The sequence below is a fragment of the Marinitoga aeolica genome, assembly GCF_029910535.1.
GTDB lineage: Bacteria > Thermotogota > Thermotogae > Petrotogales > Petrotogaceae > Marinitoga > Marinitoga aeolica.
Genome location: NZ_CP069362.1, coordinates 1,038,087 through 1,095,757 on the forward strand (window position 1 = coordinate 1,038,087; position 57,671 = coordinate 1,095,757).

62 protein-coding genes, 2 tRNA genes, 1 pseudogene and 1 riboswitch (2 of these 66 cut by a window edge) are annotated in these 57,671 nt (G+C 27.1%); of the genes and pseudogenes, 19 read left to right on the forward strand and 46 right to left on the reverse strand.

Annotated elements, in window-relative coordinates:
• Positions 1–476 carry the 3' portion of an L-serine ammonia-lyase, iron-sulfur-dependent, subunit alpha gene (gene sdaAA / locus JRV97_RS04795; RefSeq protein WP_281000713.1) on the forward strand. 388 nt of this gene lie to the left of the window's left edge, so 476 of the gene's 864 nt are visible here — the last part of the coding sequence; its start codon lies beyond the left edge, outside the window; its stop codon occupies positions 474–476.
• 87 nt (positions 477–563) lie between these two features.
• Positions 564–625, forward strand: a riboswitch (Fluoride riboswitch).
• A gap of 52 nt (positions 626–677) precedes the next feature.
• Complete coding sequence (eno, locus tag JRV97_RS04800; protein ID WP_281000715.1) at positions 678–1,967, forward strand: phosphopyruvate hydratase; 1,290 nt, start codon at positions 678–680, stop codon at positions 1,965–1,967.
• 51 nt (positions 1,968–2,018) lie between these two features.
• Here the strand turns inward: eno and JRV97_RS04805 are convergent, their stop codons facing one another.
• The 11 genes from JRV97_RS04805 to JRV97_RS04855 all read right to left on the reverse strand — a co-directional run bounded on the left by JRV97_RS04805 (position 2,019) and on the right by JRV97_RS04855 (position 13,917).
• Positions 2,019–2,813 (reverse strand): patatin-like phospholipase family protein, encoded by a 795-nt coding sequence (locus JRV97_RS04805; RefSeq protein ID WP_281000717.1) that lies wholly within the window; start codon positions 2,811–2,813, stop codon positions 2,019–2,021.
• 7 nt (positions 2,814–2,820) lie between these two features.
• Complete coding sequence (locus JRV97_RS04810; RefSeq protein ID WP_281000719.1) at positions 2,821–4,482, reverse strand: AAA family ATPase; 1,662 nt, start codon at positions 4,480–4,482, stop codon at positions 2,821–2,823.
• Positions 4,483–4,539: 57 nt separating this feature from the next.
• Entirely contained in the window at positions 4,540–6,666 is a 2,127-nt protein-coding gene (locus JRV97_RS04815; protein ID WP_281000721.1) for an efflux RND transporter permease subunit, read from the reverse strand.
• 12 nt (positions 6,667–6,678) lie between these two features.
• Positions 6,679–7,290 (reverse strand): TetR/AcrR family transcriptional regulator, encoded by a 612-nt coding sequence (locus JRV97_RS04820; protein ID WP_281000723.1) that lies wholly within the window; start codon positions 7,288–7,290, stop codon positions 6,679–6,681.
• Positions 7,291–7,307: 17 nt separating this feature from the next.
• A complete protein-coding gene (locus JRV97_RS04825) occupies positions 7,308–8,399 on the reverse strand; it encodes a PDDEXK nuclease domain-containing protein (RefSeq protein ID WP_281000725.1) in 1,092 nt (363 codons plus the stop codon).
• Between the two features lie 118 nt (positions 8,400–8,517).
• Positions 8,518–9,408 carry a bifunctional enoyl-CoA hydratase/phosphate acetyltransferase gene (locus tag JRV97_RS04830; protein ID WP_281000727.1) on the reverse strand — a complete coding sequence of 297 codons (891 nt, stop codon included), beginning with the start codon at positions 9,406–9,408 and terminating at the stop codon, positions 8,518–8,520.
• Between the two features lie 46 nt (positions 9,409–9,454).
• Complete coding sequence (locus JRV97_RS04835) at positions 9,455–10,279, reverse strand: hypothetical protein (RefSeq protein ID WP_281000729.1); 825 nt, start codon at positions 10,277–10,279, stop codon at positions 9,455–9,457.
• Positions 10,280–10,303: 24 nt separating this feature from the next.
• Positions 10,304–10,942, reverse strand: a complete 639-nt coding sequence (locus JRV97_RS04840; protein WP_281000731.1) for an MBL fold metallo-hydrolase — start codon at positions 10,940–10,942, stop codon at positions 10,304–10,306.
• A 61-nt stretch (positions 10,943–11,003) separates the two neighbouring features.
• Positions 11,004–12,482, reverse strand: a complete 1,479-nt coding sequence (gene lnt / locus JRV97_RS04845) for an apolipoprotein N-acyltransferase (RefSeq protein ID WP_281000733.1) — start codon at positions 12,480–12,482, stop codon at positions 11,004–11,006.
• A 2-nt stretch (positions 12,483–12,484) separates the two neighbouring features.
• Positions 12,485–13,447, reverse strand: coding sequence for an adenine nucleotide alpha-hydrolase family protein (locus tag JRV97_RS04850; protein ID WP_281000735.1), 963 nt, complete (start codon positions 13,445–13,447; stop codon positions 12,485–12,487).
• A gap of 2 nt (positions 13,448–13,449) precedes the next feature.
• Positions 13,450–13,917, reverse strand: a complete 468-nt coding sequence (locus JRV97_RS04855) for a metallophosphoesterase family protein (protein WP_281000737.1) — start codon at positions 13,915–13,917, stop codon at positions 13,450–13,452.
• Positions 13,918–14,033: 116 nt separating this feature from the next.
• Between JRV97_RS04855 and JRV97_RS04860 the strand changes: the two genes are divergently transcribed.
• Together JRV97_RS04860 and JRV97_RS04865 are read left to right on the forward strand one after the other, a co-directional pair.
• Positions 14,034–14,110, forward strand: a tRNA-Arg gene (locus JRV97_RS04860).
• Between the two features lie 50 nt (positions 14,111–14,160).
• Positions 14,161–14,433 (forward strand): stage V sporulation protein S, encoded by a 273-nt coding sequence (locus tag JRV97_RS04865; protein ID WP_014296869.1) that lies wholly within the window; start codon positions 14,161–14,163, stop codon positions 14,431–14,433.
• A gap of 35 nt (positions 14,434–14,468) precedes the next feature.
• Here the strand turns inward: JRV97_RS04865 and JRV97_RS04870 are convergent, their stop codons facing one another.
• Positions 14,469–15,269: a hypothetical protein gene (locus JRV97_RS04870; protein ID WP_281000740.1), complete on the reverse strand. Its 801-nt coding sequence runs from the start codon at positions 15,267–15,269 to the stop codon at positions 14,469–14,471.
• 15 nt (positions 15,270–15,284) lie between these two features.
• Positions 15,285–17,099, reverse strand: a complete 1,815-nt coding sequence (locus JRV97_RS04875; protein ID WP_281000741.1) for a heme NO-binding domain-containing protein — start codon at positions 17,097–17,099, stop codon at positions 15,285–15,287.
• A 107-nt stretch (positions 17,100–17,206) separates the two neighbouring features.
• Between JRV97_RS04875 and JRV97_RS04880 the strand changes: the two genes are divergently transcribed.
• Positions 17,207–17,282, forward strand: a tRNA-Pro gene (locus JRV97_RS04880).
• A 22-nt stretch (positions 17,283–17,304) separates the two neighbouring features.
• Here JRV97_RS04880 and JRV97_RS04885 read toward each other — a convergent pair.
• The 3 genes from JRV97_RS04885 to JRV97_RS04895 all read right to left on the reverse strand — a co-directional run bounded on the left by JRV97_RS04885 (position 17,305) and on the right by JRV97_RS04895 (position 20,813).
• The gene (locus JRV97_RS04885; RefSeq protein WP_281000743.1) at positions 17,305–17,796 is read right to left on the reverse strand and encodes an adenosine-specific kinase; all 492 of its coding nucleotides are present in this window, start codon (positions 17,794–17,796) and stop codon (positions 17,305–17,307) included.
• Entirely contained in the window at positions 17,786–19,942 is a 2,157-nt protein-coding gene (locus tag JRV97_RS04890; protein ID WP_281000745.1) for an HD domain-containing phosphohydrolase, read from the reverse strand. The genes JRV97_RS04885 and JRV97_RS04890 overlap by 11 nt, the downstream gene beginning before the upstream one ends.
• Positions 19,943–20,171: 229 nt before the next feature.
• Complete coding sequence (locus tag JRV97_RS04895) at positions 20,172–20,813, reverse strand: peroxiredoxin (RefSeq protein WP_281000747.1); 642 nt, start codon at positions 20,811–20,813, stop codon at positions 20,172–20,174.
• A 198-nt stretch (positions 20,814–21,011) separates the two neighbouring features.
• Between JRV97_RS04895 and JRV97_RS04900 the strand changes: the two genes are divergently transcribed.
• From JRV97_RS04900 to JRV97_RS04945, 10 genes are all read left to right on the forward strand, one after another.
• Positions 21,012–21,251 (forward strand): helix-turn-helix transcriptional regulator, encoded by a 240-nt coding sequence (locus JRV97_RS04900; RefSeq protein WP_281000749.1) that lies wholly within the window; start codon positions 21,012–21,014, stop codon positions 21,249–21,251.
• Position 21,252: 1 nt separating this feature from the next.
• On the forward strand, positions 21,253–21,873 hold the full coding sequence (locus JRV97_RS04905) for a hypothetical protein (protein WP_281000751.1): 621 nt from the start codon (positions 21,253–21,255) through the stop codon (positions 21,871–21,873).
• 5 nt (positions 21,874–21,878) lie between these two features.
• Positions 21,879–22,364 (forward strand): hypothetical protein, encoded by a 486-nt coding sequence (locus tag JRV97_RS04910; RefSeq protein ID WP_281000753.1) that lies wholly within the window; start codon positions 21,879–21,881, stop codon positions 22,362–22,364.
• A gap of 65 nt (positions 22,365–22,429) precedes the next feature.
• Positions 22,430–24,103: an AAA family ATPase gene (locus JRV97_RS04915; protein WP_281000755.1), complete on the forward strand. Its 1,674-nt coding sequence runs from the start codon at positions 22,430–22,432 to the stop codon at positions 24,101–24,103.
• A gap of 14 nt (positions 24,104–24,117) precedes the next feature.
• The gene (locus tag JRV97_RS04920) at positions 24,118–24,891 is read left to right on the forward strand and encodes a ZIP family metal transporter (RefSeq protein ID WP_281000757.1); all 774 of its coding nucleotides are present in this window, start codon (positions 24,118–24,120) and stop codon (positions 24,889–24,891) included.
• 14 nt (positions 24,892–24,905) lie between these two features.
• On the forward strand, positions 24,906–25,745 hold the full coding sequence (locus JRV97_RS04925; protein WP_281000759.1) for an EamA family transporter: 840 nt from the start codon (positions 24,906–24,908) through the stop codon (positions 25,743–25,745).
• Between the two features lie 19 nt (positions 25,746–25,764).
• Complete coding sequence (locus JRV97_RS04930; RefSeq protein WP_281000762.1) at positions 25,765–26,916, forward strand: class I SAM-dependent methyltransferase; 1,152 nt, start codon at positions 25,765–25,767, stop codon at positions 26,914–26,916.
• Between the two features lie 77 nt (positions 26,917–26,993).
• The gene (locus tag JRV97_RS04935) at positions 26,994–27,962 is read left to right on the forward strand and encodes a potassium channel beta subunit family protein (RefSeq protein WP_281000764.1); all 969 of its coding nucleotides are present in this window, start codon (positions 26,994–26,996) and stop codon (positions 27,960–27,962) included.
• A 124-nt stretch (positions 27,963–28,086) separates the two neighbouring features.
• The gene (locus JRV97_RS04940; protein ID WP_281000766.1) at positions 28,087–29,259 is read left to right on the forward strand and encodes an MFS transporter; all 1,173 of its coding nucleotides are present in this window, start codon (positions 28,087–28,089) and stop codon (positions 29,257–29,259) included.
• Positions 29,260–29,416: 157 nt separating this feature from the next.
• Positions 29,417–30,133 (forward strand): hypothetical protein, encoded by a 717-nt coding sequence (locus JRV97_RS04945; protein WP_281000768.1) that lies wholly within the window; start codon positions 29,417–29,419, stop codon positions 30,131–30,133.
• 396 nt (positions 30,134–30,529) lie between these two features.
• On the opposite strand, the gene JRV97_RS04950 is transcribed toward JRV97_RS04945, so the two are convergent.
• Genes JRV97_RS04950 through JRV97_RS04975 form a run of 6 tightly spaced genes read right to left on the reverse strand, consistent with a single transcriptional unit; the run spans position 30,530 to position 35,120 of the window.
• A complete protein-coding gene (locus JRV97_RS04950; protein ID WP_281000770.1) occupies positions 30,530–31,180 on the reverse strand; it encodes a metallophosphoesterase family protein in 651 nt (216 codons plus the stop codon).
• Between the two features lies 1 nt (position 31,181).
• Positions 31,182–31,799, reverse strand: coding sequence for a hypothetical protein (locus tag JRV97_RS04955; RefSeq protein WP_281000772.1), 618 nt, complete (start codon positions 31,797–31,799; stop codon positions 31,182–31,184).
• Complete coding sequence (pdxT, locus tag JRV97_RS04960; protein WP_281000774.1) at positions 31,799–32,377, reverse strand: pyridoxal 5'-phosphate synthase glutaminase subunit PdxT; 579 nt, start codon at positions 32,375–32,377, stop codon at positions 31,799–31,801. The genes JRV97_RS04955 and pdxT overlap by 1 nt, the downstream gene beginning before the upstream one ends.
• A 2-nt stretch (positions 32,378–32,379) precedes the next feature.
• Positions 32,380–33,255, reverse strand: coding sequence for a pyridoxal 5'-phosphate synthase lyase subunit PdxS (pdxS, locus tag JRV97_RS04965; protein ID WP_281000776.1), 876 nt, complete (start codon positions 33,253–33,255; stop codon positions 32,380–32,382).
• A 22-nt stretch (positions 33,256–33,277) separates the two neighbouring features.
• Positions 33,278–34,573, reverse strand: coding sequence for a nicotinate phosphoribosyltransferase (locus JRV97_RS04970; protein ID WP_281000778.1), 1,296 nt, complete (start codon positions 34,571–34,573; stop codon positions 33,278–33,280).
• A 58-nt stretch (positions 34,574–34,631) separates the two neighbouring features.
• Entirely contained in the window at positions 34,632–35,120 is a 489-nt protein-coding gene (locus JRV97_RS04975; RefSeq protein ID WP_281000780.1) for a methylated-DNA--[protein]-cysteine S-methyltransferase, read from the reverse strand.
• A 244-nt stretch (positions 35,121–35,364) separates the two neighbouring features.
• On the opposite strand from JRV97_RS04975, the gene JRV97_RS04980 reads away from it, so the two are divergent.
• Positions 35,365–36,192 carry an SDH family Clp fold serine proteinase gene (locus JRV97_RS04980; protein ID WP_281000782.1) on the forward strand — a complete coding sequence of 276 codons (828 nt, stop codon included), beginning with the start codon at positions 35,365–35,367 and terminating at the stop codon, positions 36,190–36,192.
• 72 nt (positions 36,193–36,264) lie between these two features.
• Here JRV97_RS04980 and JRV97_RS04985 read toward each other — a convergent pair whose 3' ends face one another.
• The 7 genes from JRV97_RS04985 to nadX all read right to left on the reverse strand — a co-directional run bounded on the left by JRV97_RS04985 (position 36,265) and on the right by nadX (position 42,793).
• A complete protein-coding gene (locus tag JRV97_RS04985; RefSeq protein ID WP_281000784.1) occupies positions 36,265–37,410 on the reverse strand; it encodes an ATP-binding protein in 1,146 nt (381 codons plus the stop codon).
• A gap of 253 nt (positions 37,411–37,663) precedes the next feature.
• A complete protein-coding gene (locus tag JRV97_RS04990) occupies positions 37,664–37,969 on the reverse strand; it encodes a type II toxin-antitoxin system RelE family toxin (protein ID WP_281000786.1) in 306 nt (101 codons plus the stop codon).
• Positions 37,956–38,243: a hypothetical protein gene (locus tag JRV97_RS04995; protein ID WP_281000788.1), complete on the reverse strand. Its 288-nt coding sequence runs from the start codon at positions 38,241–38,243 to the stop codon at positions 37,956–37,958. Before JRV97_RS04995 ends, JRV97_RS04990 begins: the two co-directional genes overlap by 14 nt.
• A 338-nt stretch (positions 38,244–38,581) precedes the next feature.
• Positions 38,582–39,811 (reverse strand): MFS transporter, encoded by a 1,230-nt coding sequence (locus JRV97_RS05000; protein ID WP_281000790.1) that lies wholly within the window; start codon positions 39,809–39,811, stop codon positions 38,582–38,584.
• Between the two features lie 457 nt (positions 39,812–40,268).
• Positions 40,269–41,093, reverse strand: a complete 825-nt coding sequence (gene nadC / locus JRV97_RS05005) for a carboxylating nicotinate-nucleotide diphosphorylase (RefSeq protein WP_281000791.1) — start codon at positions 41,091–41,093, stop codon at positions 40,269–40,271.
• 1 nt (position 41,094) lies between these two features.
• A complete protein-coding gene (gene nadA, locus JRV97_RS05010) occupies positions 41,095–42,033 on the reverse strand; it encodes a quinolinate synthase NadA (protein ID WP_281000794.1) in 939 nt (312 codons plus the stop codon).
• 1 nt (position 42,034) lies between these two features.
• Positions 42,035–42,793, reverse strand: coding sequence for an aspartate dehydrogenase (nadX, locus tag JRV97_RS05015; RefSeq protein WP_281000795.1), 759 nt, complete (start codon positions 42,791–42,793; stop codon positions 42,035–42,037).
• A 210-nt stretch (positions 42,794–43,003) separates the two neighbouring features.
• Here nadX and JRV97_RS05020 point away from each other — a divergent pair, with 210 nt between their 5' ends.
• A complete protein-coding gene (locus tag JRV97_RS05020; RefSeq protein WP_281000797.1) occupies positions 43,004–43,387 on the forward strand; it encodes an ArsR/SmtB family transcription factor in 384 nt (127 codons plus the stop codon).
• 43 nt (positions 43,388–43,430) lie between these two features.
• Here JRV97_RS05020 and JRV97_RS05025 read toward each other — a convergent pair whose 3' ends face one another.
• Positions 43,431–45,524, reverse strand: a complete 2,094-nt coding sequence (locus JRV97_RS05025; protein ID WP_281000799.1) for a heavy metal translocating P-type ATPase — start codon at positions 45,522–45,524, stop codon at positions 43,431–43,433.
• A gap of 534 nt (positions 45,525–46,058) precedes the next feature.
• Between JRV97_RS05025 and JRV97_RS05030 the strand changes: the two genes are divergently transcribed.
• Positions 46,059–46,277 (forward strand): hypothetical protein, encoded by a 219-nt coding sequence (locus tag JRV97_RS05030; protein WP_281000802.1) that lies wholly within the window; start codon positions 46,059–46,061, stop codon positions 46,275–46,277.
• 21 nt (positions 46,278–46,298) lie between these two features.
• Here the strand turns inward: JRV97_RS05030 and JRV97_RS05035 are convergent, their stop codons facing one another.
• The 3 genes and pseudogenes from JRV97_RS05035 to JRV97_RS11635 form a co-directional block, all read right to left on the reverse strand.
• On the reverse strand, positions 46,299–46,487 hold the full coding sequence (locus JRV97_RS05035; RefSeq protein WP_281000804.1) for a DUF1450 domain-containing protein: 189 nt from the start codon (positions 46,485–46,487) through the stop codon (positions 46,299–46,301).
• A gap of 115 nt (positions 46,488–46,602) precedes the next feature.
• Positions 46,603–48,669 carry a heavy metal translocating P-type ATPase gene (locus tag JRV97_RS05040; RefSeq protein ID WP_281000806.1) on the reverse strand — a complete coding sequence of 689 codons (2,067 nt, stop codon included), beginning with the start codon at positions 48,667–48,669 and terminating at the stop codon, positions 46,603–46,605.
• A 68-nt stretch (positions 48,670–48,737) separates the two neighbouring features.
• Positions 48,738–49,940: pseudogene (locus JRV97_RS11635) on the reverse strand (alkaline phosphatase).
• A gap of 241 nt (positions 49,941–50,181) precedes the next feature.
• On the opposite strand from JRV97_RS11635, the gene JRV97_RS05065 reads away from it, so the two are divergent.
• On the forward strand, positions 50,182–50,784 hold the full coding sequence (locus JRV97_RS05065) for a class I SAM-dependent methyltransferase (RefSeq protein ID WP_281000810.1): 603 nt from the start codon (positions 50,182–50,184) through the stop codon (positions 50,782–50,784).
• 29 nt (positions 50,785–50,813) lie between these two features.
• Here the strand turns inward: JRV97_RS05065 and JRV97_RS05070 are convergent, their stop codons facing one another.
• From JRV97_RS05070 to JRV97_RS05130, 13 genes are all read right to left on the reverse strand, one after another.
• On the reverse strand, positions 50,814–53,321 hold the full coding sequence (locus tag JRV97_RS05070; protein WP_281000812.1) for an efflux RND transporter permease subunit: 2,508 nt from the start codon (positions 53,319–53,321) through the stop codon (positions 50,814–50,816).
• Between the two features lie 87 nt (positions 53,322–53,408).
• Complete coding sequence (locus JRV97_RS05075; protein WP_281000814.1) at positions 53,409–54,044, reverse strand: hypothetical protein; 636 nt, start codon at positions 54,042–54,044, stop codon at positions 53,409–53,411.
• 11 nt (positions 54,045–54,055) lie between these two features.
• Positions 54,056–54,307, reverse strand: a complete 252-nt coding sequence (locus JRV97_RS05080) for an SHOCT domain-containing protein (protein WP_281000816.1) — start codon at positions 54,305–54,307, stop codon at positions 54,056–54,058.
• A gap of 15 nt (positions 54,308–54,322) precedes the next feature.
• Complete coding sequence (locus JRV97_RS05085) at positions 54,323–54,898, reverse strand: hypothetical protein (RefSeq protein WP_281000818.1); 576 nt, start codon at positions 54,896–54,898, stop codon at positions 54,323–54,325.
• Between the two features lie 15 nt (positions 54,899–54,913).
• Positions 54,914–55,162 carry an SHOCT domain-containing protein gene (locus JRV97_RS05090; protein WP_281000820.1) on the reverse strand — a complete coding sequence of 83 codons (249 nt, stop codon included), beginning with the start codon at positions 55,160–55,162 and terminating at the stop codon, positions 54,914–54,916.
• 11 nt (positions 55,163–55,173) lie between these two features.
• Positions 55,174–55,608, reverse strand: coding sequence for a SoxR reducing system RseC family protein (locus tag JRV97_RS05095; RefSeq protein ID WP_281000822.1), 435 nt, complete (start codon positions 55,606–55,608; stop codon positions 55,174–55,176).
• Positions 55,609–55,650: 42 nt separating this feature from the next.
• The gene (locus JRV97_RS05100; RefSeq protein ID WP_281000823.1) at positions 55,651–55,851 is read right to left on the reverse strand and encodes an SHOCT domain-containing protein; all 201 of its coding nucleotides are present in this window, start codon (positions 55,849–55,851) and stop codon (positions 55,651–55,653) included.
• Positions 55,852–55,861: 10 nt separating this feature from the next.
• A complete protein-coding gene (locus JRV97_RS05105) occupies positions 55,862–56,152 on the reverse strand; it encodes an SHOCT domain-containing protein (protein ID WP_281000824.1) in 291 nt (96 codons plus the stop codon).
• A gap of 17 nt (positions 56,153–56,169) precedes the next feature.
• Positions 56,170–56,553 carry a DUF302 domain-containing protein gene (locus JRV97_RS05110; RefSeq protein WP_281000825.1) on the reverse strand — a complete coding sequence of 128 codons (384 nt, stop codon included), beginning with the start codon at positions 56,551–56,553 and terminating at the stop codon, positions 56,170–56,172.
• An 86-nt stretch (positions 56,554–56,639) separates the two neighbouring features.
• Positions 56,640–56,870 carry a hypothetical protein gene (locus tag JRV97_RS05115; RefSeq protein WP_281000826.1) on the reverse strand — a complete coding sequence of 77 codons (231 nt, stop codon included), beginning with the start codon at positions 56,868–56,870 and terminating at the stop codon, positions 56,640–56,642.
• A 14-nt stretch (positions 56,871–56,884) separates the two neighbouring features.
• Complete coding sequence (locus tag JRV97_RS05120; protein WP_281000827.1) at positions 56,885–57,160, reverse strand: metal-sensing transcriptional repressor; 276 nt, start codon at positions 57,158–57,160, stop codon at positions 56,885–56,887.
• A gap of 53 nt (positions 57,161–57,213) precedes the next feature.
• Complete coding sequence (locus JRV97_RS05125; RefSeq protein WP_281000829.1) at positions 57,214–57,501, reverse strand: heavy-metal-associated domain-containing protein; 288 nt, start codon at positions 57,499–57,501, stop codon at positions 57,214–57,216.
• Positions 57,502–57,515: 14 nt separating this feature from the next.
• On the reverse strand, positions 57,516–57,671 hold the 3' end of the coding sequence (locus JRV97_RS05130) for a heavy metal translocating P-type ATPase (RefSeq protein ID WP_281000831.1). It continues 2,334 nt past the right edge of the window; 156 of the gene's 2,490 nt are visible here — the last part of the coding sequence; its start codon lies off the right edge, out of view; its stop codon occupies positions 57,516–57,518.

The window sequence follows — 57,671 nt, forward strand, 5'->3', positions numbered from 1 at the left end:
CTTCTTTTAATGATTTAGTTTCATCATTTATAATTGCTGGTGCAATTGGAAATATTGTTGCAAAAAAAGCTACTATATCTGGAGCAGCTGGAGGGTGTCAGGCAGAAATTGGAACAGCTGCTGCTATGGCCTCTGCTGCATTAACATATTATTTTTCAAAAGATGCTGAGAAATGTGGTCATGCTGCATCTTTAGCATTAAAATCATTAATGGGACTTGTTTGTGATCCAGTTGGGGGATTTGTTGAGGTACCATGTGTAAAAAGAAATGCATCTGCTGCAAATGTTGCTATTACCACAGCAGAAATGGCTTTAGCTGGTATTGAAAGTGTAATTCCGTTTGATGAAGTTGTTGATGCTATGTATAGAGTTGGAAAAATGATGCATGAGGATTTAAGAGAAACCGGAAATGGTGGAATCGCAGCTACACCAACTGCTAAAAAATTAGTTGAAGATATTAGAAAGAGCTGGAAATAAAATTTTAATCGATTTATATTTTATTATATATATTTCCTTATTAATTCTATAACATATTATGTTATAATTAATTATAGAGCATTGAAAAAATTAATAGGTGATGGAGCTCACCATAATTTCTCATTAGAGATGATAGCCCCTATAATGGTAGTATTTTTTACTATCAATATAGGGGTTTATTTTTATAAGGAGGTAGAAAAAATGAGAGCTATTATTAAAAATGTTTCTGCTATGGAAATTTTAGATTCAAGAGGTAATCCTACTGTTGAAGTAGAAGTAACTTTAGAAGATGGAACTATTGGAGTTGCTGGGGTTCCTTCAGGCGCATCTACAGGTGTTCATGAAGCGGTAGAGTTACGTGATGGTGATAAAAAAAGATATAATGGAAAAGGTGTTTTAAAAGCTGTTAACAACGTCAATGAAAAAATTGCTCCAAAAATTATTGGATTAAGTTCATTTGATCAAGAAGATATTGACAATTTAATGATTGAGTTGGATGGTACTCCGAATAAAGCTAATTTAGGTGCTAATGCCATTTTAGGAGTTAGTCTTGCTATTGCAAGAGCATCTGCTAATTATTTAAAAATACCACTTTTCGAATATATTGGAGGAATCACTGCTAAAAGGTTACCTACTCCTATGTTTAATATATTAAATGGTGGTGTCCACGCGAATTGGCAAGGCCCTGATCTTCAGGAATTTATGATCTGTCCTGTAGGCGCTCCAAATTTTAGAGAAGCTTTAAGATGGGCTAGTGAAACTTATCATACTCTAAAATCTGTTTTAAAATCAAAAAAATATTCTGTAGGTGTTGGTGATGAAGGTGGATTTGCTCCTTCATTAAAATCTAATTCAGAAGCTCTTGAAGTTATAGTAGAAGCTATAGAAAAAGCGGGTTACAAACCTATGGAAGATATTGCAATTGCCATGGATCCGGCATCAAGTGAATTTTATGATTCAGATTCAAACTTATATATTTTAAAGTCAGAAGGAAAAAAGCTAACTGCTGAAGAAATGGTTGATATGTATGCTAAATGGATAGAAAAATATCCTATTATTTTAATTGAAGACGGACTTTCCGAAGACGATTGGGAAGGGTGGAAAATTCTAAATAAAAAACTTGGTAATAAAATCGAGCTGGTAGGTGATGATCTATTTGTTACTAATGTAAAAAGAATCGAGAAAGGTATTAAAGAAAATGTAGCCAATAGTGCTTTAATAAAATTAAATCAAATTGGAACTTTAACTGAAACTATTGCTGCAATAAAATTAGCATATAGTGCTGGTTGGGGGGCAATGGTATCTCATAGGAGTGGTGAAACTGTTGATAGTTTCATATCAGATTTTGTTGTGGGTATGGATACAGGGCATATTAAAACTGGTGCTCCTTGTAGAGGAGAAAGAATTGAAAAATATAATCAATTATTAAGAATTGAAAAGAAATTGGGAAAAAATGCTGAATATGCTGGAAGAAATGGTTTTGTAAGATGAGACCATAAAAAATTTTGTGTAAATAAAAAAATAGGGAGATTTGTTATCTCCCTATTTTTTAGATAAAATTTTTTTTGCATCTTCATAACCCATTTCTATTAATGTTTTGGAATAATCAGGTGAAAAATCTAATGGAAATGGAACAGAATCTGAAGGTCTAATAATTATTATATTCTTTTTTGTCTTTAAAATAGAATATATTACCCAATCTGTTGGTAAATCTATTACAGGATATACTGCTATAACCTCATCATAACCATATTTTTCTGCTAATAATGCTGGATATGTATTAGAAAATACTCCTCCATCAGTATATTTTTTCCCATCTATCTCAATAGCTCCAAATAAAGGATAACTTGCACTTGCAAATATAAAATCCACCATTTTTCCTTTCATTTCTTCTTTTCTTATAAAAACAGGTTTAAAATCTGTCATATTAAATGTCAATATTCCATAATCGTATTTTGATTTCAAAATTAAATCTTCAGATATAATTTTTTTCAAAAATGTGTATAACGGTGATGGATCAAAAACAAACGGTTTTAACTTGGGGTGATGATCTTTTATGTTTAAATCAAAAATATCATCATCATCAATACTTTTCCATAATTTCTCTACTTCATCTAATTTACCCATAACAAAACCCGCTCCATTTAATGCTCCTGCTGAAACTCCATAAATTCCATCTATTTCAACATTATTTTCAGTTATATATTTCAATACACCTATTTCATATGCTCCAGCCGCTCCACCGCCACCGAGCACTAACAATGTTTTTGAAAAAACTATAACATTTAATAATAGCAATAAAATTACTATAAATTTTTTTATACTCCCACATCCCATCAATTTTTTATTTCACTATTATTTCCACATTTTTCTTATCAAAAGCAATTGCAACTTTTATAATTTTCTCTATTCCATAACTTTTTATTTCTTCTTCATATCCTTTTTCTTCTATTTGTTTTATCCCTAATTCTGCACTGTTTTTTAAATCCCCTTCTTTTATGTAATGTTTTTTGAATTCAAATATTATTCCTGGTTCTGTTTTTTCTTTAGGTATTAATATTAAATTTGCTCTTCCATATCCCGCTTCTCTATTGCTTTTTACTATGTATTTTTTGCTTAGTCCCACTACCATTCCCAGTATTAATCCATGATAAAACCTTTCTGGTTCTTCTCCACTTACATCAAAATAACTTATTGTTCTTTCTACTATCTTTTTAAATGCTATTTTAAATTCTTCATAGTTTTCATGTATTAATTCCATTAATATGCTTTCATAATGTATTTTACTTTCTTTTATTATATCCACCACTGTTTTTTTGAAGAATTGTAATGTTTCTTTGTTTGTTATTTTAAGACTATATCTCGGTTCTCCTTCTTCGCCTGTATGTTTTGTCCAGGTTAAGTATCCTGTGAATAGAAATAATGTCCATATGCTTTCTTCTGTGCTTTTGTCTAAATCTCCATATACTAAATTTTCATCTATACTACTTTCTATTTCTTTTCCTTCTATTAATTCTTCTATTTTTGTTTTTACTTCTGCTGTACTTTCTCTTATTAGTTGTTTTATTAATGCATTTCCACTGCTATTTATCCAATAGTATTTTATTTCACCTTTATTTCTTGCCAGATTTATTATTGAATATGGATTGTATATTTCTAATCCTCCAAAATTATATCCATTATACCATTCTATTACTTTTTCTTTTTCATATTCTAATCCATAGTCCTTTAATGTTTTTTCTACTTCTTCCCATGTTAATCCAAATTTGTCATTGAATAATTCACTCAATACTGTTGATGCTTGAAGATTATTTACTCCTGTGAATATACTTTCTTTTGCCACTCTTGTTATTCCTGTTAATACCCCTTTTTCTAAATACTCATTGTCTTTTAATGCATTTCCTAATATATTTCCCATGAAGTTTATGAATTCATTATAATATCCATTTAAATATGATTGTTGTATTGGTGTATCATATTCGTCTATTAATAATATTACTTTTTGTTTGTAATATCGGTAGAGATATTCACTTAGATTTTTTAGGCTGTTTTCATATTTTACATTATCTGCAATACCTTTTGCTATTTCTATATAATCGTCTTTTTCAAATTCTTCCAATACATCTATTGATTCTTTGTGTTTTCTATATAAATCCGTTATTGTATATTTTACCGATTTTATCATATCTTCATAATTTTTTTGTTTTAAATCTTTAAACGTTATATATATAACAGGATATTTATTTAAATATTTTTCTATTATCTCTTTTTCATTCCAGATTTTTAGTCCTTCAAATAAATGTTTATTATCCTGATCGTTTCTAAAAAAATATTTCATCATGCTCATATTTAATGTTTTTCCAAACCTTCTTGGCCTGGTTATTAATATTACATCTCCACTTTCTATTATTTCTTTTATCAGCATACTTTTATCTATATAATACATATCGTCTTCTATTATACTTTTAAAATCACTCCGACCTATTGGTAGCCGTTTTAATTTCATCATTTCCACCTCCACCTCAATTATATCATAACAAAAAGGAGTTCTTACGAACTCCTTTTATCTTTCACTTTTTAAGAAATTTGGTAATAACATTAATGTGAACATCGATGCACTAATCATACCTACCCACATTATTATCGATAAATATGTATGGAAAGCAAATGGTGAAAAATTCAAAATTGATAATCCTAATGCCAATCCTATAGCATTAGCTAATATTGGTTTTTGTACAACATTAAATGTATCTTCTATTGGATTTTTACTCCTTGTCTTATAATATCTATATGTTCCTATCATATGAATTGCATAATCAACACCAACACCTATTGTAATATTAGCCATCAATGCACTTAGTATACTTAGCGGTATTTTAAATAATGCCATTACTCCAAATTCAACAATTAAAGCGCCTAATAATGGCAGTATTCCATAAAAAGAAATTTTTATACTTCTTATCATTATAAATATAGATATTAACACCAATATCAAACTAATAATAATACTTTTTATTTGACTATTTAAAACTGTAGTATTCATTTCATTAAATACATAAGGCATTCCAGATACTTTTATATCAGTAAACACATCTTCGTTCTTTAAATTGTATACAACTTTTTGTATTTTCTCTAATGTATCTTGATTATTATCTTTTGTGGTTATTATTCCTAAATAGCTCTTTCCTTTTATTAAATCAAATAATGGTATAGATGGATTATTTTTAACTGCATTTTTTATTATTAATACTTGAATAGGATTTGGATACGATTTGAAATTAAAAAATTCTTTTCCCATTACATCTAAAAATTGTTGTGGATAATTAAACATAGATATATTATCGCTCAGCGTATTTTCCAGTTTTTTCATTTCATCTAAATATGTTTTATCTAATGGATCCTTCTTTGTTTGAAAATCAACCATGACAGGTATATTAAAATCAAATACTGATGATAATTTCTCATAATCTTTTCTTACTTTAGTGAATTTTTTAAACATACTTATCTGATCAAATTTAATTGTAATTGATGGAATTAATAATGCAAATATCAAAATTAATATTATGTACGTATATACTCCCTTTCTATTCCAAAATTTTTTAACAAAGCTTGCATCAAACATATGTGCTTTTTTTCTTTTTAGTTCAACATCACCAGCAATAATTACAGGTAATATATATAATGTTGCTATGCCAGCAAAACCTATACCAAATGATGTCCATAAACCCATTTCTTTCATCATATTTGAATTAATAAATACCATGGAAATAAATCCTATTATTGTAGTAACTGTTGTCATTATCATTGCAATACCTGTACTTTTTAATGTTTCTACAGTTGCACTTTTTTTATCTAATCCTCTTTCTATATATTCTACATAATGAGTTAAAAAATGCATACCATCAGCACTACCCATGATAATTGTAAAAATTGGAACTAAAACACTTGCTAAACTCAATTCCCTTCCAGACCATCCCATTAATCCTAATGTCCATAATGCACCTAATCCTGCAGGTATAACAGAAAATAATGCTAGTTTCTTTGACCCTAATTGAAGAGAAAAGATTAATAACATTGTTAAAAATGCAAATGGTGGCAAAAATATAACTATACTCAACAGATAATCAAATAATTTTTTAGTAAAATATAACGTTCCACCGTTATAATGAGTAACGGCTTTTAATACTTCCTCAATTTTATCTATTACTTTAAAATCGTCAGTTTTTAAAGGAATTGTTAGTAAGGTATAATATTTCCCATCTTTTTCTTTAAAGAACTTATCTTTAAACATAGATATTTGAGAAATTTTATTTAAAAAATTCTCATTAATATCCTCAGGAGATTTTATATTATATCCAGGAAATGATTGAGGAAATAAACTGGAAATAAAATTTATTCCTTTTATACTCTCCAATTCTCTTTGCAATGACCATAATTTTCTATATAAATCTAAATCTTCTAATGGATTTTTATCTGTTTCTAACATCACCATAAGTTGATCTGATAAATCATACTTTTTTTCTATAATAGAATAACTATCTAAATATTCAGAACTACTTGGTAAAAAGGCTTTCATATCAACATTCAGTCTAATTTGAAATAATCCTATTAATGCGGTAATGTTAATTATTACTAATAATATCAATAGTTTTTTTCTGTTATTAAATACAAATTCTACATATCTTTCCATAACACCATCTCCTTATTCCTTTAATTTTTTTAAAGCTCCATATAAATATATATCTGCTATATAATCTGGATAAATTTCATAAAATTCATCATCAAATATTTTTCCTGAAATTTGAGTAGCAATATCTTTTAATAAAAAGTGTGAAAATATCATACCACTTAATGCTGGACCTATTATTTCATACTTAACATTACTATTAAATCCTTTAAATTCATCTAAAAATATTTTTCCTAATATGATTTTTTTCATTTTTTCTGTTCTATATTCTATTAAATCAATATCATCATCTGGAATTTGTGTCATTATGATTTTAAACATTTTCTCATTTTTTCTTAATGCTATTACTAAAGATTTAATTGCCATTCTGATTCTTTCTTCAAATTTTTTTTCTTCTACGTGTTCTTTGTTTAAATACTCTTCCATATAAGAAAAGAAAAGTTCCATTATCTCTTTTAATATACCTTTTTTAGAACCAAAATGATAATTTATCATAGACGGACTAACTTTTGCTTTCTTTGATATTTCTCTGACACCTGTTGCCTCAAAACCCTTTTTATAAAATAATTCTATAGAGGTATTTAATATCTTTTCTTTTAATGAATTAATAATTTCACCACCTTTCAAACGAACGTTCGATTTAATTATAACTTATGTTTTTTCTTTTTTTCAATCATACTCAATTCTTCTTCTATTTCTTCAATCTCAGGTAAAGAAGATTTATATTCTTTCGGTAAATCTTTTGTTATCTTATATTCAGTTACACCTATTGGTTTTGAGATATCTCGCAGAGAGTATTCAACTACTGTATTGTTTTTTGATTTACAAATAAGTAATCCTATGGTTGGATTATCCATTTCTGTTTTTAATATATTATCTACAGCAGAAACATAAAAATTCAATTTTCCAGCATATTCGGGTTTGAATTTTCCTGTTTTTAATTCAACAACTACATAGCTATGAAGCTTTACATGATAAAATAATAAATCTATATAGAATTCGTCTTCTCCTATTTCAAGTTTGTATTGTCTTCCTAAAAATGAAAATCCATTTCCGAGTTCGAGTAAGAATTTTGTTAGATGATTTAGCAAATCATCTTCAAGTTCTTTTTCGTTATAATCTTCTTTTATTGTAAGAAAATCAAAACAATATGGATCTTTTAACGTTTCTTTAGCAAGATCGGATTGAATAGCTGGTAATGTTGTTTCAAAATTTGTAATTGCTTTTCCTGTTCTTTCATACAAATTACTTTCTATTTGATGGGTCAAAACATTTCTTGACCATCCATTTTCTATGGTTTTCTTTACATAAAACAAAGCTTCTTCTGGAGCTTTGCATTTTGAAATTATCGTAAGATTATGTCCCCATGGAATTTGTGTAATTAGTTCAATAATTTGTAATTTTTTTTCAATTTCGAATCGGGCAACAACTTGTTGCCCAATTTCATTAACTTTATTCCAAAACAAATACCATTGTCGAATATACTTTAAATTTCTTAATGAAAAACCTTTTACATCAGGAAATTCTGACATCAAATCTTTACTTAACCTTTCAAGAAATTTTGTTCCCCATTTTTCTTCTTTCTGTTTTTCAACAATTTCTTTTCCAAGATCCCAATAAAAGTTAAGTAGTTCTGAATTAACTTTAACAGCTGCTTTAAGCTGTGCTTCTCTGAATTTTTTCTTTAAATCTTTTAACCAATTAGCATAATCATTATCTTTTAATAGATCGCTCATTTTTTTCATCCTCACTTATAATTAATTTCAAACGAACGTTCGATTTAATTATAACTCTTTTTTTTTACTTTGTCAACAAAAAAAGACCCTTTCGGGTCTTTCAGACATCGATAATGTATTAGTTTTCTGCTTTTAATACCGCTAATGCTAATGAAGCTAATTTTGATTCTGCCGTATCTGCTCTTGAAACAATAACAATTGGAGCTTTTGCTCCTAAAACAAGTCCTGCTATTTTTCCATTTGCAAGATATATTGCAGATTTTCCTAAAACATTTCCTGCATGTATATCTGGAACTACTAATATATCAGCATGTCCAGCAACATCACTCTTTATTTTCTTAATTTTAGCAGCCATTTCACTTAAAGCATTATCTAAAGCCAAAGGTCCATCTACAATACATCCTTTAATTTGTCCTCTCTTATTCATTTGAGTTATTATTGCTGCATCCATTGTTTCTGGCATATCTGGATTTACAACTTCAACTGCTGCTAATAATGCTACTTTTGGTGTTTCTATTCCCATTGAATGAGCTAATTCTACTGCATTATTTATTATTGCTACTTTTTGATCTAATGTTGGTTTTATTATCATTCCGCCATCTGTAACTATTTTTAATGAATCTAATGCTTCTGTTTCAACTATTGCTACATGGCTTAACACACTACCTGTTCTTAAACCCCATTCTTTATTTAAAACCGCTTTCAATAATTTTGATGTTTTTATTAAGCCCTTCATAACTATATCCGCGGCTCCTGAAGATACTAACCTTACTCCTTGTTCTGCAGCTTCTTCTTCTGTTTTTGCATCAATAATATCAAATTCTTTACCTAATTCTTTTAAATTTTCCTCTATAATTTCTTTTTTACCAACTAATACAGGCTCTACAAAACCTTCATCATATGCTGCAGATACTGCTTTCAATGCTTCCTTATCTTCTGCACCAACTACTACTACTCTTTTTTTGTTTAAGCTCTTTGCTTTTTCTATTACTTCTTTTAATGTTTTCAACTTTAATTCCCCCTTTGACTATGTTTATAAAATTGTTGATATTCAATTATTGATATCCGATATATAAATCTATTTGTTCTTTAGTTACATCTAAATTTGTTGAACTATCAGTAATTATATATGATTCAAAATTTACAATATTAACATCATTAAAATCCATTTCCGGATAAGCTACTGAAATTTCATAATTTTTAGTCAAATCCAATTTTATCCTGTTAAATTTATACATACCATCGTTATTGGTTAATGTTGTATATAATATAGTCGAATAATTCGTATCCGTAATTAAAACCATATAGTGTGATTTGGGAACTTTTGTTATTTTATCATCATAAACATATCCATATAAAGTTAAATAATCAGCAGAAGTATCTGCAACCATCCATGTTCTAAAATATGGATTGAATTTTGTATCTCCTGATAAAGATATTCCCAGATCAAGATCAATTATTATATTATAATTCCTATTTAGGTTAAATTCTGACGTATCTAAATTAAGTGTAATATTTGTAGAATCAACAGAAATTTTTTTGCTTCCAATATCTATTGTTGAATCAAGGGTTATTTCTATTTTCGCATTTTTTAATGCACTTTCATTAATAACTTCTATATCTTTTATTTTTTCCAAAACTCCATCAAGTTTTAAAAAGTCTTCTTTTTGATTTGAAAGAAGTATAATTTCTGTAGAATCTGATGTATATTTAATTTCTTTAACATTTAATTCTGCCTTTTGAATATCTGTTTTAGGTGAATCTGTTAAATAAAAGGTTATGGTTGAACCTTTTGAATTATCATTATTTGTTGGAAAACACGCTGTTAATAAGGTTAAAATTATGCTTATTATAAATATTCCTGATAATATTTTTTTCACAATTACACCTCTTTAAAATTACTCCTAAATATTGAATAATAATATTTTAGAACCTGATATGTTTATCTCTTCTTTGCTTATTATATACTCTTTTCCAACATTAGTTACTGTTCTCATCATCAATTTAGTAAAATTCTCTACAGAACTAATTGGAAATTTTATATATTTAGTTTTAAAATGCATAGGAATTATTATTTTTGGATTTAACTTATCTATTATTTGTTTTGCCTCATCTGCATCTATTGTATAATATCCACCTACTGGAATCATTAAAATATTTACATCTTTTAATTCTTCTATTGTTTTGTCATCTGGTATATGCCCTAAATCACCACAATGCGCAATTGTCAATCCATCAGAAAATTTAAATTTAAATATTATATTTTCTCCTCTATCATGACCTTTTACTTTGTCATGATATGTTTTTAATCCTGTTATTTTTACTCCTTTCGATAAATGTTTTCCGGGAGTGTTAATAAGTACATAATTTCCTCTTATTAAATGATGTGCATTATGATCAAAATGCTGATGACTTTCTGTTATTATATCTGGCTGATAATCTGGTAATGGATAACCAACAGTTTCATTAAACGGATCTGTTAATATTTTAACATTTAAATATTCTATTCCAAAACATGAGTGTCCAAACCATTTTATTTTCATCATTTCTCCCCCTTTCTATATAATTTTATACCAAAATAACAAAGCAGAATATATGAACGTTTTATATAAGACTAAATGTTAATGCTAATATCAATATAATTACAGTTATTATATCCGCATATTTTGTATAAAATGTTTCTTTACTTTCTATTGGAACATAAAAATTTTGTCCAATATATGTCTTTGTTGGCAATGTTTCAACTATCCTTCCATACTTATCTACTATACCTGTTATTCCAGTATTTGAAACCTGTATAAATGTTCTTCTGTTTTCAACTGCTCTAAATACGCTTTTTGAAAAATGTTGAATCAATGCTGTTTTTTGGCTAAACCATCCATCATTACTTATTGCTACTAAAAATTGAGCACCATTTTTTACAAAATTTCTTGAAATTTCAGGAAAATATGTTTCAAAACAAATTTGAACACTAAACTTATTATCCTTTAAATTTAAAACAGTATATTTGTTACCAGGGGTATAATAATTTACCAGTTTAAAAAATGAAAATACTCTAAAGATATTTTCATATGGTAAAAATTCTGCAAATGGCATTAATCTAATTTTATTATATATTTCTTCTATTTGACCATTTTTATTTAAATATAGTGCACTATTATAAAATTCTCTTTTTTCACTATTTACTGTAGGAAATCCTATTATCCAATTTTTATTGGATATTTTTACTGCTTCCTGTATTATTCTAAATATTTCAGAGCTTCTTATATCTTTTATAAACACCGCTTCTGGTAAAATTAGTAAATCACTTTTATCATTATTTTCCTGTAAATAATTTGAGATTTCAACGTATGAATTCCACGTATTATCTGAATATTTAATTTCTTGAGGAACATTTGTTTGAAAGACACTTACTTTTACCGCATTTTTATTTATGTTGATTAATGGAAGTTTTTCTGTTATTACGAAATTTACTAAATATAAACTTCCAATTATTATTACAGCATATTTTACCCTTTCTCTTTCTGGAATGAATGCTATTATTGAATTAACAAATAAAATTAAAATTGTTAAACCTATAGTTCCTGTAAAGGGTAATACTTGTAAAAAACCTATATGTTGATATAGCGCATCTGATAAATTCCCTCCAGTAAAAGCAAAATCTCCAAATTCTTTCAGTATTTCTGCAGCTGCATATGAAAACACAGAAAAAAATACCTGTGATTTAAAATTTACTACTCTTGACTTTCTAAAATAAAGTTCACCCAAAAACCAGATAATATAATAGGGTAATGTCAAAATTAACACCATTAGCAAAAAAGATAGAAAACCTATATACCCGGGAAATGTATTTATTACTTCTGGAATATTTTTTGATAACACAGGAATTTCCCACCATAATGTGGTAAACATTAATGAATAACTATATAAAAAAACCTTAAGTAATCTTTCTAATGTTCTTTTTGAATGTGAAAACGAGTATAAAAATGGAGCTACAGAAAACCAGATTAAAAATGAAAAAAGATTCCCAGGCATCGCAAGTCCTGTTAAAATACCTGAAATAATTGGCAATAATATATTCAAAACTACCACTCCTCATCAAGAAAACGAAAATCAACAGCATGAAATGTTGCCAGTCTTTCATTTTTTGATTTTTTCCAGACTACTTTTAATGGTGCAGCAAATTCTGGTTGTAGTCTTCCTTTTTCTATCCAATATCTCGATTCTTCATTTCCATATATTCCTGGATTTGCACTAATAGTTAATTCAATAGGTTTGTCAACAATATAAACTTCATCTATACTTTTTTCATTTTCTAATATTTCTATTATTTCATCATATATTTCTTTGGGTGGATGAGGTTTTATATTTATTAATGCAATATTTTTTGAAAGTGGCCCTATTATTTTTACATTAGCTATTTCTCTCTTATAATCATATCTATCCAACACATCATGAATTATCTCATTTGCAAAAGATACTGCCCTTCCATGATAGTCCATATTAATCAATAATTTCAGTAGATGTTTTAACTTACACCCTTCTCTGTGGGCATTTTCACCAACTTTTCTTATCTTTAAATTATATCTTTTTACAATTTCTCTTAATTCCTCTTTTGTTAAACCTATAATAGGAGAATAAAGGTTATTCATTACTTTTATACATGTTTTACCCCATGAATCAGATTGATTAGCTCCTGTTGCTACCAATTTATCTTTAGCAACTTCCTTTACTCCTGACATTTTTAATGTTTTTGTACATTGATTACAATTTGGCCCTTTTTTCATTATTGAATACTGTGCCTGATGTTTGTCTGCAAATTCTATTTCAAGACCTAAATCTTCCGCTGTTTTCAACACAGATTCTACACTTTTTGAATATGCAAAAGGACCAAATAACACATTAACAAGTTTTACTTTTTCTGGTCCTAACGCTTCTCTTGCGAGAAATGCTGCAATAGTACTATCCATACCGCCAGAAAAGGCTACATATAATATATCATCTTTCACTATGTTTTTTATTTCTGCTTTTATTTGTTCAATTTTCAAATTTAAACTTGCATCCATTTTAACGATAATGAATCACTCCCCATTTCTAAAATTGCATATTTTCCATCACAAAATGCCCCTGGATTGATGCATCTTATCCCTTTTATTACTCTATCATCTTTTTTATGTGAATGTCCATATATTAATACATCTATATTATTAAATCTCTGAATTAATTTTGATGGATCACCCCAACCAGCTTGATGACCATGTATTATGCCAATATTATAATTTCCCAATTTTATAATCCTTTTTTCCGGTAAAGAAAATTTTATATTATATTCATCAGCATTTCCAAAAACACCATAAAATATAGGTTTTTGTGACTTAAAGTAAAATATCACATCTTCTTCTATATAATCTCCAGTTGCTATAATATAATCTAATTGTGAATAATTTATTTTTTCTAATTTATCATATCTATTTCTTTTTGGAATGTGTATATCCGAAATTAAAAGTACTTTTATCATATTATCACCCGAATTTATTATACCAAATTTATATTAAAAAATTTATATTAAAGAAGATATTTTTCTACTTAAGACTTGATTAAATTTAATTTTTAAAGTATAATATATTTTGAGACGCACCTGTAGCTCAATTGGATAGAGCGTCGGACTTCGGATCCGCAGGTTGGGGGTTCAAATCCCTCCAGGTGCGCCAATTCCACTAATATATGCTGAAATAGTAGTAAAAAAAGGGAGGTAAAATTTATGGCAGAAGTAGAAGTATTGAAAGTTGCTGCAAATTCAAAACCTATAGCTATAGCTGGCGCATTAGCTGCAATTATTAGGGAAAAGGGGAAAGCAGAAATTCAAGCTATTGGGGCAGGTGCTGTAAACCAAGCTGTTAAAGCTGTTGCTATTGCAAGAGGCTATGTGGCACCAAGCGGTATTGATTTAGTATGTATTCCTGCATTTGTTGATGTAAAAATCGATAGTGAAGAGAGAACAGCTATTAAATTTGTTGTTCAACCAAGAAAATAAAAAGGGCTAATGCCCTTTTTATTTTTTATATATATTTATATTGCATTTTCTTCATAGTAAAATCTGGTAATTTTTTGTACGGTATCAAAAACATCTCTTTCTTCTTTTTCAATTGGCGTATCCCTTGAAATCACAACAATATATTTTAATAATCCTTCTTTGAGATATGGAACTACATATTTAATATTAAACACCTCATAATAAGCTTTTTGCTCGTCTGTAAAATTAAATATATTAAAAGCCTTTCCATTTGTTAATCCTTCATCCATATTATCAAATATTTCTAACTCTTCTGGTAAACTCAATTTACCAAATTTTTTCAATAATTTTTTATCCGCTGAATATAACCCAACTGTTGAGAAAAATATCTCAGAGATACTACTTAACAATGTTTCCATGAAATCCTGTTCTTCCATTTTTTTTGATAATAACCTTACAATGCTCTCAATCCCTGATAGTTGATAAGAAAGCCTGTCTACAACCATTTCAAGTCTATATTTTTCATATATTTCTTCTTCTTTATCAAATAACATACTTAAAATTCTTATAATATTTTTATCTTCAAATTTTCCATCAAATAATAAATATGTATTAAAAGGAAATTTAAGCACATTTACGTCCTCAAGTTTTAATAATAATTCTTCAAAAGTATCATAGGTTAAGCTTTCTGGATTATACCCTTTTGCATCTAAAATAACCCATTGTTCTTTTTGTGATCTAACAATAACTGTTTTTTGACTGTTTGTTTCTTCGTTTATTAATTCTCCAATCAAATTATAAAATGATGGTGTACCTAAATATGCAGCTAATTGATACACTAAATATTTATTTTCCATAATATCCATCCCCTTCTAAATATTTATTCCTTCAAAATTATCATACAATATATTAATATACCCACCTATTTTTTCCACTTCAACAAGAATATCTCTGGTATTAAATAAGAAATTTTGAATTGATGCGCTTATTTCTTCAGCAGTTGCAGCACTTTCTTCTGAAATTGCAAGTAAACTCTCTATATTTTGTGTTGTTCCTTCTAATTTTTCTTCTTCATCTTTTAATCTCATAATAAGATTATTAATTTCTGATGAAATCATAGAAATTGCTTCACTGGATTTTTTATTCTCCTGGGAGCTGACATTCAAATTACTTGATTGTTGTTTCATTTCTTCAAATTCACTTGTTAATTTACCCGTTAATTCATTTATTCCATTTGTTACTACACCTAAAAATTCTGAAATATTATTAGCTGATTCTTTAGATTCCTCTGCTAATTTTCTTATTTCATCAGCAACAACAGCAAATCCTTTTCCACTTTCTCCAGCTCTTGCTGCTTCTATTGCTGCATTTAGCGCCAATAAATTAGTTTGTTCTGCTATACTCATAACGGTTGAAGCAATCTCTTTTATTTGTTCAGCTTCTTTCTGTAATTTATCTCCAAGTTTTACCAACTCCTTAAACCTATTACTCATTTCAAGAATACCTTCAGATGAACTTTCAACATTATTTGCAGATTTTAGTATTGCCTTTACAGCTTCATTTAAAGATTCAACCATTTCCGATTCTCTTTCAACTATTTCAGAAAGTGTTTGAACATTAGAATTTACAGCCTCTGATACATTTTCCGTATCATTACTAATCTGTATTGAAGTATCGGCAACCTGTTGAGCTAAGTCTTGCATTGTATCTATAAGTTCTTTTAAATTATGTGCTGATTCATTAACTGTATTTACAGCTCCTTCAATTTCTTGAACATCTCCTGTTACTCCAAGTAATATTTTTCTAAATTCATCTGTTAAATCATAAAAACCGTCTGTTATTTCTTTAATTTCCGTAGCACCTTCGAATTTGATAGGGTAATCAAAATTCCTCTTTTTATAATTATTCAATATTTCTAAAATTGTTCTATGCCCTTTTCCATATTCGCCAGTACTCAAATAAGATAATACAAAATAAATTATTCCTGTCACTATTGCTGCTATTAAATTATTATCAATATAATTAAAGGATAACCATGAAACTAAAATTATAAAAATAGGCATTAATATAATAAATACACTTTTCATTGATTTAAAAATACCCAATGAAAAAATCTTGAAAAATTTCATTTTTTCTATCTTTACATAGGGTTTTTCAGCTGTTAATTTTACTTTTAAATAATTAAATTCTCCATCTTTACCCTTTTCTATAATTTCAACATCAATCTTTTCATTAAAATAATCTGATACTCCTTCAATCAATCCTAAAAAATAATCTGAAAATTCTCTTTTAGATTTATAGATCAAATAAGATTGTGTAGAAGTTATTGGTTGGTATATAATTCGTGGTGGTAAAATTCCTAATCTTCTTGTCAATAACATATGAATAGTATCCATAGCTGCTAAAAAAGATAATGCACTTGGTTTTTTAAAAAACAATGGATACCATTTTGAAAATGTTTTTATATTTTCTCGTCCAGTTTTTCTCATTACATCTGCTCGTGAAACGCCTGTACTTTCTGCAATTTCCTTGATAATCTTCTCCAATAGATTTTCATCAAAATCATCTAAAAGTGATCCCTTTTTTTCGGGGTTCACATTATTATTTTTTAAAATTTTACTAATTTTCTCATCACCAAATATTTTTTTCCACGTTTCAATCCAGGTAAATACCAGTAATTTTTTCATTTTTTCACCTCTTTAAAGATGTAATTTAACCTTTAAATAATATTTTCTTATTCTAATATAAATTATATCACATTTATTAATTTTTATGATATAATACTTTTTGAACACGGGGAGTAGCGCAGATGGTAGCGTGTCAAATTCGGGATTTGAAGGTCGCCGGTTCGACTCCGGTCTCCCCGACCAAAATAAGCTGGGAAATCCCAGCTTATTTTTTATATCCTGTTATATTTCTTAAAAATTCGTATCTTTTCTTTTTATCTTCTTCTCCCTCAACACCTAATGGAGATTGTCCATCAACAACTCCCATTACTCCTCTACCTAAATCTGTTTCAGCTACTAATACCTGTAAAGGATTTGCTGTAGCAGCATATATATTTACAATTTCTTGAACTTGTTTTAATCTCGGTAATATATTAATTGGATATCCATTTCTTATTATTAAAACAAAAAAATGTCCTGCTCCAACATTCTTTGCATTTTCTATTGCAAGATTTGTTAATTCCTCATCATTTCCATCAAATCTAATTAGTCTTGGACCACTTGCTTCGTTGAAAGCTAATCCAAATTTCATACCTGGTACTGTTGTCACAATTGTTTCATATATATCTTCTACTGTTTTTATAAAATGCGATTGGCCCACTATAACATTACAATCTTCTGGAAATTTAATATCTACTGCTTCAAATTTAATGTTCATTATTTACACCTCCACTTTTATTTATTTCTATCCAGATTTTATCTATTTCTTTATTATATTTTTTAAATATTTCTAATACATCATATCGAAAATGAGAAGGATTAGTCCTATTATCTCCTTCTGTAATTATTTTTACGCATTTTTCATGAGAAAAAGCTTCTTTATATGATCTTTTTGCCCTTAATGCATCATATATATCTGCTATTTTTACAATTGCCGCTTCTAATGGTATTTCATAACATTTTAATCCGTATGGATACCCACTTCCATCACAATTTTCATGATGATATAATGCAATATTTAAAGCAAAATCAAAACATTTATCCCCTGACAACAATCTCTTTGCATAAATAGTATGTTTTTTCATTATTTCAAACTCTTCTTTTGTTAATTTTCCTTCTTTATTTAAAATTTCATATGGAACATATACTTTACCAATATCATGTAAAGGTGCAAACTTTTTTATTTTTTCAACTTCTTTTTCATCCAATCCAAGTTTTTGAGCTAAAAATGCTGAAATTTCTCCTACTCTATATATGTGTTTTCCTGTTACATCATCATGCCCCTCTGCAACAGAGGCCAATTTCTCTGCAAAATTAAAATATATTTTTTGAATTTTCTCTATTTCAAATTTTTTATCTAAAAATATTTTTGCAAGATTAACCTGTGCTTTAAATATTTCTATACTTTCTCTTGAAAAAGTTTTACTTTCTGGCGTTTCCACTGAAATCATAAGGAGCATATTTTCTAATTCTACAACATACGTCATAGCATATTTAAACTTTTTTGTTGCTTCTTTCAACTCTTCATAAATTTTTTCATCTAAATATAGATTGTCATTTTTAAATATTTCATCATATGTAACTATATTAACTTTTTCTTTAATATGAAAATTTTCTGGACCTGAAAAAATTTCAAGTAATTTTAATTTATTTATGTCATGACCAATTGCTGTAATATATTTCCATTTTCTATTCACTAAAACTGATATACTTCCATATTTAGCTTCTCTAATGTGAGAGATCATATATTTTAAAATTGAATTAAAATATTCTTCCATACTTAAATCTTCATTTTCTATAAGACTGATTAGCTTAATAAATTCAAAAAATGCTTCATTTACTGATTTTAAATTATTATACATTTTTCTTATTTCTTCTGTCAAAAGATTAAAATTCATTAAGGAAGAAATAGCGTTGTTAATCATTATTTCATAACTATTTGCTATTTCTTTTATTTCTTTTATATCATAATTATCTCTGATAACTGGAACTTCTTTTTTTCTTAAATTCACAGAAACATTTTTCATGGATTTTGAGATTTCAAATATAGGATTTATTATTTTTTTATTTAGAAAATCATTAATTTTATACAAAAATAATAAAACAATCAAAAAAATGATTGTATATATAATAATAATTTCCTTTATTACTAATTTAACCAGATCAGATTTATTATAAACATAAAGTATGTATATATCATCTATTATTTTATTATAGAAATATATATTTAATCCTGTTTTTATAATATGAAAATTATTATCATCTACTATTTTTATAAAACTACGTACATTTTTTATTTCTTTATTATTATATATAACCTCTCCATTTTTCTTGAATATATATATTCTATCCATTCTTGGTAAATTTGCTATATTAATAATTCTATCTATAGAATCTTTTTTTAAATCCATACCCAAAACACCTATAACATTATTATTTACTTTAATTGCTTTTGAAACAGTTTGAACAATTTTAGTTTTTTCAGGATCAGCAAATGAATTTGTTACAATAACCTTTTCAGGATTTTTTGTAGCTTTTATATACCAATCTTTTTTCCTCGGATCAAAATCTGGAGGTATTTTTATTTTTGGAGTAACTATTATATCTCCATTTTTATCTGCAAAATAGACGTATATTATTTCATCTTTATTATAAAAATATATTTCCCTTAAAATGTCATCTACATTGTCTTTATTTATTTCATAAGTTACTTTAGTTATAAAATCTTCTTTTTTCTTAAAAAAATACTTAAAGTTTGAAGATATTAATTTTATTTCAAATTTGATTTTTTCAATATTATTATTGATTTCTTTTCTATATGAAATATATGTAAAAACGCTTCCAAGAATAAATATAAATAACAAAAAAATTATAACAATTTTTTAAAAAAATCCTTTATACTCATTTATATCACTCTACCATCTAAATTTTTATTCTTTTTTATTATAACACATTTATTTCAATTTTATGTTCTCTTAGTAAAAAAACACTTCTAATACATTTTTAAAATGATCTAAGTTTAATTAAAATTTTTATCAATAAATTAAAATAACTCCAGCTTTAAAAAGCTGGAGTTATTGGGGATGAATATTATTAATCTTCTAATTTTTTATAAACAAACCACCAATCATAACCTTCATAATTCTTTAGTCTATCTTTTGCTGATTCTACATCAGATGCTGGAGGTATTATAACTTTATCTCCGATCAATTCATTGTTTGGCCAATTTGCTGGCATAGCTGCTTTTGATTTATCTGATAATTGAAGTGCTTTTACAGCTCTTAAAATTTCATCAAGGTTTCTACCTAATTCTGGTGGGTAATAAATAATTGCTCTTACTACTCCATTTGGATCTACAATAAACACTGCTCTTACCGTATGTGAAGCTGAAGCATGAATCAAACCCAATCTTTCAGCTACTTGTCCTCTATCGTCTGCGATAACAGGATATTGAATTTCTACACCCATCTTCTCTTTTATCCAATTTATCCAGCTGATATGAGAAAACACTTGATCAATACTTAACCCTATCAATTCGGTATTTAATTTTTTAAAATCTTCATATCTCTTTTGAAAACCAACAAATTCTGTTGTACATACTGGAGTAAAATCTGCTGGATGACTAAATAATACAAACCATTTATCTTTAAAAGCTTCTGGTAATTTCATTTTACCATGTGTTGTTACTACTTCTAATTCTGGGAATTTTTCTCCTATTAATGGAATATTTGCCATTAATATCACCTCCATAATTCTTATTTTATTTTTGTAATAATTTCATTTTTATTATACAATTAATTTTTATTATTGTCAACAAATTTATGTAAATTATATTTTTCATATTTATGAATATTTTATATTTTTTTCGTATTAGTCAAAAATACTTGACATTTTGTCAAGTAAAGTTGTATAATAATAATAGGAGGGATTCCTATGAAAAATAAACTAAAGGTTTATAGAGCTATGTTTGATATGACTCAAGAAGAATTGGCAAAAAGAGTAGGTGTATCACGACAAACTATTAATTATATAGAAAAAGGAAAATATTCACCATCTATATTGTTAGCTTTAAAAATAGCATATATATTTAATTGTAAGGTGGAGGATTTATTTATTTTAGAAAGTGAGGATTTGAATGAAGAAAATTCATTTGCATTTAAAGGAGGTAATTAAAATGAGAAAATATTTGTTTATAATTGAAATTGCTCTTTTATTTTTAATAACAATATTAGTATCATTGAATTACTGGTTTTCGTTGTTATATTTAATAGTTATTCTAATAGAAATATATAAAGATATATTTTCAAAAAATATTGATGAAATGGATAGATATTTAAGGTACAAGACATCAAATATTACATTATATATTGTAATAGGAGTTTCTGCATTCTTTTTAACAATGGATTTTGTTCCAGAAAAAGAACTATTAATCTTTTATACATTATTCCCATTATTATTGAAGAATTTATTATACATTGGTTATATGTTTAATAGAGAAAAAGTGATAAAAAGAACTGGGTATACTATATTTCTAATATTAGCATTATTCACTATATTATCACATGGATTTTCTGTAGTAACTTTGATAGAAATGTCACCATGGTTACTGGTATTATTTGCAACGTGGTTAGCAGTTAGATATAGGATTTTAGGGGCAATAGTTTTTTTTGGTGCAGCAGCTCTTTTAACATTCCTTATATTTAAAAATGAGGTTGATTCTGCACAAATATTAACCTTTTCATTAATAGTAACCCCTTTATTATTTTTAGGTTTTCAAACTATAAGAAAGGAGTGAGAGAGATGAAAAAAATTATTATTATTTTTATTTTAATCTTATCAATATTCTCTTTTTCAGCCACTTTTTCATATTCATTAGGAATAGCCGTATCTGGAGCTTTGTTTCCATATTTTGGTGTCTATTACAACATGGATAATATTCAAATTGGTGGGTCTTTAGGGTTTATTTTTGGACCAGATGAAAAAAATCCAGAACAATGGAATTATATGTTTTCTCCATCTTTAAACATTGACTACTTTGTTACTAACAATCTGTCTATAGGAGTTAACACAAGAGTGCTTATTGTTGTACCATATCAGTATGAACAATTATATATGTCAGGTGTTGGGATAAAATACGGAATTCCTGTAATTAACAATAAAATCAATTTATCTGTATCGGGTAATTTTATACTTCCATTCAGTGCCGGAAAAAGAGCATGGGAAAAGGGAAGAGATATGAATCCTTTAATACCTATACCGTTTATTCAAGGAGAATATGAGTTTTAAAAAAGCGAGGCCATTTGCCTCGCTTTTATGTTATAATATTAATATAAGTTGCTGGAGGTGTAATGATGAAAAAATTGAAACGATTACCAATAGGACGAAGTGATTTTAAAAGCATAATAGAAGATAATATGTATTATATAGATAAAAGCATGCTGATAAAAGATATAATAGAAAGTGGTAATGTAGTATTAATAACCAGACCAAGAAGGTTTGGAAAAACATTAAATATGACCATGATGAAATACTTTTTTAGAAACGATCAGGATAATAAACATTTGTTTGAGGGATTAAAGATATGGGAAGAAAAAGAGATAAGAGAAAAGTATTTAAATAAGTATCCTACAATATTTATTTCATTTAAAGATTTAAAACAACCAAATATTGAAGATATGATACTATCTTTAAAAGAGATCATATCAAGTTTATATAATAAATATACATATCTTTTAGAAACAAAAGAAATAACCCAATGGGATAAAAAGAAAATAGTGGAAATTCTTGATAAAACTGCTAATAAAGCCTCATTTGAAAATAGTATAAAAAATCTAACAGAATATTTATATCGCTATTATAAGCAAAAAGTGATATTATTAATAGACGAATACGACACTCCAATACAACAATCATATTTAAACGGATACTATAATGAATTCATAAATTTTATGGGAAATATATTAGGAAATGCATTAAAAGACAATGAGTATTTAGAAAAAGGAGTATTAACAGGAATAACAAGAGTAGCAAAAGAAAGTATATTTACAGGAGTAAATAATCTTCAAGCATCAACAGTATTGAGTGAATTATTCAATGACAAATTTGGATTGACATGGGAAGAAGTAGAAGAAACATTAAAATATTATGGATTAGAATATGAAAAAGAAAAAGTAATAGAATGGTATAATGGATATAATTTTGGTGGAAAAGAAATATACAATCCATATTCAATAATAAATCTGGCAAGAAATAATGGTGAAATAAAATACTATTGGATAAACAGCAGTGGAAATGAATTAATAAAACAATTAATAAGACAAAGTACAGCAGAAGTAAAAACAAAAATAGAAGAATTAATAGAAGGAAAAGAAATAGAAAGTAGTATAGATGAAAATTTAGTATATGGAGATTTAGACAAAAGCACAGAAGAAAGCATATGGACATTATTTCTATTCACAGGATACCTAACCTGGGTAGAACATGTAGGAGAAGAAGGAGAGCCAAAATATAAACTGAGAATAACTAATAAAGAAACAAAAAGATTCTTTGAGAACACTGTAATAAATATATTAGAAGAAAATAAAATAGAATATGAAAACATATTGTTATTACTAAAGCAAGGTAAAAAAATAGAATTTTCTGAAAATTTTAAAAGAATGGTAGAAGAAACAATAAGTTATTTTGATGTAAGTGGAGAAGAACCAGAAAGATTCTATCATGGTTTAATCCTTGGAATGATAGTAGGATTAAAAAATAAATATATAATAAAAAGTAATAGAGAAGCGGGATATGGAAGAGCAGATTTAATATTAATACCTAAAGAAAAAACAGAACCGGGAATAATATTTGAATTCAAAAAATATAGTGTAGACTTTGATAAAGATTTAAAAGACAGTGCGGAAAAAGGATTAAAACAAATAGAAGAAAGAGGTTATGAAAAGGAAATAAAGAGTTACGGAATAGAAAAAATTATAAAAGTTGCAATTGCTTTTTATAAAAAGAATATAGAAATAATTATAAAATAAATGGAGGAGATAAGATGGAATTAACTGGAAGTCAAATATTTACTTATGGAGCTTTAGCTAGTTTAATAGCAGGTAGTGCTACTGCCCTTGGAGCCATACCTATATTTTTTATGAAAAAACAAATGACAGAAAAACAATTGGATATGGCTTTGGGGTTTGCAGCCGGAGTAATGCTTGCTGCTACAATGTTTTCATTAATTGTTCCAGCAATTGACCTTGGTGGTATTACTATAACAGTCATTGGTATTATTGTAGGTGCTGTTATTTTAGAATTAATGGATACTTTTGCACCACATGAACATTTTTTAAAAGGTCATGAAGGTCCGAACATGGCAGTTGTAAAAAAAGTATGGTTATTTGTTATAGCTATTACTTTACATAATTTTCCAGAAGGTATGGCTGTTGGCGTAAGTTTTGGTGGTGGTACAACAGAAATGATTAAAAATGGTATTATTGTAGCAACAGCTATTGGAATACAAAATATTCCAGAAGGAACAGCTACTGCAGTTTCATTTTTAAAGGCCGGTTATTCTAAAAAACAAGCTTTTTGGTATTCTGCATTTTCTGGATGGGTTGAACCTATAGGTGGAGTTATTGGTGCAGGATTTATTGTTTTAATGAGACCAGCTTTGCCTTTCTTTCTTGCGTTAGCTGCAGGAGCTATGTTATATGTAATTAGTGATGAAATTATTCCAGAAACACATTCACACGGTTATGAAAGAGCTGCAACATTCTCTTTAATTACTGGATTTTTGGTAATGATGATTCTTGATAATGCACTTGGATGATACGGTGATTATAAATGGTGTATCTCTGGTTAATAATTAGAATTACATTATTAGGTTATGAAAGAATTGCTGGAAAGAAAATAACAACCCATGAAGATGAAATTCTATCTTCATGGGCATTTTTCTTTTTCTCTTTTTTAGCTTTTTTCCCATTTTTTAATCACATAAGTTTTATTTCATTAAAATCCGCTATCTTTAGTGGAACTATATATGCATTTTCATTCTTTTTATATGTTTACGCACTTGCAAATGAAGATGCTTCTGTAATCGCTCCTTTATACAATATGAACGTTATTTTTTTGATAATCACTACTGCTATTTTTTTAAATGAAAAAATTACTATTACTAAAATTTTGGGTAGTTTGTTAATGTTATATGGCGTTTCATTTTTAAAGAAAGATAATAATTTAAAGGAGTCATATAAAAATATTTTAAAAAGCAAAGGTGCTGTGGCAATGTTAATTTCTTCTGGATTAATGGCAATAGGTAGGACTATAGATGGATATTTCATAAGAAATATTGATTCATTAAGCTATTCGATTTCGATATATTTAATAGTTAGTATATACTTTTTTATAGTTACTATGATAAAATATAAATCAATAAAACCTCATATAAAAATTATTAAAAACAAAATTTCTCCTTTGATAAGTGGAGGAATTTCTAATGCTTATTCATATATTGCATTGTTAAATATGTTTAAGTATATTGATGTTAGTATAGCAGAACCTGTTTCTATGAGCTCTGCGCTTATTACTGCATTTTTTGCAAAATTTATTTTTAAAGAAAAAGTCGCTATTAGAATTTTAGGAACAATATTATTAATCTTAGGAGCTTTTATTATATATTTATAAAAAATTTTAAGGAGTTAATATGGCTAAAGAAGATTATAAAATTAAAAGGCTTGGTCAGGTTTTTACACCAGAAAATATCGCACAAAAAATGATTAAATTAATAAAAAGAGGAAACAGAATATTAGAGCCATCCTGTGGGGATGGTATTTTTATTCGTTTACTCAAAAATAAAGATATTATTGGCATAGAAAAAGATTTAGAAATAACTAATTGTCTAAAAATGGATTTTTTTGATTATCCTGTTTCAGAAAAATTTGATACTATAATTGGAAATCCACCATATGTTGCTTTTAAAGATATTTTAAAAGATACAAAGAAAAAACTACCTATGGAAATTTTTGATAAAAGAGCTAATTTATTCTTATTCTTTATATATAAATCATTTTTACATTTGTCAAAAAACGGTGAAATTATATTTATTACCCCAAGGGATTTTTTTAGTCTAACCTCTGCTATAAAATTAAATAATTTATTATTTGAAAATGGAACTATTACTGATGTAATTGAGTTTGGTGATGAAAGAGTTTTTGGTTATGAATTCTCACCTAATGTTATTATATGGAGATACGAAAAAAATAATTTTGATAGAAAAGTAAATTATAATGGTGAAATACGATATTTTTATAATGTTGAAGGTCATTTCTTGTTTTTAAAAAATAATGATTATACTTTAAAACTTAAAGATATAGCATATGTAAAGGTTGGTGGAGCCAGCGGAGCAGATAAGATATTTACTCATGAAAGCGGTAATATAGATGTTGTTTGTTCATATACAAAAAGAACAGGAAAAACAAAAAAAATGATATACAATATGGTTAATGATCACTTATTAAAAAATAAGAAAAAATTAATTAAAAGAAAGATTAGAAAATTTAACGAGGAAAACTGGTATAAATGGGGTAGAGATTTTTATATTTCTGATAAACCAAGAGTTTATGTAAATACAAGAACCAGAGATACTAAACCTTTTTTTCTTCATAATTCTATATATTATGATGGTAGTATATTGGGGATTTTTCCTAAAAAAAATATTGATATTATGGAATTTAAAGATATGCTAAATATTGTAGATTGGGAAGATTTGGGGTTTGTTTGTGATGGAAGATATATTTTTAATCAAAGAAAATTAGAAAATACATTATTACCCAGCTCTTTTGAAATATTTAAATAATATTATTATTTTATTTTGATTTCATATTTAAATGTGTTATAATTAGTATAACGAATTAAAATTCAGGAGGGGTTAAAATGGAATATAGAAGACTTGGAAAAGCTGGTATTAAAGTGAGTGAATTGTCTTTAGGTTCTTGGCTTACATTTGGAAATCAACTGGATGTTGCAAATGTAAAAGCTTGTATGAGAGAAGCTTTTAATCATGGAGTTAACTTTTTTGATAATGCAGAAGCATATGCAAATGGATTATCTGAATCATTGATGGGTTTAGCTTTAAAAGAATATAGAAGAACAGATTTAGTTATTTCCACAAAAATTTTCTGGGGTGGTAACGGCCCAAATGATAGAGGTTTATCCAGAAAACATATTTTAGAAGGAACTTGGGAATCACTAAAAAGATTGCAACTTGATTATGTAGATTTGATTTTCTGTCATAGACCAGATCCAGAAACACCAATTGAAGAAACTGTTTTAGCAATGGATTATGTTATAAGAAATGGCTTAGCGATGTATTGGGGTACTTCTGAATGGAGCGCTGAACAAATAGAAGCTGCTCATAAAGCTGCAAAAGAATTAAATTGTATTCCACCTACCATGGAACAACCACAATATAATATGTTCGTAAGAGAAAAAGTAGAAAAGGAGTTTAAACCATTATACGAAAAATATGGTCTTGGTTTAACTACCTGGAGTCCTTTAGCAAGCGGTTTATTAACAGGAAAATATAATAATGGTATTCCAGAAGATAGTAGGTTGGCTAAATTTAAGAGTTTAGCTGAACGTATGAAAGAAAATGGTTTATTGTCAGATGAAAATATTGAAAAAGTTAAAAAATTAAGTAATATCGCTAAAGATTTAGGTGCATCAATGCCGCAACTCGCTTTAGCCTGGTTATTAAAAAATCCTAATGTTTCTACAGTTATTACTGGTGCAAGTAGAGTAGAACAAGTTAAAGAAAACATGAAAGCTGTTGAAGTAAAAGAAAAATTAACAGAGGATATAATGCAAGAAATTGAAAAAATATTAAATAATAAGCCAGAATAATAAAAGGAGAGCTCGCGCTCTCCTTTTATTTATTATTATCTTCCAATTAAAATCATATATTTGACTTGTAATATGTATATATTATGATAAAATAATATGGATACTAATAAAAATGGAGGATAATATGAATTATATTTTGCAAATGAAAAAGAATATTACTAGAGAATATATATACTCTTTTTTGAATAATTTTAATTTGTTAAGTACTGTTTGGATGTTATATTTAGCGTATAAGGGCATGAGTTTAACTCAAATTGGATTGCTCGAAGGATTATTTCATGTAACTTCATTTTTAATGGAAATACCTACTGGATCTGTTGCAGATATTTTTGGAAGAAAAACTAGTAGAGTTTTAGGAAGAGTTTTTTGGGTTATATCTAGTATTACAATGTTATATGGAAATAACTTTTTCCATTTTGCATTAGCAATGGCTTTAATGGCATTATCATATAATTTAGAATCTGGAGCAGGACAAGCTTTAATATATGATTCTTTAAAAGAATTAAATAAAGATAATGAATATATGAAAATCGCTGGTAGAATTGAACTTTTAACTCAAATTGGTATGATTAGTGGATACTTATTAGGCGGTTATATTGCCAAAATTAAATATGAATATGTTTTTATATATGCTTCACTATTAGGATTAATTACAATAATACATTCTCTTACTTTTAAAGAACCAAAAATAATAGAAAAGAAAGAAAAAACTACATTTAAAGATGTTTTTGTTAATGCCTATAATAGTTTCATATTATTAAAAGATAAAAAGGATGTATTATATTTAATTTTTTTCTCTGAAGGTATGTTAGTTGTTGGAACTTTATTTTTCTTTTACTTACAAAATTATTTTTTATCACTTGGAATAAATCAATTTCAAATTGGTATAATAATGGCTTTATCAGGGATTTTTAGTGCTATAATGTCATTTTTTACTCACAAGATTGAAAAGAAATTTGGCTTAAAAAACTTATTAATCTTTATTCCTATTGCCTATTCATTATTATCATTTGGATTAATATCAAATATTCCATATATTTTTAATATACTATTAGGAGGTTTAAATGGAATATTATATATTGTATACATTGATTATGTAAATAAAAGAATACCCAGTGAAAAAAGAGCCACAATATTATCTATGTGTTCTATGGTATATAGCTTATATATGATTATATTTTTTCCAATTTTTGGAAGAATTGCGGATATTTATTCTTTTAATATTTCATTTATTTCTGTATCTATAATTCTGTTTATATTAAGCATTATAAACGGTATTATTTTAATTAAAAAATAATATATATATAATGGCTGCAATGCGGCCATTTTTTTTTGCAATTTTTCTAAGGAAACTCTAAGCAAACACTAAGTTTTCTTTAAGGATTATAAGTTATTATACTAGTGTCGAAAGACAAAAACAATAAAAAAACAAAAAATACTGTGGAGGTGTTATTATGAAAAAATTTTTAACTGTATTATTAGTCGGTGGTTTGATGGCAGGTTCTATTTTCGCTTTTAACGCTAATGCTCCTAGAGTAAATCAAGATCCTAATGCTGCCCCTATTTATCAAAATTATCAAGGTACGCGTGGTGGATATATGTTCAATGAAGAAAATATGATTACAGTTACTGGCACCATTGATTCTATTGAAGAAAATAAAGATTTCCCTGGTATGTTGGAAATTAAAATCAAAACAGATAATGGTGACTTTGTAGAAATTCATGCAAATTCTTATTTCGCAAAAGATTTAGAAGTAGGTAAAAATATTGAAGTAAAAGGTTGGGAAATAGAATTCAATAATGAAAAAATATTTAGACCTGTTGAGTCCAAAGTTGATGGTAAAGATGTTGTTTTAAATGGTTTTAGAGGCGCTGCCAGGGGTATGGGAGTAAATACTCAATTACCAGGTTACACACCAAAGGCTCCAGTTGCAAATCAAGGATTTAGAGGAAGAAATATGAATCAAGCTCCAAGAGGGAGATACATGAATCAAGTTCCAAATGGAAATTATAATTTTGGACCAAGAGGAAATTACCAAATGCAAAATAATTGTTATGGACCACAAACTCCAAATGGAAACTTTGCTCCTAGAGGTAACTTCCAAATGCCAGGATATCAAGGACAACAACAATATCCAAATCAACAACCTATGCCAAGAGGTAGATGGTAATCCATATATTATATAAAGCGAGGCTCTTGCCTCGCTTCAGACTGTTGACAAAATAAAATATGAAAAAATAATATGAGAGAATCCTTGAAAATTCCCGAAAAAATGTGAATGGAGCCATGTATATCATTGTAATTCAAAAATAAAATGAATGAAAACTCGAAGATTGCCTGAAAAAATTATGAATAATGGTTTCCAAAATCACAGGGATGTGATTTTGAGTGAAGCCGAGCATGGATGCGAGTCTGAACGGAAACCGAGAATGATTAATTTTTTCAGATCAGCAATCAAGCGTTTGAATGAGTTTTATTTTGATTACAACTTTGAGGATTTAGAATTTTCACCTGGTGAAGAACATTATTTTATAATTTTCTTCATTTTTTCAGAAATCAATCAAATTTATTCATATATAATTCTATAATTCTCACCTATACCAAATGCTGTTAATTTCCCACCATATACACAACCTGTATCTATATCTATACTAATAATATTATTATTTTCATCCTTATGAAAATATACATCATACTCTCCAGTTATATAAAATGTTGGAGTATGACCATGAATTACTATATAATCTTCATATCTTTCATTTTGCATATAAAAGTCATTTCTTATCCATAATAAATCTCTTTCACTTTGTTCTTCTAATTTTACTCCATACTTAACTCCACCATGAACAAATAAATATTTCTGGCCATTTATTTTTTCTATATGATATAAATTCAATGATTTTATAAAATCCATATATTTATTTTCTATATTATTTTCAAAACTTTTTAAAGTGTATGCGGCACCATTTCTAAACCATACACCTTCAGCATAAATGCCTCTTTTTTCTATATAATCAATCATCATATCTTCATGATTTCCTTTTAAAAATATAGCTCTATTTTTTAGTTTGAATAGTAAATCGAGGACCTGTTTAGATTCCGGTCCTCGATCAATATAATCTCCCAGGAAAATGATTTTATCATTTTCTGGTATTTTTCGTATTAATTTTAATAACTTTTCATACATTCCATGAATATCTGAAATTGCCCAAATCATTTTAAAAAATTGCTTTCATTATCAAAATCCAAATTGATGAAACTATAATACCATATAAAGGAGAAAACACCCATTCTTTAGATTTTTCTTTAACTATAAAAAATCTGTATAATAATCCTGCTAATATTGTAACCAATACCCATTCAATTTTGAATTTACTAATAAAAATATATATAGCCAATCTTTCTGACGCACCTGCTGTATCTTTTATTTGTTGATCAATTATATTATATGTTCTTTCAATAAATGAGCCAAAACTTGTTGCAAACATCATACCTATAATATAATAGATAAATTCATTTGATATATATGAATTAGTATAAGCTTTATAAAATACTAAATTTATAATTAGAGCTATTGCTAAGTATAGTAATTCTTTTTTAAATGTTGTACCCTTTGTTCTATAAATATCAATAAAAACGTGATAAGATGCTAACACCAAAAAAGCTATTATACCTAATGGTGTTTTTAATGAATCAAATGTAAAGGCTAATATTGCTAAAACACTCCATACAATATGTGTTATCAAATTATTTCTTACTTTTAATTTATCAGAATATACATTAGAAAATGCATGATCTGCAACAAAATGGGATAAAAATCCATGTAAAGGTATCATTATTTCACCTGCTTTTTAGCCACCATATTTTCTACAAAGTATTGATGGACTGAAGGATCATCTTCTATTTCTGGATGAAATGACGCAGCTAATATATTGTTTTCTCTTACTAAAACGGGTGCGTCTTTAAATTCTATTAATTTTTCAACACCATTACCATATTTTACTATTTTTGGTGCCCTTATGAACGTAACTTTTATCTCATTTCCATTAAATTTTAAAACTTCTTCAAATGAAAACACCTGTCTTCCATATGCATTTCTTTCAACATATATATCTATTAATCCCATTGTTTCTTGTTGTGGATAATTAGCTATACCTTTTGATACAACTATCATACCTGCACAGGTTCCAAAAATAGGAAATCCTTCTTGTGCTTTTTTCTTTAATTCTTCCCAAATACCTGTTTTTTTCATTAATTTAGAAATAGTTGTACTTTCTCCACCAGGAATTATTAAACCTTCAACTTCATTTAATGTTTCTACCGATTTAACTCTAACTGGTGTATGTCCAATTTTTTCTATCATGTTTGCATGTTCTCGAATATCTCCTTGAACAGCTAATACACCAATTTTCAAGTTTACCATCCTCTTTCTTGTAATTTTACATCTAATTGATCAATTTCTAATCCTTCCATTGCTTCTCCGATATCTTCACTAATTTGAGCTAATTTTTCTGGATCATCATAATGTAATACAGCTTCAACTATTGCTTTTGCCATTTTCTTTGGTTCTTTTGATTTGAATATACCTGATCCAACAAATACACCATCTGCACCTAATAACATCATTAATGCAGCATCTGCAGGTGTTGCAACTCCACCAGCTGCAAAATTAACTACAGGCAATCTTCCTAATTTTTTAACTTCTGCTACTAAATCTACAGGTGCACCTATTTGTTTTGCATATGTTACTAATTCCTCTTCTGGCATATTTTGAACTAATCTTACTTCATCCATTACCTGTCTCATATGCTTTACAGCTTCTACAACATTTCCTGTTCCTGCTTCACCTTTTGTTCTTATCATTGCTGCACCTTCTGCAATTCTTCTCAATGCTTCACCTAAGTTTCTTGCACCACATACAAATGGAACTTTATAATCGTGTTTATTTAAATGATATTTATCATCTGCTGGAGTTAAAACTTCTGACTCATCAATAAAATCTACGCCTAATGCTTCTAAAATTCTTGCTTCTGCTATATGTCCTATTCTTACTTTAGCCATAACAGGAATAGATACTGCTTCCATAATTTCTTTAATTTTTGAAATACTTGCCATTCTTGCAACTCCACCAGCTTTTCTAATATCTGCTGGTACTCTTTCAAGAGCCATAACCGCTACAGCACCTGCTTCTTCAGCAATTTTTGCTTGTTCGGCTGTAGTTACATCCATAATTACACCGTTTTTAAACATTTCAGCAAAACCTTTCTTTACAACCCATGTACCTTTTTCCATTTTATATTCCTCCCTTTATATTTTATTCTTCCCAATAATTTTTTGAAACCATACTTAATCTTGATAAATCACCTTTTTTCCTTCCTACTTTTGCACAATGTTTTCCATTTACTTCTACTATATCTGCAGTAAAATCTATTTTTTCTTTTAATAATTTTGAACCTACTCCATAACTATCAACCGGAACATCTAACATTTCAAAAAGCTTTATTTTATCCGCATCAAAACCTCCAGATACTAATATCTTTAAATCTTTTAATCCATTATTATCAAAAATCTGTCTTGCACGCCATACTAACTCTGGATTTACTCCTAATGAAGACTTATCCTTAGGAACAACACTTTTATCCCTTAAACTTCCAGAAGTATCAAATCTTACACCCCATATTTTATTTTTACCTGGTCCTATTATTTTTGAAGGATTGCTAATTCCTGGTTTAAATTTCTCACCTGTTATATATTCATAAAATCTTGAAACTACTTTCATTGTTGTTCCAATTACATCATTATCCCAATCAACAAGAACTATTCTATTCACATTACCATCAATATGTTTATCAAATGCAATAGCTGCTTCTGCAGTATCTCCACCATATGAAGCAATCAATGCATGTGGAATTGTTCCAAGCGATTCTATTCCCCAATAATCAGCATTTGCATCAGTAGATACACCAAATGCCCCTGCTTTTAATGCTGCATATCCATCTGTTGCCTGAACCCAAAAATGATCAAAACGAGCACTGAAAAATAATATTGGTTTTCCATTTGCCACGTCAACAACTTTTTTTACAGATGTTGCTGTTGATGTTGCCCTTGCTAATACACCTAAAAGAATCGTTTCAAGATAGCCATAATATGCTGGATCTCCTTCAATTGTTAAAACAGGTTCCATATCTTTTGCTTCATCACCATCGTATAATGCTTTTACTTCTATTTCATTCCATTTATCTACCCATAAATCATTTAATAACATTCTTAAATCCCATTTCTTAGATGTTATGTTTAATAATTCCTCTTTATCCATTTTATGCGCAGCATTTTGAAGAGCTTTTTCAAGGGATAATATTTGATTAAACAATTCATTAGCTCTATTTTCATCTTTATAATAACCAGTTCCAAACCTTAAAATAGCTAAAGCTTCATCAATTCCCACTACTACACAATCTTTTCTTGGAAAATATTGATAAAGCACATTTACATGTTTATTATCTTTTTTTAATACTTCGACATATCTCGTAAAATACTTATCAGAATAATATCCCATTCTAATTCTATCTATTGGCACTTTAAATAATTTTGGATGCAATCTTTTTGGCATTCTAATCACCTCAAGTTTAATTATATATTTAAATTTATTCTTAAATGTTTTATAAACGTTAAAGTTTGTTACATGAAATCACTTTATCCTCTTTTATATTCACACCTTCAAGTTCTAAAAAATATTTTTTCCAATGACTTCCTCCACCGTAATTTCCTATTTTACCATCGCTTTTTATTACTCTATGACATGGAAATATTAAAGGAAGTCTATTTTTAGCCATTACTGTTCCAACAGCTCTTGCAGCATTTGGATAACCTGAAAGTATTGCTAACCCTTTATACGACACCACATTTCCAAATTTTATACTTTTTAAAGTCGTTAATACTTTCTTTTCAAATTCATTTCTAAATACAATATCATATGGTAATTCATCTAATACATCTTTACCCTCTAAATATTCTTTAATCTTATAATAAAAATCCATGGTATAAGCATCATAGTATTCTTTTAATTTTTCATTTAAAATTTCTACTTCTACTATTTTATTATTTTTAACAAATCCAATTATACTACCATAAATCACACTTACAATAAACTTATTCATATTTTCATCTCCTAAGTTTTGTTCTTTAGTAGTATACCAGAAAATTTTTCATATTCATACATCAATTTACTTTAAATATTTACAAATATCTTTTAATATCTCAAATTTTCTTATTATTCTTAAAAATATCTATAATATGAAAATTTTTTCACACTCGCTAATTTTTTTTATTTATATTTAAAATGGATATTTTTATGATATAATTATAAAAAAAGTATTTAATAAAATGCTTAGGAGGATTTATATGACAACAGGATTTTTAGGAACATTACTATGGTTAATATTTATTTTTTATGTTTTAATGGGACCACAAATGAAATTTGCTCAATTAATTGCAGGTAGAAAAAGTATTTTATCTTCTCTTTCAAAAAAGAGAAATTCTACTATCATTACATTAATTCACAGACAGGAAAGTATGGGATTTTTAGGTTTTCCTTTCTACAAATATATAAATGTAGAAGATAGTGAAGAAATCTTAAGAGCTATTAGAAAAGCTCCAAAAGATAAACCCATTGATTTGATAATTCACACTCCAGGTGGACTTGTTTTGGCTGCTACTCAAATAGCAAAAGCTTTACATGACCATCCTGCAGAAACAAGAGTTATTGTTCCTCATTATGCAATGAGTGGTGGTACATTGATTTCATTAGCTGCAGATCAAATCATTATGGATGAACATGCTGTTTTAGGACCTGTTGATCCTCAATTAGGGCAAAACCCTGCTCCAAGTATTGTAAAAGCTGTAGAACAAAAAGGATTTGATAAAGTTGATGATCAAACTCTTATTTTAGCTGATGTAGCAAAAAAATCTATATCTCAAGTTCAAAAATTTATATTCAATCTACTGAAAAATAAAATGGATGAAAATAAAGCTGAAAAATTGGCACAAACTTTAACGGAAGGCCGTTGGACACATGATTATCCTATTACTGTTGAAGAAGCTAAAGAACTTGGATTAAATGTTTCGACAGAGGTACCAGAAGAAGTATATACTTTAATGGATTTATATTCACAACCAGTTAGACAAAGAGGAACTGTAGAATTTGTATCATATAATGATAAAAAGCTCTGAGGCAAAAACCTCAGAGTTTTTTTCGACTTGGTCGACAGCTTCGACAATTTTCGTCAACCTTCGACACTGAATTTATTTATTATATAAATATTTATATTTACCAGATAATCTATAAATACCATTTTGCTCAATTATTATCCCAAGTTCATATAATCTATCAAAAATAGAATATGCTGTTGAACGAGCTAATTTAAATTTATCTATTGCATTTTTTACTATTTCTTCTCTAATTCCTGGATATAATTTTTCATTTATCAAAAGTTTTTGTTTTTCTGTTAATGAAACTTCATTCAAATACTCATTCACTATATCTTTTATAGTATTTTTTGCAAAAGTAAATTCTATTCTATTTATTTTTTTTGATAATGCTTCAAATATAATTTTCTGCATAATCCAAAAAGCATCTCTCGGATTTCCATCAGAATAATCAACTATTAAATCTATAACTTTTTCATCAAAAAATTGTATATCATCTTTTATTCTTTTTATTATTATTTCTTTTATTTCACTATTTGTAAACTCTCTTAAATAAATAATATCCTTAATTACATTTTCCAAATTCCCACTTTCATTTTTATGCATTCTATCATATTTATACTCTCTATATATCGAATAAGGTAAAGATACCATAACTATAATACCGTCCTTTTGGAGTTCTAATTTTAAGTTATCTAATACCAACAAAACTTCCTTTTTACTTTCTTTATCTAATTCATCTATAATTAATATAACTTTCTTATACTTTTTTACCAATTCATCAGTCAAATTATTCAGATACTCTTTTGCTTTAAAATAATTAAATCTTGGTATTTTTTGATTTTGTGTCGCTAAATTTGCATTTCCAACAAAATTCATCCCCATCGAAAAACCCTTTATATATGAAACTTCTTCTAAAATCCAATCCTTTATTTCCCTTGATATTTTTATATCTTCCTCCGTTTTTAGTGCTATATTATACAAGATATCATATAATATTGTATCTTGGTTTTCTCTCTGAGTTAGAGATATTTTAATAGAATAATAATCAGTATATATATTATTTATTACTGTTGTTTTTCCTATACCAGTTTCTCCACATATTCCATATATGCCGTATGGTTGATAGCTAATTATTAAATTTATTTTTTCAAATTCTTTTTCTCTATTAACCAATAAATTTTTATTTTTTGAATTTAATGGTTTATCTGCTATTTTTTCTATTATTTTTCCCAATTCCATATTATCACCTCTTCAAGGAATTATTCTTGATTGCTCTCTCTGATTTTGTTTTTTTGGTTTTCATTTAAATTTTCTTATAATTCTATTGTGTTTTACAATTACATTATATCATAATCAACTTCGACTTGGTCGACAGCTTCGACAATTTTCGTCAACCTTCGACAAAAAAATCCCCTCTAATTTAAGAGGGGATTTTTTGAATTTATTATCACATTGGATATTATAAATGTGAACATAAATAATATTATCAAAATCATTTAAAATGCTTTTTTGTATACACATCTTTTCTATGCATAACATTAATAATTAAAATTACTAATTTTCCATGATTAATTGTAAATATAATTCTATAATCTCCACTACGTAATCTAAAAAAACCTCTTCCTTCATCTTTTAATTTTTTTACATCTAAACTTACCTCAACATCTTTATTATAATAATTAATTAACTTTTTTAAATCCTCCTTAATTTGTTTTTGGAATTTAGGATCTATCTTTTCAAAAGATTTATAGGCTTTTTTAGTCCAATGCAATTCCCATTCTTGATTAGAGTTTTTCAATCTTAACCACTTCCATATCTTCATTTGTTAGTTTTTTTAATTCATTAAGTATTTCAATATTTTCTTCATCGCTAACTTCTGGAAGTGTTGATAACAGTTTAAAATAAAGAGTATTATATTCTGAATCTTTTAGGTATTTATCAACAGCCTCATCGATAATATTGCTTATGCTTTTATTTTTAATTTTTTTCAATTCTTGAAGAATCATCCAGGTCTTATTTTTAAGATTTATATTATGCCTGCTCTTTTTTTCAAAATCTTTAATAGTACTCATATTAAATCACCTCAATTCTTTTTTTGTGTATATACACAAACATTATATCATATAATGATATCGTCTGTCAATGAAAATATTTTCTAAAAAAATAATATGAGCGAATATTTGAAATTTATAAAAATAATGTGATGAACCATTGAAAATTCCCGAGAAAATTCTAATGGAGCAGGTCAATTTTGCATGGATGCAAAATTGAGTGAAGCCGAACACGGATGTGAGTCTGACACGACCTGCAAAATGAGAATTTTCGAGGACTCAGAATTTTCGAGGACTCAGAATTTTCACCTGGTGAAGAACATTATTTTATAATTTTCTTCATTTTTTCAGATTAGCAATCAAGCGTTTAAATGAGTTTTATTTTGATAATTTGGAATTATATAAAATATTGTTATTAATAATCCTGTTATACCTAAAAATATTAAATAATACCCACTATGAATTTTATCTATTACTTTTCCACCTATAGATATACCTATTATTGTTGATATTTGCGTTATCACCATTTTTAATGATCCAATTCTTCCTCTTATTTCATTATCTATACTCATTTGAAATTTTGAATTTATTATTACATTGGATATTATAAAGGATATATTAAACATAAATAATATTATCGAAATTATCAAAAATTTTATAATTTTATTTGAAAAATTCCAAAGTATTACTATTCCTAAGAATAAAATTGTAATATTCAAAATAATATTTGACAATTTAAAATATTTTGTTTTTTTATTGTTTGTCATTATAAAGGTTATTAATGAAGCTCCGGCTAAAGAACCTATTGTCATAGCCGTTTCGGATAAACCCACATATGTTGGTGAAAAACCTCCGTCCCTTTTTATTATTACAGGTATAAATACTGCAAAAATTGGTATCATCCATACAGAATAAAATATCATCATATTCAATAAATGTTTTAGCTCTTTTTTAACTTTCAAATATTTTATTCCATTTTTTATTTCATTAAAAAACGATATTTCTGATAATTTTTTCTTGTTTTCTATATTAAATTTATATTCAATATAAATTTCGCTTATTCCTGATAATATGAATGTTATACCATTAACAAATAGTAAAATTTTAATTCCGTATATGCTATATAAAAAAGCACCTATTGGAGGACCTGCCAGCGAAGAAATATTTGAAACAATCAGAAGATATGAATTTGCTTTTTCAAGATATTGATTTTCCACAATTTCTGGCAACATTGCATATGTTGAGGTATCAAATAATGTACTTATAATAGATTGTATAACTAAATATACAAATATCATCCATACACTTATAATATTATTTGCTATAAGAAATGCCATAACTAAACACAATATCCCACTGATAAAATCCATTTCAACCATTATTTTCTTCCTATTATAATTATCAGCTATAACTCCCAAAAAAGGTCTTATTAATATTTCAAAAACCATGATAAATATTGTTGCTAACCCAAGTATTGTTGCTGATTGTGTCATATCCAATAATAATAGTGGAAAACCTATAACTTGAATTGTATCTCCTAAATTTGATATAAATCTTCCAAATATATATAATTTGAAATTTTTATTCATATTTTCACCTCATCATATTATTTCAATACAATTTATTCCAAAATAATTATTTCTTATATGGTTTAAAGCTATTAAAATATTTTTAATTTTATTTATTATATCATATAATATATATTTATCGTTAATTTTTTGGTTAATTAGATTTTATTGATAAAAAATCCCCTCTAATTTTAGAGGGGATTTCAGACTGTTGACAAAGTATTTTCTAAAAAAATAATATGAACGAATACTTGAAAATTCCCGAAAAAATATGAATGAAGGCGGATAAAATCACATGGATGTGATTTTAAGCGAAACCAATCAGGATGTGCGTTTGAGCGACCGCCGGGAATGAATATTTTTGAGGATTTAGAATTTTCCGTATGAGTGAATATTATTTTTTGAAAATACTTTGTATTTATTTTTGAGTTTGTCTACAAACTTAAATCCCCTCTAATTTTAGAGGGGATTTAAGTTATCACTTTTTTATCTCTAAAGAAAAATCTATATACTTCACTTCTGTCGTTAATTTTCCCATAGAAATTATATCAATACTATCATCAACATAATTTAAATAATTATCTTCATTAATACCACCAGAAACCTCAACAATTATATGTGGATATTTTTCTTTTAGTTTTTTTGCTGTTTTTTTAGCATTTTCTGATGGAAAATTATCCAACATTATAATATCAACATTATTTTTTGCTGCTAAAATTGCATCTTCTTCATTTTCCACTTCAATTTCTATTTTTTTTGTAAAAGATTTATATTTTTTCACAATATTTATTGCATTTTCAATGCCACCATATAATGCTATATGATTATCTTTTATCATTATACTTTCTGATAAATTCCATCTATGCGTATCTCCACCACCATGAATTACTGCTAATTTTTCTAAATTACCTAACCCTGGAAATACTTTTCTCGTTGCTGCAAGTTTTGTTTTACCATTTATTTTACTAACAAGATTATATGTTTTAGTCGATATCGCGCTCATTAATGATAATACATTAAGCATTGTTCTTTCTACAATCAATATATTATATGCATTTCCTTTTATTTTTCCAATTATAGTTTTATTTAATTTATCTCCATCATTATAATAAAATTCTGATTCTATATTAAATTCATTTAATAGTCTTTGTATTATTTCTATTCCTGATACTACAACATTAGAATTTTTTAATAATATTTCTGCTGTTGTTTCTTTATTTCTTAATTCATATGAGGCTATATCAAAAAAATTATTGTCTTTCTCTATCCATTCTTTTAATAATTTTATTTCATAATCAAACATTTTATCCCTCCATTAATTTAAACATATTCATTATAGGGATTTTAGCCTTTTCAATTATTTCTTCTGGTAAATTAATTTCATTTTCTTCATTTAATAATGCTTCATATACATTTTTCAAATTATTCTTTTTCATGTTATTACATATACCTAATTCTTTTAAAGGATAGAATTTTTTATCTTTAAATGTTTTAGGCAATTTATGAATCATTCCTATTTCTGTTCCTATAATAAACTCTTCTGTTTCGTCTTCTTTAGGAAATTTCATCATTTGCCCAGTACTACCAATATATTCACACAAATCTCTAACCTCTTTTGATGATTCTGGATGAACAATAATTTTAGCATTTGGATATTTTTCTTTTGCTTTTCTCACATCTTCAACAGAAAATCTATTATGCACATAGCAATACCCTGTTTCTCCTGGAATTGGTATTATTTTCTTTCCTGTCTTTTCTGCTACATATGAACCCAAATTTTTATCTGGACCAAATAATATAGTGTCGGAATCTATTTTACTTACAATTTCTACAGCATTTGCTGATGTACATGTATAATCTGCCAATGCTTTACATTCAGCAGTGCTATTAACATACAATACTACTGGTGCATTTGGATATTTTTCTTTAAAGGATTTTATTATTTCTGGTGTTAAAGAATTAGCCATAGGACATGTTGAACCTTTTGTTGGAACTATTATTTTCTTTGATGGATTTAATATTTTTAATGTTTCTGCCATGAAATCTACACCAAGAAATAAAATTTTGTCGTTTTCTATTTCTGTAGCTAATCTTGCTAATTGTAATGAATCACCTGTTATATCTGATAAATCCTGTAATTCAGAAATTACATAATTATGACCTAATATTGTATATCCTTTTTTTTCTTTTAATTCTTTTATTTTTTCAATTAATTCCCTTTCAATAGCGGTTTCTTTTATCATATTATCCTCCTATTCTAAAATTTGTATTTAGATTCTTTAATAAACCAACAATTGATAATGGCGCAAGATAACTGGTTTTTGGATTTTTTGATGGGAAATTCTCAAATTCAAACTTATAATTTCCAGCTTTTGAAATTATTTCAACTGTATGTATATTTCTTTCAACTTTCGGATCTGCAATTATTCTTACTTCAACTTTTTCAAAATTTCTTGCTGCTAAAGACAAAGTAACTGCAACATTTACATTTTTTGGAAACCTTTCAATTGCTTCAATGGAATTTCCTTCAAAAATTATTTTTTCTTCTGTTATTTCTAACCCTAAACTTTTTGGTGGTTTTCTCGTTGTTAAAGTTATTTTTTCTATCTTATCGTATATTGCATTTATTAAATCTATTCCACCAATAGCTCCAGAAACAACATATACTTTATTATTAGTGCTGTTTAATTTTTTCACAAAATTATATCTAAAAATTTTATCTGCAAAAGCACCTGTACTCAATACTATTAAATCTTTATTCATATCAAGTATTTTTAAACCATATTCTTTTAACGCTTCAACAGACGCAACTTCAATAACATAATCAACTTCTAAATCTTTTATCTGATTTATCTCTTTATATTCAACATTGTCAAAAATATACTTAAGCTTATCAACTTGTTCTTTGTTTTTGTCATATATATAAGCTTTTTCAATAAAATCATACATTTCTTCTAAAATGATTTTTGCTGAATTACCTCCACCAAGAAAAAATAATTTCATATTATCCCTCCATTACCTTACTTTACTTTATTATACTCTTATAGTAAATAATAGTCAAGAAAATAATATAAACTACAAAATCACTTAACAAATTTTATTAATATTTGAAATATTCATACATAAATAACGTATTTTCTTTGTTGACATTTTTTTAATTTTAGTATATAATAAATATGAACAACTATTCATATGTGAAAGATGGTGAACTAAATGAGTAAAGATAAAAATACTACAAAAGATAATATTGAAGTTTGTCAAACAATTGAAATTCATGAAGATATTATAAAAAAAGTTCATGAAAATACACCAGATGAAAACACTTTAAATAAATTAAGTGATCTATTTAAAGTTATTGGAGATAAAACACGAATGAAAATTTTATATGCTTTAATGCAGGTAGAAGAGATGTGTGTATGTGATATATCTGTTGTTCTTAATAAAACAACTTCTGCTATTTCACATCAATTAAGGGTTTTAAGGCAAGCTGATCTTGTAAAATATCGAAAAGAAGGAAAAGTTGTTTATTATTCCTTAAATGATGAACACGTAAAAGAATTAATCGAAGTTGGATATATTCATGTAACTGAAAAATAAACTTTTTATATAAAAAACACTCGCATCAACGAGTGTTTTTTATTTATATTATATATTTTACTCTCAATATTCTTAATGTATTAAATACTGCTATTATAGTTATTCCAACATCTGCAAAAACTGCTCCCCACATATCTGTTTTACCTAATGCACCTAAAATAAGGAATAATATTTTTACTCCAAGCACTATTGTTATATTTTGCCATGTAATCTTTAAGGTTTTTCTGGATATTTTCATTGAATCTGATAATTTAGAAATATCATCATCCATTATGACAACATCTGCTGCTTCTATTGCTGCATCTGAACCAAGACCACCCATAGCAATACCAACATCTGCTCTGGTTAATACAGGAGCATCATTTATTCCATCTCCAACGAAAGCTGTAGAAACCCCTTCACTAAACTTTTCAAAAAAGTTAACTTTATCTCCTGGAAGTAGCTCAGCATAATATTCATCAATTCCAATTTCTTTTGCAACTGATTGAGCAACCTTTTCACTATCTCCTGTAAGCATCACTGTTTTTTTAACTCCTAAATTTTTAAGATTTTTTATTACATCTTTTACTCCCGGTTTTATTTTATCTGATATTCCAATATAACCGGCAAATTTTCCATCAATTGCAACAAATACTATAGTTCCGCTAAAGTTTATTTCAGGTGTTTTTATCTTAAATTTATTCATTAATTTTCTATTTCCTACAAGTATTTCTTTTCCTTCTATTTTTGCTCTTATACCATGTCCTGAAATTTCTTCATAATCTTCAATAATGTTTTTGTTTATTTCCTTTCCAAATTTTTTCTTTATCGATTCTGCAATAGGATGATTTGAATGTTCTTCAGCATAAGCTGCTATTTTAAGTATTTCATCTTTTTTGAATCCATTAAATGTTTTTATCTCTACAACTTCAAAAACTCCTTCTGTTAATGTTCCTGTTTTATCAAAAATAACCGTATCTAAATTTTTTAGTCGCTCCAGATAATTTCCACCTTTTACAAGAACCCCTTGTTTTGACAATGCGCCTACACCTGCAAAATATCCAAGAGGAATAGAAACAACAAGACCACATGGACAGGAAATAACAAGGAAAATTAAGGCTCTATATAACCATTCATTAAATGGTGCTCCTGTAATTAATGGTGGTAAAGCAGCTAATGCAATAGCTAAAAAGACTACTACTGGTGTGTAATATTTAGCGAATTTTGTAATAAGTTTTTCTGTTTTAGCTTTTTTTGCTGCTGCATTTTCAACCATATCAAGTATCTTGGATATTGTAGATTCAGAATATTCTTTTTCAACTTTCACAGTAATAAGTCCATTAAGATTTATAAACCCACTCATAACTTCATCATTTTCTTTTATGGTTCGCGGAATTGATTCTCCAGTTAATGCTGAAGTATCTACCATCGAATTTCCTTTAATAACTATTCCGTCTAAAGGTACTCTTTCGCCAGGTTTTACTATTATTAAATCACCTTTTTCAACCTCTTCTGGTGATACTCTTATTTCTTTACCTTCTTTTAAAAGATTTGCATAATCTGGTCTTATATCCAGCAATGCTTTTATTGATTTTTTTGAATTATCTACTGCCATATCCTGTAATAATTCACCTATTTCAAAAAACACCATAACTCCAACAGCTTCTGGAAATTCTCCTATTGAAAAAGCTCCAATTGTTGCAACACTCATTAAAAAGTTTTCATCAAAAACATTCCCTCTTATAATATTTTTAAATGATCTTAATAATACTTTTCCACCAGAAATTAAATATGCAACTATGTATAATGTTACCTGTAACCAGAATGGTTCTTTTACAAATAAAGCTGCTATAAATACACCAAGGGCTGAAACTAATCTGATAATTTCTAGCTTTCTATTAAACTCTTCTTCTTCTTCCTCTTTATTTTTTCTTTTTCTTTCATTTTTCTCATAAACTTCTACATCTGGTTCTATTTTTTTTACTATTTTTTTTATTTCTTCTATTTTCTCTTCATCTTCTACTTTAATAGATAAAGTTTTTGTTATGAAATTAAGTTCCACACCATCTACATTATCTAAATTTTTTACAGTATCTTCTATCTTTGCAGCACAACTTGCACAATCTAACCCTTCAAGCACAAGTTCTTTTTTCTCCATTTTAATCCCTCCTCTATATTTGAACATTTGAATATTAATTCAAATGTTGGTTTTTTTAAAAGGGATGATTTACTCCCCTTTTATTTTTCTATATACAAAATCAAGAATATTTTTTATATTATTTCCATTTAATGATATCACTATGAGTTTCTTTAACTTCACAAATATCCATATCTTTTTCATATTCTATAGTATTCATAATTAATCATCTCCACTTTATCTTAAAATGAATATTCTTTGAATATTCCTAAACTTCTGATTTGTAAATTTAATTCTAATCTTAATTTGGTATTGTATTTTTCTGCTGTATTATAGGCATCAAATACTTCTCTTTAGATAAATCTTATCTGAAAAACCAACCAAAGATAAAATCAATACCACCAATACTATAAACTTTTTTTCATACTCAAACCTTCGTTAATTTTATTTTTATTTGAATAATTGAATTATTATTCAATTATATTATAACAAAAATCATTTATAAAGTCAACTCTATGCGTTTATTTAGGGTGTATTTTTTATTTCTTTGATGAAATGTATTTACCTAATGGAATATTTGGTTATGGATCTAATACATTTAATTACTGGATTAAATTATATTCTACATCAAATATCACACCGATAAAAATTAATAGATGGAATGAATTTTCGTCGATTTTAAAAAATAGAAATTATGCAGAAATTATAATAGAAGATATATGGAACAACACAAAAAAATATAAATTTATTTTAGTTAATACAAATGAACTATAAAAAATATAGCTGGAAATCCAGCTATATTTTATTTAGTAATTCTTCAACAGTATCTGCTGAAATTACTTCACCGTCTTTTTTTATAAAAACTTTTGAGTGACATATCTCACATTCATCAAGACAGTTAGCTACAAAATATTCTATATTTTTACTTTCTAAATATTCTACAACTTTTTCTGTTCCTTTGTTGTGTTTACATAATTCTACCATCTTTATACCTCCCCTCCTATATGGGGTTATATTTTTATTATATTCTATAAACTTTAAATATTTTTGAAATTATAATAACAAAACCCCTCAAAAAAATATTCGAGGGGTTTTTGTTTTAGTGTTCTAATTTCAATAATTTTGCATTTATTGCAACTATAACTGTACTTAAAGACATAAATACAGCACCTACTGCTGGACTTAAAAGAATTCCCCACTTATACAAAACACCCGCTGCAAGAGGTATAGCTATAGCATTATAGCCTGTTGCCCATAATAAATTTTCTATCATTTTTTTATACGTATTTTTAGCAAGACCTATTATTGAAACAACATCTCTTGGATCGCTTCTAACTAATATTATATCCGCAGATTCAACTGCAACATCTGTACCTGCTCCAATTGCTATACCAACATCCGCTTGAACCAAAGCAGGTGCATCGTTTACTCCATCTCCAGTCATTGCAACAACTAAATTTCGGGATTGAATTTCCTTTATCTTTTGTGATTTTTCATGCGGTAAAACCTCTGCAAAGTATTCATCAAGTTCTAATTCTTCAGCAACCCATTTTGCTACCTGTTTATTGTCACCTGTTAACATCATACACTTTATACCCATTTCTTTCAATTTTGCTATTGCTTCTTTTGATTCTGGTCTTATAATATCGGCAAGACCAATTGCTCCTTTTAATTCAGAATCTATCAATACATAAACTACTGTTTTTCCTGCTGATAACATTTCATTTATTTTTTCATTTTCAATTTTTATATTTTTTTCCCTCAAATATCCAGGACTAACTACCATAACATGTTTTCCATTTACATTACCTTCAGCTCCTTTTCCCGGAATGGCTCTGAAGTTTTCTACCTTCATTGGATTTTCAGCAGATTTTGCAATAGATTTCGCAATTGGATGTTCTGAATGTGCTTCAACTGAGGCAGCATAATTTAAAATATCTTCTTCATTTATATCATTTGAAAGATTAACTACATCAGTTACACCAAATTTTCCCATTGTCAAGGTACCAGTTTTATCAAACACTATAGCCTGAATATTTCTTGCTCTTTCAAAAGCTACACGATCTCTAATAAGTAATCCATTTTTTGCTGATATTGCTGTTGAAACTGCAACAACTAATGGAACTGCCAGCCCCAGTGCATGAGGACAAGTTATTACCATAACTGTAACTGTTCTTTCAAGAGCAAAAACAAAGCTTTTTTCCATTAGCCACGTCCAGATGAAAAACGTTATTGCACCGCCTGATAATGCAATAAAAGTTAACCATACTGCTGCACGATTAGCGAGATCCTGTGTTTTAGATTTGCTTTCCTGTGCTTCTTTTACAAGCTCAATTACCTGAGAAAGATATGAATCTTTTCCTGTATTTTTAACTTTTACTTTTAATGAACCTTCACCATTTATTGAACCACCAATTACAAGATCATTTTTCTTTTTTGATACAGGTTTACTTTCACCTGTTAACATTGATTCATTTAATGAACTTTCTCCCTCTATTATAATACCATCGGCAGGAACTTTTTCACCTGGTTTTACAACAACAATATCCCCTGTTTTCAATTCTTCAAGAGGAATATCCATTAACGAACCATCTGGCATAAGTTTATGAGCATCTGAAGGCATCAATTTTGCTAATTCTTCTAATGCACGTGAAGCTCCCATTACTGATCTCATTTCAATCCAGTGACCAAGCAACATAATATCAATTAATGTTGCTAATTCCCAGAAAAATATACCTCCTTCTAAACCAAAAACAACCACACTACTATATACATACGCTGTACTAATTGCAACTGCTATCAAAGTCATCATTCCGGGTTTTTTACCTTTGACTTCTTCATAAAAACCTTTTAAAAACGGATAACCACCATAAAAATAGATAAAAGTTGAAATAGCAAAAAGTACATACAAATCTCCTGGAAAAGATAGCAACTTTTCGAGTCCAAGTAATTTCTGAACCAATGGAGATAATATTAAAACTGGAATTGTTAAAATTAATGATATCCAAAAACGTTTTTTAAAATCTTCAACCATCTGAGCATGATGACTGTGATGATCGTGATGTTCATGATTATGTTTCATTGAATGATCATGATGTTCTGAATGTTCATCTTTCATATTATGATTATGATGATCATGACTCATATTCATTCCCTCTTTATCCATATATTTCCCCCCTCTTTTTTCAAAAAATTAATGACATATTGAAAATTTCCAGATGTCATATTATCTTTTTAATGATTTCCTGTTGTAGGTAGTTTATAAACAGGGTATGTTAAAGAATATCCTGCTATCCTTCCTATAATCCTTGGTATATCAGTATTATCATAAAAACCTTTAAAATTCTCTGCTCCAGAACCAAAAGCATAAACAGCAACTGGAGCACCTGTGTGATCAAAAGTAGTCCAACCAATATGTGCTTTTCTACTAACTACTCTACCAATAGCATTTGAAAATGCATAATAGGAACCAGCCTGTTCTTTAACAAGCGTATCAAAATATTCCATATCCTCATTTGTTAAATCAATATTATAATATTTTTTTACTAATTCTTTTACTTTATTTTTATCATTATTTGCTTGTTTAGATATAAAATCTGTATTTTTAGTAAAATTCCTACCATTTCAACATCAAAATAATATCCACCTGTTGAAAGGTCTAATCCACCCGTTTCATGATCTGCTGTTATTACCACTAATGTATCAGGATTATTTTTTACAAAATCCATTACAACATTGAATGCTTTTTCAAATTCTAAAACTTCTTTCCATACACCATATGGATCATTTCCGTGTGCTTCCCAATCTATTTGTGATCCTTCAACCATTAAGAAAAAAGGACTATTATCTTTTGATAAAACTTCAAGAGCTTTTTTTGTCATATCAGCTAACATAGGCTCTTTAACTCTATCTGATGCAGCCGGAAGATGACTATAGTTAAATAATCCTAAAACTTTATTTCCATTATAATTCATCAATTCTTCTTTAGTTGTAATATAATCAAATCCTTTTTCTTGTGCTAATTTTATTAAATCTTTTCCATCTTTTCGTGTTGATACATGTCCATATACAGCTCCTGGTGTAGCATGCGTAATTCTTGATGTGGATAAACTCCAATTTTTACTCCATTTTGAGCTGCAATTTCAGCAATTGTTGGGACAATTGTTCCATCTGGTAACATTCCTATCATTCCATTATTTGTTTTAAACCCAGAAAATAAAGCTGTTCCAGCTGCTGCTGAATCTGTTACATTACTATTAGCAGAGTTACAAGACCTATATTTTGAGTTTTCATAAAATTCATTAATCGGCCTTCTAAATAACTTGCAAGCATAACTTGATTTATTCCCATTCCATCACCAATCATGTAAATAACATTTTTCACAGAAAAACTTAACAATGTTAACAATAAAAAAATGAGTATAAAAACTTTCTTCATAATATAACCCCCCCGTATATGATTCGGTACTTATTATTATATCATATTATATAATTTTTATCAAATATTATTCAAAAAATTTTAATAAATGAAGTAATATCGGCAAAATAGTAAAGTTGCAATATTTTTATTTTTATCCAGATATTTATCTTTTACATATTCAATTTTATTTTGCATCTTATTTTAAAAGTTTTATTTTCGAGTTATAATATAATTAAAATAATAAGGAAAGGGTGTTTTTATGAATACATCAAAAAAATATGATAATGTAGCAAAGTGGTATGACTATTTTGAAGGATATATTGAAAAAAAGTTATTTTCGAACTTTAGAAAAAAATTATTTGAAAATATTGATGGAAAATTTCTGGAATTAGGTGTTGGAACAGGTAAAAATCTACTATATTATCCAGAAAATTTTGAGGGATATGCAATTGATTTCAGTAAAAAAATGATTGAAATAGCTAAAAAACGAAAAAATCAATTAGGATTTAAAAATATAGAAATTTTACAGATGGATATTGAAAATCTTCAATTTGAGGATAATACTTTTGATACGGTTTTTTCTTCATTTGTATTTTGTACAGTTCCAGATCCCATTAAAGGTTTAAAAGAAGCCAGAAGAGTGTTAAAAAACACAGGTAAAGCAGTTTTTTTAGAACATATGAAAAGTGCTAGTTTTATAAATAATATATTTTTATATATGATGAATCCATTTACAAAATTGCTTCTTGGAACGTCAATGATTAGAGAAACAGAAAAAAATATTGAAAAATCTGGATTTAAAATTGAAAAGACATATTATTTATACAAAGATATTGTCAGATTAATTATAGCAAGAAAATAATTAATATGTCCCCGTAAAGGGGACATATTTTATTTTTGATTAAAAATTGATTTTTTAAATAATTGTATAAAAAGTGGTAGAATTGTAAGGGAAATGATTAAGCAGAAGAAAATCCCAAAAAATAACAAAAATCCCATTTGTGAAACTAAAGGGTCTTTAACAAAGTATAAGGAACCAAATCCTATCATACTCGTCAATGAAGTAATTATTACAGCTTTACCGGATTGTTTTATCATTTCAATTATACTTCTATTTATTAAATAATTATGAATCATATGTATTCCATCATCTATTCCTATACCCAGTATTAAAGGGATTACCACAATATTTGCTATGTTAAACTTTATATTAAGTAGAGACATAAAATTCAAAAGCCATAAAGCTCCAAGTATTACTGGAGTTAAAGTTAATAGAGTTATTTTCAATTTTCTAAAATAAATAAGCACTATAAAAAATATTAAAATAAAAACATAAATTGAACTTCTTAATAAATCTTCTCTGATATAATCTATTAATTTAACCCATACAAATGTAGTTCCTGTAGAATTTTCATCAATATTTCTTAAAATGGTATAAACTTTTTTCATGCTTTTTTCATCCCATAAACCATCTTTTAAGAAAACGAAAGTTGCAATATTTTTGTTTTTACTCAGATATTTATCTTTTAAGTATTCAGGTAAATCATCAATTGAAATTTCACCTTTTGTTGTAGCATTTTCCATACTTTTAATTACATAATAAAAATATTCTTTTATATTTTTCTGAAGATTATCCAGTTCGTTTTTATTTAAGTTATTTAGATAATTCAATACTTCTTTGGTTTTATCAATATAAAAAGTGTTATCAATTTTTTTGTTTTCTATCAAATTTTGAACAAGCATAATTACTAATTTTAAAGACACATTTGCAATTTTAGGTTTTTCTGTAGTTAAATATTTATTATATAAATCTTTTAAAATGGGGATTTTTTCAGATTGATTATCAGGAATTAATAATGCCAGAGAATCAATTTCAGAATATATATCAGTTTTTTTCAATTCTTCATATTGCCGTTTGCTTTCTTCAATTGAATTTGCAACTAATATATTATATTCAAAAGAATTATTGTATTCTTCTTTTAAAGAATTTTCCAGACGAACAGAAGGGATATCAGGTAATAAATCAAAAGCATTATAATTGAACTCAATCCTGAAATTTATTAAGAGTGGTATGAATATAATTGCAAGTATTAAAATCACTACAATATAATTATATTTTATAATAGTATCTGTAAACCTTTTACTTATCACATTTTTTTGAATTTTTGATGGTTTTATTTTTGAATAAGATAAAATTGCTGTCAAAATGAAAGTTATAGTTATAAGAGACATTAAAATGCCAGTTCCTGCAATAAAACCAAGTTCAAATAATCCTTTGAATTTTGAAAACATCAAAACATAAAAAGATGCAGCTGTAGTTATTGCACCGGCAAAGATTCCAGGAAGGGTTTGATGAAATACCATCTCCAAACTGTCTAAAACATTTTTCCCTGAATTTATTTCATAGTAAAATTTGGTTAAAAAGTGCAATGAAAAATCTACTCCAAGTCCCAGAAGTAAAATAGAAAAAATACTTGTAACTATATTCAATCTTCCTATTATTAAATAATTTATACCAAGTGTCCAGATGATGGCTATTAAGATTGGAATTACAATATATATTGATGCAGAAAATTTTTTGAATGAAAAGATAAAAAGAATTATTAAAAGAAATAATACAATAGTAGATATGGTTGCAATTTTTGTATTTAAATTATCCTGTTGTTCTGACATAATTTTTGGCATTCCTGTAATTCCAATATTTAATGAAGGATATTTTTGCATTATAGGATTTAAACTTTTTTCAACTGCATTAACCATATTTTGAAAAAATTTCATGTCATGTGTTGCATCTGTTGGCCTTAAAAAAATGAGTAAATTTTTTTTGTCTTCATTATAATAATATTTCATATCTAATATTTTGAAAAAATCTTCATTTTCATCATTAAATAATTCTGTTAAAAAATTCAAGTCCTGTTCATTAAAAGAATTTTTGGAGCTTAGATATAATAACATTTTTGAAAGGTTATTTTTTTCCTGGGATAATTTTAATACCTTTGGATTATTTTTTAGAAGTTCAACGCTTTTATAAAATAAATCATCATTTATATAAAGTAAAATATTTTCTTTTATAAAATCTACAGGATATTTATAATCAACATATTTTATAAATTCTGATAATCCTTTTATTTTTTTGGCAATTTCTTCAGTTGCCTGTTCCATTTTTAAATTGTCATTTCCTTTTATTGTAATAATTAAATTATCGAAGCCACCAAAATTTTCAGATATTTGTTTGAATTTAATTATTTCCGGATCATTCTCTGGCAATAATGTGTAGGTTCCCATATCAATATTTGTTTTTGAGGCAAATATGCCCAAAAAAATTGTAAGAATTATTGAAATAATAATTATCCAGAGCCGGTATTTTATAATAAATCTAAATAGATTTCTGTTTTTCATTGTTTAGATTCGCTCCTTATATAAATATTATCAAAATGCCCCCCATTAACCTTATTATTAAGGGGGCTTTTATATAATTATTTACTTTTAATTATTTCCCATCATATTATTATTATCCATTTCTGGTTCTTGTGTATTACCTGGAGTATCTGGGTAACCATAATTATTAATATTTCCCGGGTATCCATATCCATTCATCATATTTCCACCCATCATTCCTGGATAACCATATCCATTCATCATATTTCCACCCATCATTCCTGGATAGCCATATCCATTCATCATATTTCCGCCCATCATTCCTGGATAGCCATATCCATTCATCATGTTTCCACCCATCATTCCTGGGTATCCGTAGCCAAAGTTTTTAGGTATAATATATTCTTTATTGTCTATTTCAATCGATGTTACTAATAATTCTTCTACTTTTGAAAAACTATATAATGTTGTTGCTTTTACGTTTACTTCTTTTCCAGCTTCTATTGGTAAATTATTATAAAACATAAACATATTTTCTAATCTTAATATATAATATGTTCCTTTTTCATCAACAGCCAATGCTATAGGTACCTGCTCGTTTATTTCCATAATTTTTAAATCTATACTAACTGTTGGAATATTTGTATAATATCCATTACTCTGATTTTCTATATCTCCACCATGTGCGAAAATTAATGATAAGCTAAAAATTAACATTAAACCCAATAAAAATCTACTTTTCATATTATTCCCTCCTATTCGATAAGTTTCTTTTTTCTTATATATTCTTCTTCGGTAATTTCACCTTTAACAAATTTTTCATTTAAAATTTTTAAGACATCTTCATTACTTACTTTATTTTTCTGATTTTGTCTTGAATGATTGTTTTTAAATAAATTTTTAAATATGAAATATATTAAAATTAAAAATAAAATCATAAATCCAAATCCAACTAAAGAGCCAATTATTCCATATCCATAAAATCCACTCCAACCCCAACATGGCATAATTTCACCTCCCAATTAAAATATATTGTATCTAAAACCTATTAACCAATTAAGTTTAAATGATGAGTTTATAATATTTTCTATATTATCTTTTACTCCCACTTCTATCATATATTTATCTTTAAATACAATTCCACTACTTAAAACAATTTCTATTTTCTTATAATCATTTAAATTTTTAATTTCATTTTCTACAGCAACTCTAAAAGGAATATATATGTTATTTTCAATATTATTTTCTCTTTTTACTCTTCTAAAATACATCATATGCATCATAGGAAAAAAAGTTAATCTATTTGTTTTAAAACTTGTATTTACAACATCTACTCCAATTTTTATATTTTCTAAATTTAAATTTTTATCTGGATATATTCTGATTTCACTAAAATCTGTTTTATAAAAATTATTAAGTGCCAATGGTATGTTTGTATATAATGAAAATACACTAACTCTTCCATAAATGTCAAAATACCCTTTACTTTCATCGTTAAGATATGGTTTATATACTTTTTCAACAGATAAATCTATAATATTACTAAACGAAAATATTATCAAATTCAACATAACAAATACTAATATTAATTTCTTCATATTAAACACCTCTTGCTATCCTGCAATATTACTTAATATAATTTTTTTCTTTCTGAGATATTCTTCTTCGGTTATTTCTCCAGTAACAAATTTTTCATCTAATATATCAAGTGCTTTACTTTTTCTATTAGTTTCTTCTAACATCGGCTGTCGGTTTTGTCTATAATAATCTTCTGATCTTCTAGGATAATCCTCAGAATGATGATGTCGATTATTAAATAATCCTCTCCCATGATAACCAAATATTCCGCCTCCACATGACATATTCTCACCTCCTATATCTGAAAAGTTTTATAAATTCCAACTTTTTCTATGATTTCTGGAACATACTTTGTTTTTGCAACTTTTTTATCATACAAATGTATGAAATAATATGATATCAACATACCAGTTAATCCTAAAATAAAAGATATTATTTCATTTAAACCAAATGAGAATAGAAGTACAGTAATTATAACCATTGTCAGCAAAGGTATTCCATACATTATAAATGCTACCTTGGATTCCAGCGAATCTATTTTTTTTATATAAACAAATTCATTTCTATTTAAATCTAATTTATTGGAATTAATTGCTTTAATTTTTCTATTTGGATCTCCTGTTAAATTACATGAACCTTTTATTGCACATGAACTACAATTTGACGCTTCAAGAGCCTGCAAATATACATATTCTTCATCTATATCAACTATTCTCATTAATTCATTCATAAAAATCACCTCATATATTCCAGATATTCATAAATATTTCCATCATTCAATAAGTTTCTTTTTCCTTAAATATTCTTCTTCTGTAATTTCACCATTTACAAATTTTTCATTTAATATTTTTAAAGCTTCTTTTTTGGAATCTTCTGTACTATTTTGAAATTCTCCTAATTTTTTAGCTGCATCAGGATTTTTCATAAAATACCAGATTATAAATAGTATTAATATAAGAAACAAAAACATCATACCAATCACCTCACTTTAAATTTTTTAAAATTAATTCTTTTTTTCTGATATACTCATCTTCTGTAATTTCACCTTTGACCAATTTTTCATTTAAAATCTTTAATACATCGTAATCTTCATTTTTACTACTTCTATTAATATTTTTAAAATTAAAATTTCCATTAAAAAATATCTTTTTTATTACAAAATAAATCACCACAAGAAATATTATTAAAAATATAAAACTTATAAATGATCCTATTAAACTATATCCTCCAAAACCATACGGCCCAAAACCTGACCAACCCCAACCATGCATCATAATTTCATCTCCTTTCTTTAAAGATTATCAATAACTCTTGTTAAAGCATCTTCAATTTCTTTAGCTATTTCATATACTTTTTCATTATTTGATGATTCCATTGCTACTGTTGGTTTTATTGCTGCAATAACTGTTTTTTCATCTTTTTCATACACTATTACATTACATGGTAAAAATAAACCTATATTTTCTTCTGCTAATATTGCTTTGTGGGCATTCTTTGGGTTACATGCTCCTAATATTGTGTATTTTTTAAATTCTATACCCAATTTTGCTTTAAATTTTTCATTTAAATCTATTCTTGTTAAAATTCCAAATCCTTCTTTTTGTAACTCTGTATTTATTTTTGATATTGCTTCTTCAAATCCATAATTTGTTTCTTTTAATATTCCATATTTCATAATTTCCACCTCCTTTTATTTTTTAACACCCCCATACGGGTGGGACAATTGTAGTATAACATACATTCCTTAAAATTTCCTTAGAATTATTCATTTTCTGAAATTAATTTTTCTATATAATTTATTTCCTCTACAACATCATTTAATTTTCTTACAACCACATTCACATTTAAACCTTTATCTTTACAGCTATCTTTTAAACTACTCATTTTTGCACAACAAATATCAAATCCAAAATTTTTTAATTCATCAAATAATTTATTATCCATATCCATAATTTCTTTTAAACTCATATTTTCATTTATTTCTGGCAACATGTTTATTCGCCTCCTTATAAATTTTTACTTATATAATTCATTACCTCTTCCAATTCTAATATTTTTACATTTATCTCTTTTGGATCATTTGAATAGGCAGCGTTTTTGACACAACTTTCAAGATGATTATTCAATATTTTTGTATTTGCTTTTTTTAATAATGCAACAGAAGCTAATATTTGCCTCGATATATCTATACAATATCTGTTATCTTCAATCATTCTTATTATTGCTTCTATTTGCCCTTTTGCTGTTTTTAATATATTTAAACTATTTTTATTATTATGCATTGTTTTTCACCTCGTTTTTTATAATCTAAGGAGAGGTCCTCTCCTTAGATTTTTTAATGACAATGTCCTTTATGATGCATTTTTTTATGTTTCATATGATGTCCATGACTTTCATGAATGTTTTCATGATGTTCATCCTCATCTTTTATTTCTTTAACATCATAACCTGCTTCATCTATAGCTTCTTTAATAGCTTCATCTTTTAAAACATCTCCTTCTATAACTGCTTTTCCAATTTCAACAGATAACACATTTACATTTTCTAATTTTTCTAATTCTTTTCTTACTCTTTTTACACAATGCTCACATGACATACCTTCAATAATAATTACTTTTTTCATAATATCTCCTCCTTTTAATTTTTAGGTTTAAAGTTTTTTAATCTAAGTGCATTCAATAAAACTGATACAGAACTGAAAGACATTGCTGCTGCTGCAATCATAGGACTTAATAATGGACCACCAAAAACATGTAATAAACCTGCTGCTATTGGAATACCTGCTGTATTGTA

Bases quoted from the DNA above. Each gene is read 5' to 3' on its own strand.
- JRV97_RS04995 (WP_281000788.1), bottom strand. From the start codon at position 38,243: ATGAGTACTATTAAAGATTTTGAAAAAAAGAGCAGGCATAATATAAAT.
- JRV97_RS05105 (WP_281000824.1), bottom strand. From the start codon at position 56,152: ATGATGCATGGTTGGGGTTGGTCAGGTTTTGGGCCGTATGGTTTTGGA.
- JRV97_RS05080 (WP_281000816.1), bottom strand. From the start codon at position 54,307: ATGCCATGTTGGGGTTGGAGTGGATTTTATGGATATGGAATAATTGGC.
- JRV97_RS05095 (WP_281000822.1), bottom strand. From the start codon at position 55,608: ATGAATGAATTAATGAGAATAGTTGATATAGATGAAGAATATGTATAT.
- JRV97_RS04930 (WP_281000762.1), top strand. From the start codon at position 25,765: ATGGCTAAAGAAGATTATAAAATTAAAAGGCTTGGTCAGGTTTTTACA.
- JRV97_RS04945 (WP_281000768.1), top strand. From the start codon at position 29,417: ATGAAAAAATTTTTAACTGTATTATTAGTCGGTGGTTTGATGGCAGGT.
- JRV97_RS04985 (WP_281000784.1), bottom strand. From the start codon at position 37,410: ATGGAATTGGGAAAAATAATAGAAAAAATAGCAGATAAACCATTAAAT.
- JRV97_RS04920 (WP_281000757.1), top strand. From the start codon at position 24,118: ATGGAATTAACTGGAAGTCAAATATTTACTTATGGAGCTTTAGCTAGT.
- JRV97_RS05120 (WP_281000827.1), bottom strand. From the start codon at position 57,160: ATGCATAATAATAAAAATAGTTTAAATATATTAAAAACAGCAAAAGGG.
- JRV97_RS04900 (WP_281000749.1), top strand. From the start codon at position 21,012: ATGAAAAATAAACTAAAGGTTTATAGAGCTATGTTTGATATGACTCAA.
- eno (WP_281000715.1), top strand. From the start codon at position 678: ATGAGAGCTATTATTAAAAATGTTTCTGCTATGGAAATTTTAGATTCA.
- JRV97_RS05040 (WP_281000806.1), bottom strand. From the start codon at position 48,669: ATGGATAAAGAGGGAATGAATATGAGTCATGATCATCATAATCATAAT.
- JRV97_RS04950 (WP_281000770.1), bottom strand. From the start codon at position 31,180: ATGATTTGGGCAATTTCAGATATTCATGGAATGTATGAAAAGTTATTA.
- JRV97_RS05085 (WP_281000818.1), bottom strand. From the start codon at position 54,898: ATGAAGAAATTAATATTAGTATTTGTTATGTTGAATTTGATAATATTT.
- JRV97_RS04815 (WP_281000721.1), bottom strand. From the start codon at position 6,666: ATGGAAAGATATGTAGAATTTGTATTTAATAACAGAAAAAAACTATTG.
- JRV97_RS04825 (WP_281000725.1), bottom strand. From the start codon at position 8,399: ATGAGCGATCTATTAAAAGATAATGATTATGCTAATTGGTTAAAAGAT.
- JRV97_RS05000 (WP_281000790.1), bottom strand. From the start codon at position 39,811: ATGAATAAAAATTTCAAATTATATATATTTGGAAGATTTATATCAAAT.
- JRV97_RS04915 (WP_281000755.1), top strand. From the start codon at position 22,430: ATGAAAAAATTGAAACGATTACCAATAGGACGAAGTGATTTTAAAAGC.
- JRV97_RS04910 (WP_281000753.1), top strand. From the start codon at position 21,879: ATGAAAAAAATTATTATTATTTTTATTTTAATCTTATCAATATTCTCT.
- JRV97_RS05030 (WP_281000802.1), top strand. From the start codon at position 46,059: ATGTATTTACCTAATGGAATATTTGGTTATGGATCTAATACATTTAAT.
- JRV97_RS04940 (WP_281000766.1), top strand. From the start codon at position 28,087: ATGAATTATATTTTGCAAATGAAAAAGAATATTACTAGAGAATATATA.
- JRV97_RS04810 (WP_281000719.1), bottom strand. From the start codon at position 4,482: ATGAAATTAAAACGGCTACCAATAGGTCGGAGTGATTTTAAAAGTATA.
- JRV97_RS04925 (WP_281000759.1), top strand. From the start codon at position 24,906: ATGGTGTATCTCTGGTTAATAATTAGAATTACATTATTAGGTTATGAA.
- JRV97_RS04935 (WP_281000764.1), top strand. From the start codon at position 26,994: ATGGAATATAGAAGACTTGGAAAAGCTGGTATTAAAGTGAGTGAATTG.
- nadC (WP_281000791.1), bottom strand. From the start codon at position 41,093: ATGTTTGATTATGAAATAAAATTATTAAAAGAATGGATAGAGAAAGAC.
- JRV97_RS04840 (WP_281000731.1), bottom strand. From the start codon at position 10,942: ATGAAAATAAAATGGTTTGGACACTCATGTTTTGGAATAGAATATTTA.
- JRV97_RS05035 (WP_281000804.1), bottom strand. From the start codon at position 46,487: ATGGTAGAATTATGTAAACACAACAAAGGAACAGAAAAAGTTGTAGAA.
- JRV97_RS05125 (WP_281000829.1), bottom strand. From the start codon at position 57,501: ATGAAAAAAGTAATTATTATTGAAGGTATGTCATGTGAGCATTGTGTA.
- JRV97_RS04895 (WP_281000747.1), bottom strand. From the start codon at position 20,813: ATGGCAAATATTCCATTAATAGGAGAAAAATTCCCAGAATTAGAAGTA.
- JRV97_RS05100 (WP_281000823.1), bottom strand. From the start codon at position 55,851: ATGATGTTTTTGTTTCTTATATTAATACTATTTATAATCTGGTATTTT.
- JRV97_RS05090 (WP_281000820.1), bottom strand. From the start codon at position 55,162: ATGTCATGTGGAGGCGGAATATTTGGTTATCATGGGAGAGGATTATTT.
- JRV97_RS05025 (WP_281000799.1), bottom strand. From the start codon at position 45,524: ATGGAGAAAAAAGAACTTGTGCTTGAAGGGTTAGATTGTGCAAGTTGT.
- JRV97_RS05065 (WP_281000810.1), top strand. From the start codon at position 50,182: ATGAATACATCAAAAAAATATGATAATGTAGCAAAGTGGTATGACTAT.
- JRV97_RS04980 (WP_281000782.1), top strand. From the start codon at position 35,365: ATGACAACAGGATTTTTAGGAACATTACTATGGTTAATATTTATTTTT.
- JRV97_RS04875 (WP_281000741.1), bottom strand. From the start codon at position 17,099: ATGAAAAAATTACTGGTATTTACCTGGATTGAAACGTGGAAAAAAATA.
- JRV97_RS04955 (WP_281000772.1), bottom strand. From the start codon at position 31,799: ATGATACCTTTACATGGATTTTTATCCCATTTTGTTGCAGATCATGCA.
- JRV97_RS04805 (WP_281000717.1), bottom strand. From the start codon at position 2,813: ATGGGATGTGGGAGTATAAAAAAATTTATAGTAATTTTATTGCTATTA.
- JRV97_RS05075 (WP_281000814.1), bottom strand. From the start codon at position 54,044: ATGAAAAGTAGATTTTTATTGGGTTTAATGTTAATTTTTAGCTTATCA.
- JRV97_RS05070 (WP_281000812.1), bottom strand. From the start codon at position 53,321: ATGAAAAACAGAAATCTATTTAGATTTATTATAAAATACCGGCTCTGG.
- JRV97_RS04885 (WP_281000743.1), bottom strand. From the start codon at position 17,796: ATGAACATTAAATTTGAAGCAGTAGATATTAAATTTCCAGAAGATTGT.
- JRV97_RS05110 (WP_281000825.1), bottom strand. From the start codon at position 56,553: ATGAAATATGGAATATTAAAAGAAACAAATTATGGATTTGAAGAAGCA.
- JRV97_RS04905 (WP_281000751.1), top strand. From the start codon at position 21,253: ATGAGAAAATATTTGTTTATAATTGAAATTGCTCTTTTATTTTTAATA.
- JRV97_RS04970 (WP_281000778.1), bottom strand. From the start codon at position 34,573: ATGCCAAAAAGATTGCATCCAAAATTATTTAAAGTGCCAATAGATAGA.
- nadA (WP_281000794.1), bottom strand. From the start codon at position 42,033: ATGATAAAAGAAACCGCTATTGAAAGGGAATTAATTGAAAAAATAAAA.
- JRV97_RS04855 (WP_281000737.1), bottom strand. From the start codon at position 13,917: ATGATAAAAGTACTTTTAATTTCGGATATACACATTCCAAAAAGAAAT.
- JRV97_RS05020 (WP_281000797.1), top strand. From the start codon at position 43,004: ATGAGTAAAGATAAAAATACTACAAAAGATAATATTGAAGTTTGTCAA.
- JRV97_RS04870 (WP_281000740.1), bottom strand. From the start codon at position 15,269: ATGGAAAATAAATATTTAGTGTATCAATTAGCTGCATATTTAGGTACA.
- JRV97_RS05115 (WP_281000826.1), bottom strand. From the start codon at position 56,870: ATGTTGCCAGAAATAAATGAAAATATGAGTTTAAAAGAAATTATGGAT.
- JRV97_RS04975 (WP_281000780.1), bottom strand. From the start codon at position 35,120: ATGAATAAGTTTATTGTAAGTGTGATTTATGGTAGTATAATTGGATTT.
- nadX (WP_281000795.1), bottom strand. From the start codon at position 42,793: ATGAAATTATTTTTTCTTGGTGGAGGTAATTCAGCAAAAATCATTTTA.
- JRV97_RS04865 (WP_014296869.1), top strand. From the start codon at position 14,161: ATGGCAGAAGTAGAAGTATTGAAAGTTGCTGCAAATTCAAAACCTATA.
- pdxS (WP_281000776.1), bottom strand. From the start codon at position 33,255: ATGGAAAAAGGTACATGGGTTGTAAAGAAAGGTTTTGCTGAAATGTTT.